Source organism: Ramlibacter albus (assembly GCF_014297445.1).
GTDB classification, from domain to species: Bacteria; Pseudomonadota; Gammaproteobacteria; order Burkholderiales; family Burkholderiaceae_C; genus Ramlibacter; species Ramlibacter albus.
Map to the genome: position 1 here is coordinate 54,727 of NZ_JACORU010000010.1, position 55,344 is coordinate 110,070.

53 protein-coding genes and 3 tRNA genes (2 of these 56 cut by a window edge) are annotated in these 55,344 nt (G+C 68.5%); 23 read left to right on the top strand and 33 right to left on the bottom strand.

Going from position 1 to position 55,344, the window contains the following annotated elements; all coding sequences use genetic code 11:
- The 4 genes in view from H8R02_RS22660 to tcuB are tightly spaced (at most 57 nt apart) and all read left to right on the top strand, a layout consistent with a single transcriptional unit that may run on beyond the window.
- On the top strand, positions 1–350 hold the 3' portion of the coding sequence (locus H8R02_RS22660) for a hypothetical protein (RefSeq protein WP_187083775.1). It extends 106 nt beyond the left edge of the window; the window shows 350 of its 456 coding nt (coding positions 107–456); the start codon falls outside the window, past its left edge; the stop codon is at positions 348–350.
- A gap of 17 nt (positions 351–367) precedes the next feature.
- Positions 368–1,306, top strand: coding sequence for a LysR family transcriptional regulator (locus H8R02_RS22665; RefSeq protein WP_187083776.1), 939 nt, complete (start codon positions 368–370; stop codon positions 1,304–1,306).
- Between the two features lie 57 nt (positions 1,307–1,363).
- Positions 1,364–2,743, top strand: a complete 1,380-nt coding sequence (gene tcuA / locus H8R02_RS22670) for an FAD-dependent tricarballylate dehydrogenase TcuA (RefSeq protein WP_187083777.1) — start codon at positions 1,364–1,366, stop codon at positions 2,741–2,743.
- On the top strand, positions 2,730–3,851 hold the full coding sequence (gene tcuB, locus H8R02_RS22675; RefSeq protein WP_187083778.1) for a tricarballylate utilization 4Fe-4S protein TcuB: 1,122 nt from the start codon (positions 2,730–2,732) through the stop codon (positions 3,849–3,851). Before tcuA ends, tcuB begins: the two co-directional genes overlap by 14 nt.
- On the opposite strand, the gene H8R02_RS22680 is transcribed toward tcuB, so the two are convergent.
- Positions 3,852–4,130, bottom strand: a complete 279-nt coding sequence (locus tag H8R02_RS22680) for a hypothetical protein (protein WP_187083779.1) — start codon at positions 4,128–4,130, stop codon at positions 3,852–3,854.
- A 102-nt stretch (positions 4,131–4,232) separates the two neighbouring features.
- The gene (locus tag H8R02_RS22685) at positions 4,233–4,898 is read right to left on the bottom strand and encodes a GntR family transcriptional regulator (protein ID WP_354004965.1); all 666 of its coding nucleotides are present in this window, start codon (positions 4,896–4,898) and stop codon (positions 4,233–4,235) included.
- A 95-nt stretch (positions 4,899–4,993) separates the two neighbouring features.
- On the opposite strand from H8R02_RS22685, the gene H8R02_RS22690 reads away from it, so the two are divergent.
- Positions 4,994–6,031 (top strand): hydroxyacid dehydrogenase, encoded by a 1,038-nt coding sequence (locus tag H8R02_RS22690; protein ID WP_187083781.1) that lies wholly within the window; start codon positions 4,994–4,996, stop codon positions 6,029–6,031.
- A 30-nt stretch (positions 6,032–6,061) separates the two neighbouring features.
- The gene (locus tag H8R02_RS22695) at positions 6,062–7,048 is read left to right on the top strand and encodes a tripartite tricarboxylate transporter substrate binding protein (protein ID WP_187083782.1); all 987 of its coding nucleotides are present in this window, start codon (positions 6,062–6,064) and stop codon (positions 7,046–7,048) included.
- 10 nt (positions 7,049–7,058) lie between these two features.
- Here the strand turns inward: H8R02_RS22695 and H8R02_RS22700 are convergent, their stop codons facing one another.
- Positions 7,059–7,490: a hypothetical protein gene (locus H8R02_RS22700; protein ID WP_187083783.1), complete on the bottom strand. Its 432-nt coding sequence runs from the start codon at positions 7,488–7,490 to the stop codon at positions 7,059–7,061.
- Between the two features lie 195 nt (positions 7,491–7,685).
- On the opposite strand from H8R02_RS22700, the gene H8R02_RS22705 reads away from it, so the two are divergent.
- On the top strand, positions 7,686–8,099 hold the full coding sequence (locus H8R02_RS22705; RefSeq protein WP_187083784.1) for a CCDC90 family protein: 414 nt from the start codon (positions 7,686–7,688) through the stop codon (positions 8,097–8,099).
- On the opposite strand, the gene H8R02_RS22710 is transcribed toward H8R02_RS22705, so the two are convergent.
- Positions 8,096–8,995, bottom strand: coding sequence for a LysR family transcriptional regulator (locus H8R02_RS22710; protein WP_187083785.1), 900 nt, complete (start codon positions 8,993–8,995; stop codon positions 8,096–8,098). The two genes, H8R02_RS22705 and H8R02_RS22710, sit on opposite strands and share 4 nt — an antisense overlap.
- A 75-nt stretch (positions 8,996–9,070) precedes the next feature.
- Between H8R02_RS22710 and H8R02_RS22715 the strand changes: the two genes are divergently transcribed.
- The 4 genes from H8R02_RS22715 (at position 9,071) to H8R02_RS22730 (ending at position 12,499) form a co-directional block, all read left to right on the top strand.
- Positions 9,071–10,447 (top strand): 3-isopropylmalate dehydratase large subunit, encoded by a 1,377-nt coding sequence (locus tag H8R02_RS22715; RefSeq protein WP_187083786.1) that lies wholly within the window; start codon positions 9,071–9,073, stop codon positions 10,445–10,447.
- Complete coding sequence (leuD, locus tag H8R02_RS22720) at positions 10,447–11,028, top strand: 3-isopropylmalate dehydratase small subunit (protein ID WP_187083787.1); 582 nt, start codon at positions 10,447–10,449, stop codon at positions 11,026–11,028. Before H8R02_RS22715 ends, leuD begins: the two co-directional genes overlap by 1 nt.
- Before the next feature lie 19 nt (positions 11,029–11,047).
- A complete protein-coding gene (locus tag H8R02_RS22725) occupies positions 11,048–12,007 on the top strand; it encodes a Bug family tripartite tricarboxylate transporter substrate binding protein (protein ID WP_187083788.1) in 960 nt (319 codons plus the stop codon).
- Between the two features lie 123 nt (positions 12,008–12,130).
- Positions 12,131–12,499 carry a hypothetical protein gene (locus H8R02_RS22730; RefSeq protein WP_187083789.1) on the top strand — a complete coding sequence of 123 codons (369 nt, stop codon included), beginning with the start codon at positions 12,131–12,133 and terminating at the stop codon, positions 12,497–12,499.
- Here H8R02_RS22730 and H8R02_RS22735 read toward each other — a convergent pair.
- Complete coding sequence (locus tag H8R02_RS22735; protein ID WP_187083790.1) at positions 12,496–13,554, bottom strand: MBL fold metallo-hydrolase; 1,059 nt, start codon at positions 13,552–13,554, stop codon at positions 12,496–12,498. The two genes, H8R02_RS22730 and H8R02_RS22735, sit on opposite strands and share 4 nt — an antisense overlap.
- Before the next feature lie 81 nt (positions 13,555–13,635).
- On the opposite strand from H8R02_RS22735, the gene H8R02_RS22740 reads away from it, so the two are divergent.
- From H8R02_RS22740 to H8R02_RS22750, 3 genes are all read left to right on the top strand, one after another.
- On the top strand, positions 13,636–14,202 hold the full coding sequence (locus tag H8R02_RS22740) for a c(7)-type cytochrome triheme domain-containing protein (RefSeq protein ID WP_187083791.1): 567 nt from the start codon (positions 13,636–13,638) through the stop codon (positions 14,200–14,202).
- A gap of 40 nt (positions 14,203–14,242) precedes the next feature.
- Complete coding sequence (locus H8R02_RS22745) at positions 14,243–14,965, top strand: ribonuclease activity regulator RraA (protein ID WP_187083792.1); 723 nt, start codon at positions 14,243–14,245, stop codon at positions 14,963–14,965.
- Between the two features lie 93 nt (positions 14,966–15,058).
- Entirely contained in the window at positions 15,059–16,429 is a 1,371-nt protein-coding gene (locus H8R02_RS22750) for a S41 family peptidase (protein ID WP_187083793.1), read from the top strand.
- 33 nt (positions 16,430–16,462) lie between these two features.
- Here H8R02_RS22750 and H8R02_RS22755 read toward each other — a convergent pair whose 3' ends face one another.
- From H8R02_RS22755 to H8R02_RS22775, 5 genes are read right to left on the bottom strand one after another with little or no spacing between them, the layout of a single operon-like run.
- Positions 16,463–17,203 (bottom strand): FadR/GntR family transcriptional regulator, encoded by a 741-nt coding sequence (locus tag H8R02_RS22755; RefSeq protein WP_187083794.1) that lies wholly within the window; start codon positions 17,201–17,203, stop codon positions 16,463–16,465.
- 13 nt (positions 17,204–17,216) lie between these two features.
- Entirely contained in the window at positions 17,217–17,654 is a 438-nt protein-coding gene (locus H8R02_RS22760; RefSeq protein WP_354004966.1) for a Zn-ribbon domain-containing OB-fold protein, read from the bottom strand.
- Positions 17,651–18,832: a thiolase C-terminal domain-containing protein gene (locus H8R02_RS22765; RefSeq protein ID WP_187083795.1), complete on the bottom strand. Its 1,182-nt coding sequence runs from the start codon at positions 18,830–18,832 to the stop codon at positions 17,651–17,653. The genes H8R02_RS22760 and H8R02_RS22765 overlap by 4 nt, the downstream gene beginning before the upstream one ends.
- Positions 18,825–20,108, bottom strand: a complete 1,284-nt coding sequence (locus tag H8R02_RS22770; protein WP_187083796.1) for a CaiB/BaiF CoA transferase family protein — start codon at positions 20,106–20,108, stop codon at positions 18,825–18,827. Before H8R02_RS22770 ends, H8R02_RS22765 begins: the two co-directional genes overlap by 8 nt.
- Positions 20,105–21,418: a Rieske 2Fe-2S domain-containing protein gene (locus H8R02_RS22775; RefSeq protein WP_187083797.1), complete on the bottom strand. Its 1,314-nt coding sequence runs from the start codon at positions 21,416–21,418 to the stop codon at positions 20,105–20,107. Before H8R02_RS22775 ends, H8R02_RS22770 begins: the two co-directional genes overlap by 4 nt.
- 69 nt (positions 21,419–21,487) lie before the next feature.
- Here H8R02_RS22775 and H8R02_RS22780 point away from each other — a divergent pair, with 69 nt between their 5' ends.
- The 3 genes from H8R02_RS22780 (at position 21,488) to H8R02_RS22790 (ending at position 23,957) form a co-directional block, all read left to right on the top strand.
- Positions 21,488–21,901 (top strand): bacteriohemerythrin, encoded by a 414-nt coding sequence (locus tag H8R02_RS22780; protein WP_187083798.1) that lies wholly within the window; start codon positions 21,488–21,490, stop codon positions 21,899–21,901.
- 68 nt (positions 21,902–21,969) lie between these two features.
- Positions 21,970–22,944, top strand: a complete 975-nt coding sequence (locus H8R02_RS22785; protein ID WP_187083799.1) for a Bug family tripartite tricarboxylate transporter substrate binding protein — start codon at positions 21,970–21,972, stop codon at positions 22,942–22,944.
- The gene (locus tag H8R02_RS22790; protein ID WP_187083800.1) at positions 22,944–23,957 is read left to right on the top strand and encodes a zinc-binding dehydrogenase; all 1,014 of its coding nucleotides are present in this window, start codon (positions 22,944–22,946) and stop codon (positions 23,955–23,957) included. Before H8R02_RS22785 ends, H8R02_RS22790 begins: the two co-directional genes overlap by 1 nt.
- A 3-nt stretch (positions 23,958–23,960) precedes the next feature.
- Here the strand turns inward: H8R02_RS22790 and H8R02_RS22795 are convergent, their stop codons facing one another.
- The 10 genes from H8R02_RS22795 to H8R02_RS22840 form a co-directional block, all read right to left on the bottom strand.
- Positions 23,961–25,469, bottom strand: a complete 1,509-nt coding sequence (locus H8R02_RS22795; RefSeq protein ID WP_187083801.1) for a hypothetical protein — start codon at positions 25,467–25,469, stop codon at positions 23,961–23,963.
- A gap of 78 nt (positions 25,470–25,547) precedes the next feature.
- Positions 25,548–26,492 (bottom strand): amidohydrolase family protein, encoded by a 945-nt coding sequence (locus tag H8R02_RS22800; RefSeq protein ID WP_187083802.1) that lies wholly within the window; start codon positions 26,490–26,492, stop codon positions 25,548–25,550.
- The gene (locus H8R02_RS22805; protein ID WP_187083803.1) at positions 26,492–28,051 is read right to left on the bottom strand and encodes an acyl-CoA synthetase; all 1,560 of its coding nucleotides are present in this window, start codon (positions 28,049–28,051) and stop codon (positions 26,492–26,494) included. Before H8R02_RS22805 ends, H8R02_RS22800 begins: the two co-directional genes overlap by 1 nt.
- A gap of 18 nt (positions 28,052–28,069) precedes the next feature.
- Positions 28,070–28,585, bottom strand: a complete 516-nt coding sequence (locus H8R02_RS22810; protein WP_187083804.1) for a c-type cytochrome — start codon at positions 28,583–28,585, stop codon at positions 28,070–28,072.
- Positions 28,575–29,807, bottom strand: a complete 1,233-nt coding sequence (locus H8R02_RS22815) for a PQQ-dependent sugar dehydrogenase (RefSeq protein WP_187083805.1) — start codon at positions 29,805–29,807, stop codon at positions 28,575–28,577. The genes H8R02_RS22810 and H8R02_RS22815 overlap by 11 nt, the downstream gene beginning before the upstream one ends.
- 97 nt (positions 29,808–29,904) lie before the next feature.
- Positions 29,905–30,393, bottom strand: coding sequence for a hypothetical protein (locus tag H8R02_RS22820; protein WP_187083806.1), 489 nt, complete (start codon positions 30,391–30,393; stop codon positions 29,905–29,907).
- A 91-nt stretch (positions 30,394–30,484) separates the two neighbouring features.
- Positions 30,485–31,192 (bottom strand): glutathione S-transferase N-terminal domain-containing protein, encoded by a 708-nt coding sequence (locus H8R02_RS22825; protein WP_187083807.1) that lies wholly within the window; start codon positions 31,190–31,192, stop codon positions 30,485–30,487.
- The gene (locus H8R02_RS22830) at positions 31,189–32,067 is read right to left on the bottom strand and encodes a LysR family transcriptional regulator (RefSeq protein ID WP_187083808.1); all 879 of its coding nucleotides are present in this window, start codon (positions 32,065–32,067) and stop codon (positions 31,189–31,191) included. The genes H8R02_RS22825 and H8R02_RS22830 overlap by 4 nt, the downstream gene beginning before the upstream one ends.
- 65 nt (positions 32,068–32,132) lie before the next feature.
- Positions 32,133–38,246, bottom strand: a complete 6,114-nt coding sequence (locus tag H8R02_RS22835; RefSeq protein ID WP_187083809.1) for a beta strand repeat-containing protein — start codon at positions 38,244–38,246, stop codon at positions 32,133–32,135.
- Between the two features lie 378 nt (positions 38,247–38,624).
- The gene (locus tag H8R02_RS22840) at positions 38,625–39,503 is read right to left on the bottom strand and encodes a hypothetical protein (protein ID WP_187083810.1); all 879 of its coding nucleotides are present in this window, start codon (positions 39,501–39,503) and stop codon (positions 38,625–38,627) included.
- 364 nt (positions 39,504–39,867) lie between these two features.
- Between H8R02_RS22840 and H8R02_RS22845 the strand changes: the two genes are divergently transcribed.
- Entirely contained in the window at positions 39,868–40,131 is a 264-nt protein-coding gene (locus H8R02_RS22845) for a DUF4242 domain-containing protein (RefSeq protein WP_187083811.1), read from the top strand.
- A 4-nt stretch (positions 40,132–40,135) separates the two neighbouring features.
- Complete coding sequence (locus H8R02_RS22850) at positions 40,136–40,498, top strand: DsrE family protein (RefSeq protein ID WP_187083812.1); 363 nt, start codon at positions 40,136–40,138, stop codon at positions 40,496–40,498.
- 12 nt (positions 40,499–40,510) lie between these two features.
- On the opposite strand, the gene H8R02_RS22855 is transcribed toward H8R02_RS22850, so the two are convergent.
- From H8R02_RS22855 to H8R02_RS22875, 5 genes are all read right to left on the bottom strand, one after another.
- Entirely contained in the window at positions 40,511–41,122 is a 612-nt protein-coding gene (locus H8R02_RS22855; protein WP_187083813.1) for a 3-keto-disaccharide hydrolase, read from the bottom strand.
- A gap of 56 nt (positions 41,123–41,178) precedes the next feature.
- Positions 41,179–43,860 (bottom strand): excinuclease ABC subunit UvrA, encoded by a 2,682-nt coding sequence (locus H8R02_RS22860; RefSeq protein WP_187083814.1) that lies wholly within the window; start codon positions 43,858–43,860, stop codon positions 41,179–41,181.
- Positions 43,861–43,923: 63 nt separating this feature from the next.
- Positions 43,924–45,240, bottom strand: coding sequence for a sigma-54-dependent transcriptional regulator (locus H8R02_RS22865; protein ID WP_187083815.1), 1,317 nt, complete (start codon positions 45,238–45,240; stop codon positions 43,924–43,926).
- Entirely contained in the window at positions 45,237–46,988 is a 1,752-nt protein-coding gene (locus H8R02_RS22870) for a sensor histidine kinase (protein WP_187083816.1), read from the bottom strand. The genes H8R02_RS22865 and H8R02_RS22870 overlap by 4 nt, the downstream gene beginning before the upstream one ends.
- A 40-nt stretch (positions 46,989–47,028) precedes the next feature.
- A complete protein-coding gene (locus tag H8R02_RS22875) occupies positions 47,029–48,000 on the bottom strand; it encodes a tripartite tricarboxylate transporter substrate binding protein BugE (RefSeq protein WP_187083817.1) in 972 nt (323 codons plus the stop codon).
- Between the two features lie 211 nt (positions 48,001–48,211).
- On the opposite strand from H8R02_RS22875, the gene H8R02_RS22880 reads away from it, so the two are divergent.
- Complete coding sequence (locus H8R02_RS22880) at positions 48,212–49,075, top strand: LysR family transcriptional regulator (RefSeq protein WP_187083818.1); 864 nt, start codon at positions 48,212–48,214, stop codon at positions 49,073–49,075.
- On the opposite strand, the gene H8R02_RS22885 is transcribed toward H8R02_RS22880, so the two are convergent.
- The 4 genes from H8R02_RS22885 to H8R02_RS22900 all read right to left on the bottom strand — a co-directional run bounded on the left by H8R02_RS22885 (position 49,072) and on the right by H8R02_RS22900 (position 49,959).
- Positions 49,072–49,566, bottom strand: a complete 495-nt coding sequence (locus H8R02_RS22885) for a hypothetical protein (protein ID WP_187083819.1) — start codon at positions 49,564–49,566, stop codon at positions 49,072–49,074. The two genes, H8R02_RS22880 and H8R02_RS22885, sit on opposite strands and share 4 nt — an antisense overlap.
- Before the next feature lie 89 nt (positions 49,567–49,655).
- Positions 49,656–49,732, bottom strand: a tRNA-Asp gene (locus H8R02_RS22890).
- A 46-nt stretch (positions 49,733–49,778) separates the two neighbouring features.
- Positions 49,779–49,854, bottom strand: a tRNA-Glu gene (locus tag H8R02_RS22895).
- A gap of 29 nt (positions 49,855–49,883) precedes the next feature.
- Positions 49,884–49,959 (bottom strand) — tRNA-Ala (locus tag H8R02_RS22900).
- A 107-nt stretch (positions 49,960–50,066) separates the two neighbouring features.
- Between H8R02_RS22900 and H8R02_RS22905 the strand changes: the two genes are divergently transcribed.
- Positions 50,067–50,951, top strand: a complete 885-nt coding sequence (locus tag H8R02_RS22905; protein ID WP_187083820.1) for a DUF5672 family protein — start codon at positions 50,067–50,069, stop codon at positions 50,949–50,951.
- 12 nt (positions 50,952–50,963) lie between these two features.
- Here the strand turns inward: H8R02_RS22905 and gltX are convergent, their stop codons facing one another.
- Positions 50,964–52,346 (bottom strand): glutamate--tRNA ligase, encoded by a 1,383-nt coding sequence (gene gltX / locus H8R02_RS22910; RefSeq protein ID WP_187083821.1) that lies wholly within the window; start codon positions 52,344–52,346, stop codon positions 50,964–50,966.
- 50 nt (positions 52,347–52,396) lie between these two features.
- Between gltX and H8R02_RS22915 the strand changes: the two genes are divergently transcribed.
- Both H8R02_RS22915 and H8R02_RS22920 read left to right on the top strand, forming a co-directional pair.
- Complete coding sequence (locus tag H8R02_RS22915; RefSeq protein ID WP_187083822.1) at positions 52,397–52,654, top strand: AbrB/MazE/SpoVT family DNA-binding domain-containing protein; 258 nt, start codon at positions 52,397–52,399, stop codon at positions 52,652–52,654.
- Positions 52,651–53,067, top strand: a complete 417-nt coding sequence (locus tag H8R02_RS22920) for a type II toxin-antitoxin system VapC family toxin (protein ID WP_187083823.1) — start codon at positions 52,651–52,653, stop codon at positions 53,065–53,067. The genes H8R02_RS22915 and H8R02_RS22920 overlap by 4 nt, the downstream gene beginning before the upstream one ends.
- On the opposite strand, the gene purF is transcribed toward H8R02_RS22920, so the two are convergent.
- The 3 genes in view from purF to H8R02_RS22935 are tightly spaced (at most 10 nt apart) and all read right to left on the bottom strand, a layout consistent with a single transcriptional unit that may run on beyond the window.
- A complete protein-coding gene (gene purF, locus H8R02_RS22925) occupies positions 53,068–54,579 on the bottom strand; it encodes an amidophosphoribosyltransferase (RefSeq protein WP_187083824.1) in 1,512 nt (503 codons plus the stop codon).
- Between the two features lie 10 nt (positions 54,580–54,589).
- Positions 54,590–55,078 (bottom strand): CvpA family protein, encoded by a 489-nt coding sequence (locus H8R02_RS22930; RefSeq protein ID WP_187083825.1) that lies wholly within the window; start codon positions 55,076–55,078, stop codon positions 54,590–54,592.
- Positions 55,079–55,344: the 3' end of an SPOR domain-containing protein gene (locus H8R02_RS22935; RefSeq protein ID WP_187083826.1), read on the bottom strand. 517 nt of this gene lie beyond the right edge of the window; the window shows 266 of its 783 coding nt (coding positions 518–783); the start codon falls outside the window, past its right edge; it ends in the stop codon at positions 55,079–55,081. It abuts the gene before it with no gap.

Sequence of the window (55,344 nt, forward strand, 5' to 3'; positions counted from 1 at the left end):
ACGGCAGCCTGGGCAACACGCGCGACCTGCTGCCCGGTGCGTGGCTGCGCGAGTACGACGACGCCGGCCACCAGGTGCGGCGCGTGCTCAGGCTGGACGCCACGGGCAACTTCCGCGAGAGCGTGCGCGTGGTCAACGAGGCCGGCGGCATCACCGAGTTCGAGAACACCGGCTTCTGGATGTACGACGGCATCAACCTCAAGCGCAAGTACACGTCCTTGAACGGCAGCCCGCCCTCGCGGCTGAACTTGCCGTTCGCGACGTTCCAGCTTTCCTTCGACTCGCGCGACGAGTTCAAGGGCGTGGACCACGTGCACCACCGCGAGGTGCGCTACAGGCGCATCGACTAGGCGTCGACCACGCACCGATGGAACTGCGGCAGCTGCGTTACTTCGTTCGCGTGGTCGAACTCGGGAGCATGAACCGCGCCGCGGTCGACCTGGGCGTGGTGCAGTCCGCGCTCAGCCAGCAGGTGTCGCGCCTCGAGGGCGAACTGTCCACCCGCCTGCTCCAGCGCAGCCCCAAGGGCGTGGCGCCCACCGAGGCGGGGCTCGCATTCTTCCAGCAGGCGCAGCTCGCGTTGCGGCACGCCGATGCGGCGGCGCAGGCGGCGCAGCAGTCGCGGCTGTCCGGTGCAGTGAGCGTGGGGCTGGCACCCACCACCGCATCGGTTCTCGGCCTGCCGCTGGTGGCGGCCGTGCGCTCGCGCTACCCGGACGTGCGGCTGCACGTGGTGGAAAGCCTCTCCGGCCATCTCGCGGCGATGCTCAATGCCCGCCAGCTGGACCTTGCCGTGCTGTTCGACACCGACCCCGGCCGGCGCTGGAGCGTGACGCCCCTCGTCGAGGAAAAGCTGTACCTGATGCGGGCCCGGGATGCCGCCGCGAAACCGCTGCCCGCCAAGGTGAAGCTCGCGCAGCTGAAAGACATGCCCCTCATCCTGCCCAGCGCCTCGCACGGGCTGCGCGCCACCCTCGACGCCGCCGTCTCGGCCGGGCGACTCAAACGGATGCAGCCGATGGAAATCGACTCGCTCGCGCTGCTGATGGAAGCGGTGCGCAGCGGGCTCGGCGCCACCATCCAGCCATGGGCGGCGCTCGCGCGCGTGCCGGGCTGGGAGCAGGCCATCGAAGTGGCCGAGATCGCCGACCGGCGCCTCAAGCGCCTGAACTCGCTGTGCAGCCTGTCGGACGACGAGCTCTCCCCCGCCGCGCTCGCCGTGCGCGTGGTGCTGGCCGACTGCGCCCGCGAGCTGATCCGCGGTGGCACCTGGCACGGCGCCCGGCTGGGGTATCACGAACCGTGATAACGGTCTGAGGGTTCCGGGCTATCCGGCGCGCGCCGGCGCACGTACATTCGCCCGATGTTCGATGTGATCGTCGTCGGCGGTGGCAACGCCGCCCTTTGCGCCGCGCTCATGGCCCGTGAGGCCGGTGCGAGCGTGCTCCTGCTGGAGGCGTCGCCGCGCGAATGGCGCGGCGGCAACTCCCAGCACACCCGCAACCTGCGCTGCATGCACGACGCCCCGCAGGACGTGCTGGTGGACGCCTACCCCGAAGAAGAGTTCTGGCAGGACCTGCTGAAGGTGACCGGCGGCAACACCGACGAGCACCTCGCCCGGCTCGTGATCCGAGCGTCGTCCACCTGCCGCGGGTGGATGCGCAAGCACGGCGTGCGCTTCCAGCCTTCGCTGGCCGGCACGCTGCATCTTTCGCGCACCAACGCGTTCTTCATGGGCGGGGGCAAGGCGCTCGTCAACGCCTACTACCGCAGCGCGGAGAACCTGGGGGTGCAAGTCCGCTACGACACGCCGGTGGACTCGCTGGAGATTCGCGATGGCCGTTTCGTCGCGGTGCACGCGGGCAAGGAGCGCATCGAAGGCAAGGCCTGCGTGCTGGCGGCCGGTGGCTTCGAATCCAACCTCGAATGGCTGCGCGAGGCCTGGGGGCAGAACGAGCGCGGCGAATGGCCCGCCGACAACTTCCTGATCCGCGGCACGCGCTTCAACCAGGGCGTGCTGCTCAAGCACATGCAGGCGCAAGGCGCCGACATCATCGGCGACCCCACGCAGGCGCATTGCGTCGCCATCGACGCACGCGCCCCGCTCTACGACGGCGGCATCGTCACGCGCGTGGACGCGGTGTCGCTGGGCGTGATGCTCAACCGCGAAGCGAAGCGCTTCTACGACGAGGGCGAGGACTTCTGGCCCAAGCGCTACGCCATCTGGGGCCGCCTCGTCGCAATGCAGCCGCAGCAGGTCGGCTACTGCATCATCGACAGCAAGGCCGTCGGCCGCTTCATGCCACCCGTCTTCCCCGGCGTGGTGGCCAACACGCTGCCCGAGCTCGCCCGCAAGCTGGCGCTCGACGAAACCACCTTCATGCAGACCCTGAACGACTTCAACGCGGCCTGTCGCGTGGGCACGTTCGACCACACCGTGCTCGACGACTGCCACACCGAGGGCCTCGCCCCGGCCAAGACACACTGGGCGCGGCCGATCGACACGCCGCCTTTCTACGGCTACGCGCTGCGGCCCGGCATCACCTTCACCTACCTGGGCCTGAAGACCAACGACAAGGCGCAGGTGCACTTCGGCGGCGCCGCCAGCCCCAACCTCTTCGTCGCCGGCGAGATGATGGCCGGCAACGTGCTGGGCAAGGGCTACACCGCCGGTGTCGGCATGAGCATCGGCACGGCCTTCGGCCGCATCGCCGGGACGGAGGCCGCGCGTGCAGCAGCTTGAGACCCTGATCCGCCAGGCCGAAGCGGAAGTCGGCCGCCAGATGCAGGTGTGCAACGCCTGCCGGTATTGCGAAACCTTCTGCGCGGTGTTCCCGGCGATGACGCGGCGATTGTCCTTCGACGCCGCCGACGCGCACTACCTGGCCAACCTGTGCCACAACTGCGGCGCGTGCCTGCATGCGTGCCAGTACGCGCCGCCGCACGACTTCGCGATCAACGTGCCGCGCGCGATGGCGCAACTGCGCGTGCGAACGTACGAGGAATTCGCGTGGCCGCGGTCGCTGGGCGGGCTGTATCGCCGCAACGGGCTCGCGGTGGCGCTCGCCACCGGCCTGGGGCTTGCCGTCTTCCTGGTGCTGCTGCTCGCGATGCGCGGCAACCTGTGGCACGAGCCGCTGGCGGGCAACTTCTACGCCGTGTTCCCGCACAACACGCTGGTGGCGATGTTCGGCATCGTGTTCCTGTGGGCGATCCTCGCGCTCGGCATGGGTGCGAAGCGGTTCTGGCAAGGGCAGTCGCCCGGTGACGCTTTGCCCGGCGCGCGCGCGGAAGCGTTGCACGACGCGCTCACCCTGAAGTACCTCGACGGCGGCCACGGCGACGGCTGCAACGACGAGGACGACCGCTTCACGCTGCGCCGCCGGCGCTTCCACCACTTCACGTTCTACGGCTTCATGCTCTGCTTCGCCGCGACCTGCGTGGCGACGGTCTATCACTACGTCTTCGGGTGGCACGCGCCCTACGCGTTCACCAGCCTGCCGGTGATCCTCGGCACGCTGGGCGGCATCGGCCTGCTCGTCGGGCCCGCGGGGTTGTGGTGGCTGAATGCGCGCCGTCATCCGCTGCACGGCGACCCGAGCCAGCGGCCCATGGATCGCGGGTTCATCGCGCTGCTGTTCGCGAGCAGCCTCACCGGCCTCATCCTTCTCGCGGTGCGCGACACCGGTGCGATGGGTCTTGCCTTGGCAGTGCACCTCGGGTTCGTCATGGCCCTGTTCCTCACCCTGCCCTACGGCAAGTTCGCGCATGCGGTCTATCGTGTCGCGGCCTTGCTGAAGTACCAGGTCGAGCGCCGCCAGCCGAACCGGCTGCAGCTGGGCGCGGACTGATCAGCCGACGCGCCGGCGCGTGCGCTGCGCCTGCCCGTTCGCCTCGGCCCAGTAGGACTCGAATTCGCAGCCGGACATGGCGAGGTCGCGCAGCGCCGCAGGGCCCAGCCGCGCGAACTCGCGCCGCGCGGCGGCGAGGCGGCGGCGCTGCTTCCATTCGTCGATGGCCGCCAGTGCCCAGTCCGCCAGCGCGGCCAGCGCCATCGGCTCCGGCGCGGCGACGAGGGCCGAGCGGTCATGCAGGGCAAGAAGCCGGGTGGACGATGCAGCGACGGTCATGGCGGGCTCCAGCGGGTTGTCGATGGCTGGAGTCTGGTCGCCGCCGGTAACCCCCGCGCGTCGGCGGCGGCGCGGTTTGTAGCTTTCTTGTATCGCGCGGCGTCAGCGCGTGGGCGGCTTGCCCAATTCTTCACGGCGGCGGCGGAAGCGATGCGCCGCGACGCGCAGGTGCAGTTGCATCACCTGCCGCGCAAGGTCGCCGTCCCCGGCGCGCACGGCCGCGGCGACGTCGCGATGGTGCTGCAGGCTCTGCAGCCTGTCCTCGCGCGTGCTGATGAAGTGGGAGCGGATCACGACGGGCATGTCGATCAGCCCGGCAAGCATCGTGCGCAGGCGCGGCGAGCCGCTCGCGCCGACGATGGCGCGGTGGAATTCGGCGTTGATCTTCTGCAGCCGCTCGGGCAATGCGCGGCCACCCTTTTCGATGGCGCCTTCCATCTCGGTGTTGAGCGCATCCAGCCGCTCGGCCAGGGCCACGCCACCGCGCCGTGCGGCGAGCTCGGCCGCGTGCGCTTCGAGCAGCCCGCGCAGCGCGAAGGTCTCCTCGATGTCGGACTCGGTCCACGCCGCCACCCGCACGCCGCGGCCGGGCTCGGCCGTGGCGAGGCCGTCGTCCACGAGGCGCTTGAGCGCCGCCCGCACCGGCGTGCGGCTGGTGGCCAGCTCGCGGGCGAGGGGCTCTTCCTTCAGCTGCTCGCCGGGCGCATAGCGCCCGCCCACCACCCGGTGCTTCAGGGTTTCGTACGCCTTGTCCGCCGCAGCCGCCACGCCTGTTCCTTTTTTGTATGGATGAAAAAGGGCCCTCCCTGTGCAGCCCCTTCGACCGGCGAGCCACATTGTTTTTTTATTGTACATTGGGGTCCATGAGCACCGAAACCCGCCGGGTCGCCCGCGCCGACCTCTGGATCGACCCCGCGTTCGACGAACGCCTCGCGCAGGAGCCCGGCGTGTCGGTCGCGGTGTTCCCCGTTCGCGGCAGCACGGACGCCGCCCTGGACGTGCTGGCGGCCGCGCACGTGTACCACGTGTCCGCCGCCAAGGACGAACTGCCGAAGGCGCTGTGGGCGTCGCCCGAACTCATCGCCCGCTCCCCCCACCTCGTGTGCGTCTCCTCGAGCGGCGCGGGTTACGACACGGTGGACGTGCCGGCGTGCACCGCTGCCGGGATCGCGGTGGTGAACCAGTCCGGCGGCAACGCGGTGTCGGTCGCGGAGCACACGCTGGGCTTCATCCTCGGCGTGTCGCGGCGGATGCTGGAGGGCGACCGGCGCATGCGGCGCGAGGTCGGCTACAAGCGCGAAGACGTGATGGGCCACGAGATCCGCGGCAAGACGCTCGGGCTGGTGGGCATCGGCAACATCGGCACACGCGTGGCGGCGCTGGCGCGCGCGTTCGGCCTGGAAGTGATCGCGACGGACCCCAACGTGGCGCCCGATGAGATCGAGCGGCGCGGCGCGAAGCCGGTCACGTTCGACGAGCTGCTCGCGCGCTCCGACTTCGTTTCGCTGCATTGCCCGCGCGACACGAGCACGATGAAGATGGTGAACGCCGATGCTTTCGCCCGCATGAAGAAAGGCGCGATCTTCATCACGACGGCCCGTGGCGGCATCCACGACGAGGCTGCGCTCGTCGACGCACTGCGGTCCGGCCACCTCGCAGGCGCGGGCATCGACGTGTGGGACCGCGAGCCGCCCCCGCTGGACCACCCCTTGCTCGCCATGGACAACGTCTACGCCACTTATCACACGGCGGGCGTCACGTACGAGGCGCGGCGCAACATGGCTGCGGTGGCGGCAGACCAGATCGCAGGCGTGCTGCGCGGCGAGCGGCCGCCGCGGCTCGTCAACCCCGAGGTGTGGCCGGCCTTCGAGCAGCGCCGCGCGCGCATCCTCGGCCGCTGAGCACCGAACCAGACACAAGGAGACAACCCCATGCAACGCATCCCTTCCCTGCTGCGCCGGCTCGTGCCGGCGCTCGCTCTCTGCGCCGCGGCCGTGGCGCCTGCCCTCTCGCACGCCGCATGGCCGGAGGCACCGATCAAGATGGTGGTCGCCTACGCCGCAGGCGGCGGCACCGACATCATCGCGCGCCTGATGGCGCAGCACATGCAGAAGCACCTCGGGCCCAACGCGTCCATCGTCGTGGTCAACCGGCCCGGCGCGGGCGGCGGCATCGGCTTCGCGGAGATCGCCAACGCGCAGCCGGACGGCTACACGATCGGCTTCATCAACACGCCGAACGTGCTGACGATCCCGATCGAGCGCAAGTCGAATTTCCACTGGCAGAACTACGACCTGCTGGGCAACATCGTCGACGACCCGGGCAACTTCTCCGTGCATTCGGACACGCCGATCCACAGCCTCGCGGAGCTCGTGACCTACGCGAAGGCCAACCCCGGCAAGGTGACCTACGGCACCACCGGCATCGGTTCGGACGACCACCTGGCCGCGCTGATGTTCGAGCGTGCCGCCGGCGTGAAGCTCACGCACGTGCCCTTCAAGGGCGCGGCCGAAGTGCACAACGCGGTGGCCAGCAAGCAGATCGTGATGGCCGCGATGAACATCGGCGAGGCCATGCAGTACCAGAAGGGCGGCACGCCGCTGCGGCACCTGGGCCAGATGAGCGAGAAGCGCTCAACGCTCGCGCCGAACGTGCCGACGTTCAAGGAGCAGGGCTTCAACGTGATCATGGCGTCGCTGCGCGGCATCGCCGCGCCCAAGAACCTGCCCGCCCCGGTGCGCGAGCAGCTGGCCGGTGCGATCCAGAAGACGGTGAACGACCCCGAGTTCCAGGCCAGGGCGGCCGGCTACTTCGCGCCGATCCGCTACCTTGCGCCCGCCGCGTACGCCACGCAATTGAAGGAAGACGAAGCCGACTTCCGCCAGCTGTGGCAGGCGATGCCCTGGACGGACAAGTAGGGCGCGGGCCTCACTTCAGGTCGGCGCGCTCCCATTTGAAGACCCGCGGGGCGGCTTCGCCCTTGCGGGCGATGCGCAGTTCGAGCGCTGCCGGGTCGGCTTTGGGCACGGGGAAGGTCAGCACGCCTTCGCGCCGCGCGCCGCCCGGCCCTGCTCCGTCCCATTCGCTGGCCTGGAGCTGTTCCGCGCCCGCGACCAGCAAGGCCTGGGCCTTGACGTTGTCGTCGATGGACGACGTGCTTTCGAGGACCACCGCGAACATCCAGCCGATCGGAAGCAGCGCCACCGGCGTCACCTTGATCGTCACGCCCGCCTCCGTGGTGGTCCTGGTCGTTGCAGCCGCCGTGCCGGGCGGCGGCGCCTGCGCGAGCGCGAGCGATCCGTAGAGCGCGAGTGCTGCCGCGGCGGTGCCGGCCCGGATGGAGGCGTTCAGGGGTGCCATGCGGCCAGATTAGGGCGACCCAACCGCGGTTGAGTTGGCATATGTCAAGCATCCGCTGAAAACACGCAGTGTCTTCTGCGCAACGCAAAGACTTTCGGATGGGTGCGCACTGTGTGCCCGCTGCTGACAACGTACTGTCAGTGGGCGTGCCAAATGGGTTGGCCGGCGCAGCATGCCCTTCCTAGCATGCGCCGCATGACACACGAAAACGACACCCAGCCCGCGGCGAACTATGATGCCGACATGGACCACCGCATGACCATGCTCGAAGCCAAGTGGGACGCAATCCTGCCGACGCTGGCGACGAAGTCGGACGTTGCCGAGCTGCGCACTGAATTGCGCACGGAGATGCAGAAGGGCTTTGGCGAGGTGCGCGCCGAAGTTCACAAGGAAATCGGCGGCATGCGCACCGAGATCCAGGAAGTCCGTACCGAGATCCACAGGGAAGTGGGCCAGGTGCGCGCCGAAATCCAGAAGGGCATCAACGAGACGCAGCGCTGGATGATTGCCACCGTCATCGGCCTGTTCATCGGCTTCGCCGGGCTGTTCCTGGCGATGACGAACACGCTCAGGCCACAGGCGGTGGCCGTGAGCGCGCCCGCCCGCTAGCGCCGCAGCGCCTTCGCCGCCCGCCGCACCTCGGCAACCAGCGCTTGCGCACGAGGCGTCAGGGGCCGGGCGGCGGGTGTGACTAGCGACTGCACCGACACCCCCGGCTTCACTCTGAGCGGCACGCGCGCCAGCAGCCCCGCGCGGCAGAATGGGGCCACCGTAGGCTCCGTGGCGATGGCAACGTAATCCGACTGCAGCAGCAGGAAAACGAGCGCGCTGAACGAGTCGCGCTGGATCGCGAAGCGCGGCGGCGCCACGCCCGCCTTGCGGAAGGCCGCCACGATCAGCGGGTCCAGCTCACCCGGTCTCGCGCCGTGCACCCACTCGGCCTGCGCCAGCTCCTCCAGCTGCGTCGCCCGCGCGAGCGGGTGCCCGTCGCGCACGACCACCACGAAGTCCGAGCTGAAGATCCGCTCGGCATGCAGGTCCGCGCCGAGCGAGGCGTCGGCGACCGGCGCTACTGCGAAATCGATCTTGCCCTCGCGCAGCAGCGAGACGAGCGTGGACGCCGTGCCGCCGCGCATGTGCACCATGCTGTCGGGGTGTGCGTCGCGAAAGCGGGCGATCGCGCGTGCCGCCAGCAGCGCTTCAGCAGTGGACGACAGCCCCACCTGCACGATGCCGTGGGCATGGCCGGCCAAAGCAGCGATCTCTTCTTCGGCGCGCTTGAGTTCGACATCGGCCAGCCGCGCGCGCCGCAAAAGGACCTTGCCGTACTCCGTTGGCTCGACGCCGTGCGCGGACCGCACCAGCAGCGGCACCCCCAGCTCGCGCTCCAGCGCCAGCAGGTTCTTGCTGATCGCGCCTTGCGTCAGCTTGAGCTTGCGGGCCGCGGCGCGCACGCTGCCGGTGTCGGCCACGGCGATGAAGTCGCGCAGGTGCGCCTCGCGCATGTGTCTACCTTCGGTGAACGCCTTGAGCTTTGGCGCATCTTACGCGGCGGCCCGCCACCGCGTATCGTGCGCAGGATGGGCGCCACTTATTTCGACAAGTGCTGGGACGAGCATGTCGTCACCGATTTCGGCGACGGCACCTGTTTGCTGCAAGTGGACCGGCTGCTGCTGCACGACGTGACCGGCAGCGTCGTGATGCGCGAGATGAGCGCGGCCGGCCATGCGCCCGAATGCCCGGCGCAGGTGTTCGGCGTGATCGACCACCTCCTCGTGACGAAACCGCAACCCGAGCCGCGCAAGGGCTGGACGCCCGCGGCCGTCCAGATGATCGACGAGGCGCGCTGGCGCGCCCGCGAGCTCGGCATCCAGCTCGTCGATGTGGACGACCCGCGCCAGGGCATCACGCACGTGATCGCGCCCGAGCTCGGCATCGCCCTGCCCGGCCTGACCGTCGCCTGCGGCGACAGCCACACCTGTACGCTCGGTGGCATCGGCGCCATCGGCTGGGGCATCGGCACCAGCGAAGGCGCGCACGTGCTGGCGACGCAGACCATCGTGGAAGCGAAGCCGAAGCGCATGCGCGTGCGCTTCGAGGGCGAGCTGCCCGCGGGTGTCTCGGCCAAGGACATGATCCTGCACCTCATCGGCCGCATCGGCGCCGGTGGCGGCGCGGGGTACGCGATCGAGTTCGCCGGCAGCGCCGTGCGGGCGCTCGACGTGGAGGCGCGGCTGACCCTGTGCAACATGGCGGTGGAGTGCCAGGCCAAGTACGGCTTCATCGCGCCCGACGACAAGGTGTTCGACTACCTGCGCGGCCGCGCGTACGCACCGCAGGGCGAAGCGTGGGACCGCGCCGTGGCGCATTGGCGCTCGCTCGCGACAGATGACGATGCGGTGTTCGACACCGAGATCGAGATCGACGTCGCCCAACTCGAACCGCAGGTGACCTGGGGCACGAGCCCGCAGCATGTCGCGCCCGTCAGCAGCAAGATCCCCGCGCCCGAGGACGCTTTCGCCGAACGCGCCCTCGCCTACCAGCAGCTGCAGCCCGGCGCCGAGCTCGCGCAGGTGCGCATCGACGTTGCCTACATCGGCACCTGCACCAACGCGCGCCTCTCCGACCTGCGCCTGGCCGCCTCGTACCTGCGGGGCAGGAAGGTCGCCCCGCACGTGACCGCGATCTGCGTGCCCGGCTCGGCCGCGGTCAAGCGCGACGCCGAGGCCGAGGGCCTGCACGAGGTCTTCCTGGCCGCGGGCTTCGAATGGCACGAGCCCGGCTGCGGCATGTGCGGCAGCGGCCGCGGCCGGCTCGAGGACGTGCGCTGCATCAGCACCAGCAACCGCAATTTCGAGAACCGGCAGGGCAAGCGAACGCGCACGCACCTCGCCAGCCCGCTCACCGTCGCCGCGTCGGCGGTGGCAGGCCACATCGCCGACCCGAGGACCGCTTGATGGAAGCGCTGCGTGAAGTCACTGCCCTGGCCGCGCCGCTGATGCGCGCGAACGTCGACACGGACCAGATCATCCCGACGCGCTTCCTCGCGCGGCCCACCGAGGAGGGTTTGGGCGAGGGCCTCTTCGCCGAGTGGGCGGCCGACCCGCAGTTCGTGCTGAACCGCTCGCCGTGGACCGAAGCCGGGATCCTGCTCGCAGGCGCCAACTTCGGCTGCGGCTCTTCGCGTGAAGCGGCTCCGCGCGCGTTGCGGCAGCGCGGGTTTCGCGCCGTCATCGCGCCCTCGTTCGGCGACATCTTCTTCAACAACTGCTTCCGCAACGGCATCGTGCCGGTGCGCCTGCCGATGGAGGCGATCGAGCGCTTTGCCACGGCAGGCGGGCCGCTGAAGGTGGACCTGGCCGAGCGCACCGTGACGATCCTCGCCACCGGCGAGGTCCAACGCTTCGAAGTGCCGCCGCGCCTGCAGCGCATGCTGCTGGAGGGCCTGGACGAGATCGCCCTCACGAAGACGCAGCAGCCCGCCATCGACGACTACCGGACCACGGACCGCGCGCGCCGGCCATGGGCGTACCTCTGAGACCCTGGAGACAAACAACATGAAGTCCCTCGCCGCCGCCCTCGCCCTGCTGTGCGCCTTCGGTGCCCACGCCCAGGGCGACTACCCCACCAAACGCATCACCCTCGTCGTCGCCGCCTCCACCGGCGGCGGCCTCGACGGCGTGGCGCGCCTGGTCGCCAAGCGCATGCAGGACGCCTGGGGCCAGCCCGTCATCGTGGAGAACCAGGGCGGCGCGGACGGCCTGATCGCGACCAAGCGCGTCGCCGAGTCACCCGCCGACGGCTACACGATGCTGCTGCAGATCCCCTCGCTGCTGCTGCTGAAGCACAACGCGAAGGACCTGACGTTCGACCCCGCGACCGCGTTCGTGCCGGTCACCGAGATCGCCCGCACGCCCTCGGCGGTGGCCGTGCAGTCGAAGCTGGGCGTGAACAGCATCAAGGAGCTGGTGGCGTATTGCAACAAGCAGCCCAAGCCGTGCACCTGGGGCTCGGGGCAACAGCTGTCCTACCTGTACGGCAAGCGCATGTTCGCCATCTCCGGCATCAAGGAGACGATCAACGTGCCGTACAAGGGCACCGGGCCGGTGATCAATGACCTGCTGGGCGGCCACATCACGATCGGCATCACCAGCATCGCGGCGCCGCTGCCGCACCACCAGTCCGGTGCGCTGAAGATCCTCGCCGTGAACCTGGACAAGCGCTCGTCGCAGGTGCCCGACGTGCCGACCTTCCGCGAGGCCGGCCTGAACGTGCCGGCGCGCGGCAGCTGGTATGGGTTGTTCGCGCCGAAGAACACGCCGCCCGAGGTGGTGGCGAAGGTCGAGAAGCTGATGACCTCGCTCGCGCAAGACCCGCAGGCGCAGGCCTCCGTGCGCGGGCTCGGCGCGGAGCCGGTGTTCGGCACGAGCAGGGAGTTCGCGGCGGGCGTGAAGGACGAGGATGCGTTCCTCGACCAGCTGGTGAAGCAGTACCCGCTGGCCGAAGAAAAGAAATGAACGCGCTGGGCCGCCACCGTATCTCCGGCGCAACGGCACTGTCGTAGCGCTACTGACTGCCTGGTGTCAGCAGCGTGGTCCTGCGGGCTTCGCGCCGGGCGGATGCCGCCCAACAATGGCCGCATGACGACCGAACCCGACACCGCCAGCGGAGGCGACTATGATCACGACATGGACCGCCGGATGATGACACTCGAAGTGAAGTGGGACGCGATCTTGCCGACTCTGGCAACGAAATCCGACCTCGCCGAGTTGCGCACGGAAATCCGCGAGGTGCGAACCGAAGTGCACAAGGAAATCGGCGAAGTGCGCACGGAGATGCAGAGGGAATTCGGCGCCGTCCGCGCCGAGATCCAGAAGGGCATCAACGAAACCCAGCGCTGGATGATCGCCACCGTCATCGGCCTGTTCATCGGCTTCGCGGGGCTGTTCCTGGCGATGACGAACACGCTCAGGCCGCAACCAGTCGCAGTCAGCGCCCCGGCGCGCTAAGCCTTCATCGAGTACCAGGCGACGCCGTCGTCGTCGAAGTGGCGCGCAATCTCGCCGCGCCCCCTCAGGTAGTTGACGCAGGCCACGGCCTCGCCGGTGGCCATGCTCAGCAAAGGCGCGTCGTTCTGGTCGATCGGGCGCGCGAAAAGAGCGCCGAACATGTCGACCACGCGCTTGGGCTGCTCCAGCGTGCGGCGCAGGCGGGTGAGCGCCTTGTCCTGCCCCCGCTTGAGCGCATCGAGCCGAGTGTGCAGCCCGTGGAAGCAGTCGTTGTGCGCCGGCAGCACCAGCACGTCGTCAGGCAGCTGCGCCTTCAGCTTGTCGAGCGACGCATACCACTCGCCCATCGGGTCCGCCTCGGGCTCGCTCGCATGCACCGACACGTTCGACGAGATGCGCGGCAGCACCTGGTCGCCCGAGATCAGCAGCTTCAGCTCCGCGCAGTAAAGGCACGCATGCTCCGGCGAATGGCCGGTGCCGACGATCACGCGCCACTCGTGCTCGCCGAACTTCAGCACGTCGCCGTCCTGCAGCCGCAGGAAGCTGTCCGGCATCGCGTGGATCTGCTTGCCGAAACCGCCGAACCGGCTGCGGTACGCGTCGATGGACAGCGGCTGCCAGCCCGCTCGCTTGTAGAAATTGACGCCGTCGGCCGGCGCCTCGCGGCCCGTGTCCGCCACGGCGGAGCGGCACGACAGGTATTCCAGCCGGCTCATGTGCAGCGGCACGTTGGCGCGGCGCGTGAACCAGCCGGCCAGGCCCACGTGGTCCGGGTGCATGTGCGTGACGTACACACCGTGCAGCGGCCGCGACATCGGCCCCTCGGCCAGCAGCGCGAGCCATGCGGACAAGGTGGCGTCCGTGTTCAGGCCGGTGTCCACCAGCACCCAGCCGTCGCCGTCGTCGATGGCCCAGACGTTGATGTGGTCCAGACGGAAGGGCATGGGCAAGCGGATCCAGCGCACGCCGGGCGCCACGTCGATCCAGTCGCCGGCGGCGGGCGCTTCGAAGGGGTAGCTGAGGGCGGGCGGGGCTTCGGTCTCGGGCGTGGTCATCGCCTGCGATTGTCCCGCACTTGCTCAACCTCAACTGTCACGGGGGTGCATCGGCTAGCATCCGGTGCGGTCCTCCCCGTCATGGCACGTCGTACCTCCCGCTTCCTCCTTGCCGCGCTGCTGGCCGCCGCGGCCGGCCTTGCGCTGGCGCAGGTCCACCGCGCCGACCTGTTCGGCAGCCTGCCGGAAGCGCCGACCGAGCGCCAGGCGGTGCCGGTGCACGACGCCGCCCTGCCCGAAGCGAAGCGCCTGCAAGCGCCGCACGAAGCCTTCGCCGGCCTGCCGCAGGACCGGCAGGGCAAGCCGGACTGGGTGCGGTCGCTGCGCCAGCGCAGCATCGAGCCGCGCGCGACCGTGACCGGCAAGCCGCGCGATGCGCAACCGTCCGCGCCGGACGTGGTGATGAAGAACACCGCCCAGATGCCCTGGGTGAACTTCCCGCATGCGGCGCACGGCGACTGGCTCGCCTGCCAGAACTGCCATGATTCGCTCTTCGCGCCGAAGGCAGGCGCGGCATCGATCAACATGACCACCATCTTCCGCGGCGAGGCGTGCGGTGTGTGCCACGGCACCGTCGCCTTCACGCCCATGGCCCAGTGCGAGCGCTGCCACAGCGTGCCGCAGCCCGGCCAGAAGCCGTGGTGGTGAACCGCATCCCAGCGAGATCAACAAGCAGGAGACGAAAGCAGTGAACGTCGAACCCCTTCCCCTCGACCCGAAGCAGCGCGAGGCGCTGCTCAAGGTATCCACCGGCACGCTCACCACGGTGCTGCTCAAGAAAGGGCTGCGCAACGTGTGGATGCGCGGCACCAGGCCGCTGAAGCCGGGCCAGCCGCGCATCGCGGGGCGCGCGTTCACGCTGCGCTTCGTCTCCTCGCGCGAGGACCTCGCCACGCCCGCCTCCTGGGGCTCGCCGATCTCCACCCGCGCGGCCATCGAGGACATGCCCGAAGGCTGCATTGCCGTGGTCGGCGCCATGCGGGTCACCGACGCAGGCATCTTCGGCGACATCCTGTGCGCGCGCATGGCCCGGCGCGGCGTTGCAGGACTCGTCACCGACGGCGTCGTGCGCGACGTCGAAGGCGTGCTGGGCACGGGCCTGAACGTGTGGTGCCAGGGCTGGGCCGCGCCCGCGTCGGTGAACGGCCTCACGTTCGTCGGGTGGCAGGAGCCCATCGACTGCGGCGGCGTGGCCGTGTTCCCCAACGACGTGGTCGTGGTGGACCAGGACGGCGCGGTGCTGATCCCGCAGGCGCTGCTCGATGACGTGATCGCCCTCGCCACCGAGCAGGAGCACCTCGAGAACTGGATCATGGGCGAGGTGGAGAAAGGCGCGAAGCTGCCCGGCCTGTACCCGCCCAACGAGGAAAACAAGAAGCGCTACGAGGCGTGGCGCAAGCAGCAGGGTTGAGCCGAGCTCGACCGTGATCGATACAACTCGCAACAGACCTCACGCGATGTATTAACCATACTGCGGCGATCAAGGTTTCGGGGAGGGGCTCCGATGAGACGCTTGATTCCCGCACTTCGCTTCACGCTCGCGGCCGCGCTCTTCACGGGCGCCGCGCCGTTCTGCACCGCCGCAACCCCGGAAGAAGCGATCGCCGCGCTGCAGGCCGCCTACGCACGCTCGGTCACGCCGGGCGAAGTGGCCGACGCCCATCGGGATTTGCTCGCCGCCGTCGTGCAGCGCGTGCAGCGCAGCCATGCGCGCGAGGTGGACTTCGACCGCTTCCTCGAAGCGGCGCTCAAGTCGCTGGAAGGCGTCGGTCCCGGCACCGGTGAACCCGCCGCCGTGTTCAAGAAGGCGGCGAACGACGCGCTGAGGGCCGTCGATGCGCACGCGCGCTACATCGATGCGGAGACGCAATCGGCCGAACGGTCCGAGAGCAATGGCTTCGGCGGCGTGGGGCTTGAAGTCGAATCGCGCACGGGCGGCGTCGGCGTGCTCGCATCCATGCCGGGCACGCCGGCCGCGCGCGCGGGCCTGCGCCCGGGCGACCTCATCGTTCGCGTCGACGACCAGCCGGTGCAGGACCTCGCGCTCGGCGACGCCATCTCGCGCATGCGCGGCCTGCCGGGCACGAACGTCTCCATCACCGTGCGGCGCGGGGTGGGTGACGAGTTCACCGTGGCGCTCACGCGCGAGACGATCCGCCGGCCGGTGCTGCGCTGGAGCATGGAAGCGGACGTGCTGGTGCTCAAGCTCTCGTCATTCAGCGGCCCGGTACTCTCGACGCTCGAAGCGGCGGTCGAGGAAGCGCTGGCATTGCACGCGCCGAGTGCCGTGGTGCTGGACCTGCGCGGCAACCCCGGCGGCCTGCTGCGCGAGGCGGTGCTCGTGGCGGACGCCTTCCTCACGCAAGGCGAGATCGTGTCGGTGCGCGGGCGCACCGCATCCAACGAGCGGACCTGGAACGCCGACCCGCGCGAGCTGCTGCCCGGCCTGCCGATGGTCGTGATGGTCGACGGCCGTTCCGCATCCGCGTCCGAGATCGTCGCGGCGGCACTGCAGGACAACGGCCGCGCCGTGGTCATCGGCCAGCGCAGCTACGGCAAGGGGACGGTGCAGACGACTTATTCACTGGGCGAACGCAAGGGCGCGTTGAAGCTCACCACCTCCCTCTTTTATGCGCCCTCGGGCCGCGCGATGCAGGGCAGCGGCGTCGCGCCGGACATCCACCTCGTGGCCGCCGCGCAGAAGGACGAGGCCCCTGCCGAGACCGGCGCGCCGTCACCGGCGGCGCGCATCGAGCAAGGCCGATGTGCCGCCGCCCTTGCTGCGCTGGACCCAGCCCTCGCCTGCGCGGTCGCGTACCTGCGCGTCGGCAACGTCGGGGCGTTCATGGCGATGTACGGCGCAGTGGCGCCCTGAAGACGGGCTGAGCGCCGCCGGCGTGGGGGTCCTTTACGCCGCGGCGGCCATCTCGTTCCAGCGGGCGAGGTACTGGCTGTGCAGCCGCTTGAGGTGCTTGGACATCTCGGCGACCGCCGCATCCGCATCGCGCTCGTTCAGGTGCTTGAGGAAGCGCTTGCGCGAAGGCAGCGTGAACGGGTTCTCGCTGGGCCCGATCTTCTCGATGAACTGGCCGAAGACACCCATCACGCTTTCCATGGTCACGGCGAGGATCGGGTTCTGCGTGGCGCGCGCGAGGATGACGTGGAACTCGCGGTGCAGCTTCTGGCGCTCGTCGAAGCGCCCTGCTTCGTGCGCACGTGTTGCAGCAGCGACGTTGGCGTCGAGCGCCGCGAAGTCCTGCGCGGTGGCGCGCTCGCACGCGATGCGCACGACGAGTTCGCTCAGCCACAGCCGAACTTCGGTGAGCTGCTGCGGCGTTATCGCGCCGAGGTGGTAGAGGTCGCTCATGCCCGTGACGATTGCGCCGGCGTCGCCGCTGCGCACGAAGGCGCCGCCGCTCGCGCCCTTGCGCATCTCGATCAGGCCCGCATGCTCGAGCGTGCGCAGCGCCTCGCGCAGCGTGTTGCGGCTCACGTTCAGCCGCAGCGACAGCTCGCGTTCGGAGGGCAGCCTGTCGCCGGGCTTCAGGCGCCCGTCGGCCACCATCGCGCGCACCTGCGCGGCGATCTCGTCGACCGCGCGCGCAGGCGAGATCGCGGCGAAAACGATGTCGGAGGCGGGGCTCTTCATGGGCGCGTCGATTCTACGTTCGGCAACGCCACTGCAACAGCGAGTACGGCGGTGACGCGTCGGGGTGATGCTCGAACACGCCGGTGACTTCGGCGCCGATGCGCACGTCCTGCATCGCATCACCCAGCAGGTTGCCGACCATGCGGACGTTGCCCGCATGCGGCAGTTCGACGAGCACGGCGACATAGGGCCCGCGGTCCTTGAGCGCCGGGTGCACCGGGTGCCACACGCGCTCCCAGCTGTGGATGCGTCCCGCCGCGGGCACTTCCACCCACGCGGGGTCGAAGGCGTGGCAACGATGGCAGATCCACTCGGGGCCGAACTGCCAGGCGCCGCAGTGTATGCAGCGCTGCACGAGCAGCCTGCCTTCGCGCAGGCCGGCCCAATACGGGGCGGAGACGCCGTCGGGTTCGGGGACGGGGATCGAAAGTCCGGCGGGGAGGTAGCTCACAGCGCCTCCTTCGATCCCAGCAGCAGGTCGCTCGCGGGCGCCACCATCGGGCCGCCGATCACGAGCGCCACGTCGTTGCGCGGCGCGGGGTTCGTGGACGTGCCGCGCACCTGGCGCACCGCCTCCAGCACGAGCTCGAAACCGTGCATGTAGCACTCGGCCAGGTTGCCGCCGCTGGTGTTGAGCGGCAGGCGGCCGTTGGGTGCGACGAGGTTGTCCTTGGTGAGGAAGTCGTTGGCTTCCTCCGGTTCGAAGAATCCGTGCTCGGCCAGCGCCATGGCCACGCCGCCGGTGAAGTTCTCGTAGCTTTGCACGACGCCGACGTCGGCCGGCTTCACGCGCGCCATCTTGTAGAGGTCGCGCGCGACGGTCTCGAAGTTTGCCGAAGCATAAGCGGGCGAGTTGTGCGCCTGCGCGCCGAAACGCTCGCTGGACCCGCTGGCCGCACCGAGGATGTACACCGGTTTCTGCGCGCAATCCGCCGCACGCTCGGCATCCATCAGCACGATCGCGGCGGCGCCGTCGTTCTCCATGCAGCAGTCGAACAGGTGGAAGGGCTCGACGATCCAGCGCGAAGCGTCGTACTTCGCCTCGTCCAGCGGTTTGCCGTACATGACGGCGCGCGGGTTGTTCTGGGCGTGGTGGTAGGACGCGAGCGCGATCGCGCGCAGCGCCTCCTGCCGGATGCCGTGGTCGTGCATGTAGCGCTGCACGCGCATGGCGAAGCGCTGCGGCGGCGAGATAACGCCGTACGGGACGAGGTACGCGCGTTCACCCGAGATCGTCGTGGCCGCACTCGCCTGCCCGAAGCGGCCGAACTGGCCCTGCGCGAGCGCGCGGTACACCACCACGCAATTGGCTTGCCCCGTCGCAATGGCTGCGGCGCCGTTGGCGACGGCTGCGCAACACCCGCCGCCACCGCCGCCCCACTGCATCAGCGAAGTGCGCAGTTGCGGCAGGCCGAGCGCCGTCGCCAGCCGGACGGGGTCGTTGCGGTCGTCGCTGTAGGAAGAGAAACCATCGATGCTGCGCGCATCGATCCCGGCGTCGGTGCACGCGGCGAGGATCGCCTTCAGCGCGAGCTTGAACTCGGCATCGGGCGACTGGCCATGCTTGTAGTACGGCGTCTCGCCGATGCCGACGACGGCGACCTTGCCGCGCAGCGTCCGCTCACCCATGCTTCACGCGCTTGCCGAAGGTACCGGCGCTCGCCAGCTGCGCGATGCGCTGCTCGTCAAAGCCCAGCACCTCCTTCAGCACCTCCGTCGTGTGCTGCCCGATGTCCGGCGCGGGCTTCGGGTCCGCCATCGGCGTGCGCGCATAGCGGATCGGCGACGCGATGTTCGGCACCTGCCCCAGCGTGGGATGCGGCACGTGCGTCACGAGCTTGCGCGCGGCGGCTTCCGGCGAGCGCAGCGCCTCGCCGACCGTGCGCACCAGCCCGCAGGGGATCTGCGCCTCGCGCATGCGCTGCTGCCAATGGGCCCAGGGCTGTTTCGCGAACTCCTTGTTCAGCTCCGCGAACAGTTCCTCGCGGCGCGCGATGCGGCCGTTGCGGTCGCGCAGCTCGGGGTCGTTCGCGAGGTCGCTGCGGCCGACGACCTGCTCGGCCAAGCGGATGAAGATCTTGTCGTTGCCGCAGTTGATGTAGAACGGCTTGTCGCTGGCTTCGAACACGCCTGAAGGGCACGTGTCCGGGCTGGTGTTGCCGTGCCGCTGTGGCTCCTTGCCGGTGACCAGGTGCTGCATCGTCGCCCAGCCGGTCATCATCACGCCGGTGTCGAACAGCGCCACTTCCACGTACTGGCCTTCGCCCTGCCGCTCCCGCGAGACGAGCGCGCCGAGCACCGCGTTGGAAACCATGAGTGCCGTGCTGATGTCCATCACGGCCGACGATGCGCGCACGCCCATGCGGTCCGCATAGCCGTTCATGGAGACGAAGCCGCTCTCGGCCTGCACCACCGGGTCGAAGCCGAGCCTGTCCGCATAAGGACCTTCGCGTCCGTACGCCGAGACCGAGCAATACACGATGCGCGGGTTGAGCTTCTTCACCGTGTCGTAATCGAGGCCGAAGCGCTGCATCACGCCGGTGGAGAAGTTCTCGACCAGCACGTCGGCCTGCGCGATCAGCTCGCGCGCGACCTTCACGCCATGCTCCGACTTCAGGTCCAGCGCGAGGCTGCGCTTGTTGCGGTTGGTCCAGGCGAACGGGCCGCCCTGCGATTCGAGGCCGGGCACGGCCGGCGGGTAATAGCGCAGCTCGTCGCCGCGCTCCGGCGGCTCGACCTTGATGACATCCGCCCCCATGTCGCCGAGGATCGTTGTCGCGAACGGCCCCGCCACGAAGTGAGAGAAGTCGACGATGCGGATGCCCTGCAGCGCCGTGGGCGCAGCTTTCGGACGTGGTTCATGCGCTGGAAACTCGGCGGCGCGGTCGGCAAAGGTAACGCTCATGGCTGGTACCCGAAACCCTGGCCGAGCTTCGCCTGCATGAAGTCCTTGCCCTGCGCCATCCAGTCGCCGCCCTCGGGGATGGTGATGGAGATGGCGCGCACGAGGAACTTGTCCGGGTCGGTGGTGGACACCGGCCGCTGCTCCTGCGCGGCCAGCTTCTTCGTCGCTTCGAGCAGCACGCGGCGCGTGCGGGCCACGCCGCTGTCGCTGGTGCCGAGGTTCTCCTTCGTGCGGTCGTAGATCGCGGCCACGCCCGACTGGCACGCCGCGTCCTGCAGCCACAGGCCGGGCATGCCGGCGTTGTACTTCTGCGCCATGTCCCACGAATAGCCGTAGGCGTTGGCGCGGTTGTACCTGCTCCAGTACGTGTGGTACGGCTCGGTGACGGGCCGCTTCTCGAAGCTGCCTTCGGACGCATGCGCCGACTCGCGGCCGTTGTGGCCTTCCTTGAACACCTTCAGCGTCTTCTCGTACATCGGCTGCGTGGGGTGGTAGGAGAACATCACGCACAGCGTGTGCTCGTCATCCATCGGCACCCAGGCGTGGCCCGAGAGCTCCGGGTATTGCGAGAACGGCGGCACCAGCGTCCAGAACGGCATGAGGAACTGGTTCACGCGGATGTAGTTCTTCTCGCCCTCGAGCTTGCGGCGCGACGCGATGTGGATGCCCGCATCGTGCTGCACCACCTCGAACTTCGGCGCCAGGTCGGCGGCCTGCTTCCACTGGTCGATGCTGCCGCCCGAGTCCACGCGGCCATGCAGGATGGCGGCGTGCGCGGAGTCGATCTCGCCTTCCAGCGCCTGCAGCCAGTTGCATTCCTGGATGCGCAGGGAGACGTGCACGTTCTCCTGCGGCACCATGTTCCATTCCATGCTGGGCAGCGGCGGCGGCACTTCGTCCGGGCCCATGTAGGTCCACAGCACACCATTGCGCTCCTGCACCGGGTAGGCCTTGAGCTTCACCTTCTTGAGCATCGGCGAGTTCGCCGGTTCCGCCGGCATCTCCTGCACGCTGCCGGTCGTGCTGAACTTCCAGCCGTGGTAGACGCAGCGGATGCCGCCGTCTTCATTGCGGCCGAACAGCAGCGGCGCGCCACGGTGCGCGCACGCCTGGTCCACCAGGCCCACCTTGCCGCTTGAGTCGCGGAAAGCGACGAGGTCCTCGCCCAGCAGCCGCACGCGGTAAGGCTGGCCGTCGGCGGCCACGTCCTTCGCGAGCAGGAAGGGGATCCAGTACAGCCGCATGAGCTTGCCCATCGCGGTGCCGGGGCCTACCCTCACCAGCAACTCGTTGTCTTCGCGGGTCAACATTTGTTCTACCTCAATATTGGTCCAACCATTGAAGCAATGTAGCATGATCGGTGGTAAGCTGTCCAGACCATGACGACCGTGTTGATGGGCTACGCGCCCATGGATGCCGTGCACGGCGAGTTCGAGGCGCTCGTCGCGAGCGCGCTCGCCTGCCCCGACGACGAACTGCACGCCGCGCTGCTGCGCGTGCACGAGCACCTGCTCGCCCACTTCGGGCAGGAGGACCGGTGGATGCGCGAGACGGGCTTCCCCGCCGCCGACTGCCACATCGAGGAGCACGGCAACGTACTCAAGTCCGCGGATGAAGTGCTGCCGCTGGTAGCCGCCGGGCGCCACGACGTCGGCCGCTCGTTCGCCGCCGAACTGCGCAACTGGTTCCCCGGCCACGCCGATTACCTGGACTCCGCGCTCGCCGCGTGGCTGTGCAAGCGCCAGTACGGCGGCAAGCCCGTGGTGCTGCACCCGCGGCGCAACCCCGGTTGACGAACGGGACTCGTTGGTCCTACCATTGAAGCTTTGTTGACCTCCATCAAGGCATTCCGGAGACATCCATGCTGAACAAGCGCCGCAACCTCGTCCTCGCCGCCGGCACGCTGGCCCTCGCCGCCGCGCTGCCCGCGTTCGCGCAGGAACCCTTCCCGTCGCGGCCCATTCGCGTCGTCGTGCCCTACGCGGCGGGCGGCACCACAGACCAGCTCGCCCGCGCGATCCAGAAGCCGATGTCGGACTTCCTCGGCCAGCCGATCATCATCGACAACAAGCCCGGCGCCGGCGGCACGATCGGCACGGACATCGTGGCCAAGGCCACGCCCGACGGCTACACCATCGTGTTCGGCAACAGCGGCCCCAACGCCATCGTGGGCCTGATGCGCAAGACGCCCTACGACATGCTCAAGGACCTGCGGCCGATCTCCACGGTGGCGATCTGCCCGATGATCCTCACGGTGCCGGCGGACAGCCCGGCGAAGACGCTGAAGGAATTCGTGCAGCTCGCCAAGCAGAAGTCCGGCGAGTGGAACTTCGGCTCGGTGGGCAACGGTTCGCTGTCGCACCTCACCGGCGAATACCTCAACACGCTGCTCGGCACGAAGCTGGTCCACGTGCCGTATGCCGGTGGCGCGCCCATGATGACCGCCTTCGCGGGCGGCCAGCTGCAGATGGCTTTTGTGACGGGCCTCGACGGCGCGGCCATGGTCGGCTCCGGCAAGGTGCGCTACCTCGCGGTCGGCACGCCCGAGCGCACACCGGTCGTTCCCGGCCTGCCCGCGATGGGCGAGGAAGTGCCGGGCTTCAACACCGTGGCCTGGTTCGGCATCCTCGCGCCCGCCGGCATCCCCGATGTAGTGGCGAACAAGCTGCACGCGGCCGTGGTTCATGCGCTCGCGCAACCGGACATCAAGAAGATGTTCACCGAGCGCAATGTGGACCCGCGCCCCAGCACGCCCAAGCAGCTCGAGGACATGATCAAGGGCGAGATGAACCAGTGGGGCCAGGTCATCAAGAAGCAGAACATCACGGCGGGCTGATGAAAGCACTGCTCCTGCGCGGGCCGGGCGAGCCCCTGGCCTTGACCGACGTGCCCGACGTGCCGCCCGCCGCGGGCGAAGCCACCGTCGCCATCCGCTGCGCCGCGCTGAACCACCGCGACGTGTGGATCCAGAAGGGCACCTACCACGTGCTCAAGTACCCGGTCGTTCCGGGCGCCGATGGCGCGGGTGTCGTCACGCAGGTCGGCGAAGGCGTCGACCCGGCGTGGATCGGCCGCGAGGTCATTGTCAACCCCGGCCTCGGCTGGGGCGACAGCGAGGTGTGGGCCCGCAACGACTTCTACCCGCTCGGCAGCCCGCGCGACGGCACCTTCGCCGAGCGCGTCAACGTGCCGGCCGTGCAGCTGGCGCCGAAGCCCGCCCACCTCGACTGGGCCCATGCAGCGGCGCTGCCGCTGTCGGGCGTCACCGCGTTCCGCGCCGTTAGCTCGCGCGCGCAACTGCAGGCGGGCGAGAACGTCCTCGTCACCGGCATCGGCGGCGGTGTCGCGCTGTTCGCGATGCAGTTCGCGCTGGCGCTCGGCGGCAAGGTGTATGCCACGAGTGGCTCCGAAGAGAAGGCCGCGCGAGTGCGCGCCATGGGCGTCGTGGGCACCGCGAACTACCGCGAGGAAGGCTGGGCGAAGAAGCTGCGCGAGCAGGTGCCCGGCGGCTTCGACGTGATCATCGACAGCGCGGTCGGCCCCGGCTTCCAGGACCTGGTGAACCTCGCGGCGCTCGGCGGCCGCATCGCCTTCCTCGGCTTCACCGCCGGTGGCGACATCCAGCTCGACGTGCGGCCGATCTACCGCAAGCAGGTGAGCATCCTGGGCACGAAGATGGGGTCGCCGCGCGACTTCGCGCAGATGGTGCAGCTCGTCGAGGACAAGCGCATCGTGCCGCTGGTGGACCGCGTGATGCCGCTGTCGCGTGCGAACGAGGGCTATGCCGTCGTGGACCGCGGCGAGCAGTTCGGCAAGGTCGTCTTCGAGAACGACCTCGCGCGCGCGTAGCGGTCACGCCAGGGACGAGTTGTCCTTCAGGTTCGCCCGCATCACACCCCGCGCCATCTCGTCTCGCGCCCGGCGCGCCCGCACGCGCCGGCGCGTCTCGGCCAGCGGGTCTTCATGCGCCACCACGGGCGGCAGCGGCGGCGCACTGAGGTACTGCTTGCCGCTGTAGGTGGTGGCCATCCACTTCGTCCACGCCGGGTCGTCCCACACCGACTGCAGCCGCCCCGTCGCGGCTATGAAGTAGGCCGCCACGACCTGGAAGCCCGGGCGGATGTACACCAGCGGCTCGTCGCCATCGGGGCCGTGGGCGCCCATGATCTTCGTCTTGATGCCGCGGTTGAAGTCGGTCGTCGGCTGCCAGTACCAGATGCCGCCGTGCTGCGCCTGGAAGGTGGGCGCGAGCTGCATCGTGCGCTGGATGTTCGCGATGTTGGCGATGGCCGCGGGCACGCCGTACTCCTCGGTGGTGAACATGAAGAGGTCGTGGTCGCCCACCATGTTCTTGTCCGGCCGCACCTTCAGCCGGATGCGCGGGCCGTCGAGCACCGTGTAGGCCGCGTAGTGGCCCTTGCGGTAGTCGTAGTCCTCTTCCATGTATTCCTTGGCGCGCGAGAAGAACAGGTCCTTCACCGCCGCCAGCTTCTTCTCGTCGTAGAGGTCGATCTTCAGCTTGGCACTGATGGGGTCGAGCTGGCGCGTGCGCACCGTGCGCATGTGCACCATCTTGCGGAACCAGTCGGCCTCGGTCGCGGGCGCGGCAAAGAGCGGCGCGTTGCGGCCTTCGGACTCCAGGGCGGCCTTGCGCGACGACCAGCCGATGCGCGGGTCGTAGTGCACCACCGCGCCGAGGTCCGCGAAGGCCAGCTCGTCGCACAGCCACAGGTCCGCCTCCTTCGACGTCTTGTTCTTGAACTCCTGCGCCTTCGTGGGGTCGCCCGACTCGATGCCCATGTGCGCGAGCAGGCCCGTGCCGCGCACCGCGATGCCCATGCGGTAGCGGTCCGCGATCTCGGCGGCCTCCCACAGCGCGCCCTTCACCATGTTCTGCATCAGGTATTCCTGCTCGGCCATGCGCTTGAGATCGTTCAGGGCATGGCGCGGGTCGCCCAGCTGCTCGAAGAACTGGCGCGCGTCGGGCCGCCAGCCGATGCTGTCGTCGGGCACGTCCGTCTGGTAGATGACGCGGCCGATGTTGGAATGCTCGGTGCCGTCCTTGTAGAAGTAGTTGCGGCGCGTGCGCCCGTTGGCGAACTGCGTGTCCAGGTGCTGCTTGTGGTCGTAGAGGTACTCGTCCAGGTCGAGGTGCGGGTGCTCGCGCAGCAGCGACTCGTAGCGCTTCGCCTCCCAGCCGACCACGTCCTTGAGCTCGCGCTCGTTGGCGAACCCGTGCTCGTATTCGTCCACGTAGAACAGCACCAGGATCTCGCGCGCGTACTTGCCGTCGAGGACGATGCGGCCGCTCAGGGCCTCGAGGGAACCCGGGCCCGGGCCGGGCTTCGTGTACTTGATCATCGACTGCTCCTGCGCTGCCCCTCCAATCTGTTACGGGCCGGCGCAGTCCGTCAAGCGCCGATGCGCTTGCTTACGTTTTCAGCGCAGGTAGGGCGCGACGTTGCCGGCGATCGTGTCCAGCTCGGCCGTAGTCAGCGGCACTTGGCTGAAGGCGGCCCATGCCTCGCGCGGCGTGAAGTTCGGCGGCACGGCGGCGTCCGAGCCGAAGAGCACGCGGCCGACGCCGACCCGGCGGATGTCGGCAGCCAGCAGCGCTGCTTCGCTGCCCGGCAGCTTCGCGTGCAGCAGCCCGGAGGCGTCGAGCCACAGGTTGCGCACGCGCGGGTCGTTGCGTGCAATTGCGTCGATGTACACGCCAAGCGCGTCGCGGCCTGCCGGGTCGTCGTAGCCGGGTCCCGTTGCGGCCAGGTGCGCGACCTGCACGACCACGTCCGGCGCGGCGGGCAGCAGCTTCTCCAGAAAGACACGCGCCTGCGCCGCGCCGTACGGCCGCTTGCGCGAGACCGAGGCGCGGGCGTGCACGACGATGGCCATGCGATGCGCGTTCGCGGCCGCGAAGACGGCCTGCACGCGTGCTGCGTGCTCCTCATTTTCGAGCTGCACGTCGGAGTTGCCGAAGTGCAGCTTCACGCCGCGCATCCTGCCGGCGTTCGCGCAGCGCGCGATCTCGTGCACCGCATAGTCCTTCAGCGGGTTCACGCCGCAGAACGCCACGAGCCGCTCGGGATATTTCGCGGCTTGCGCCGCGGTCCAGTCGTTCTCGGCGCGCACGCGCTCGTACTCGTCCGGCAGGTTGCGCGTCGCGGCCGCGTAGCTGTAGCCCATGCCGAGGACGGTGGCACGGCGGATGCCCGCTTCGTCGAGCATGCGAACGAGCTGGTCGCCTTCGATCGGCGGCATGCGCGACGCGGGCATGACCACGCCCATCAGCTCGGCGCGGATCAGGTGCTGGTGGTGGTCGGCGTAGGGCGCCGCCGCGCAGCCCGCGAGCAGCAGCGCGGGTAGCAGGCAAAGCAGGCGCATCAGGCGAACGCCGCCTTGAACTTGTCGCGCAGCTCGCGCTTGAGCAGCTTGCCGCTCGGGTTCTTCGGCAGCGCCTCGGTGAAGACCACGCTCTTGGGCGCCTTGAAGCCGGCCATGTGCTGCGTGCAGTGGTCCAGCACCTGCTGCTCCGTGAGCTGCTGCCCCTGCTTCACGACGATGACGGCCATCACGGCCTCCACCCATTTCGGGTGCGGCACGCCGATGACCGCCACTTCGCTCACGGCCGGCAGCCTGTAGATTGTCTCCTCGACCTCGCGGCTCGCGACGTTCTCGCCGCCGGTCTTGATCATGTCCTTCTTGCGGTCGACGACGGTGATGTAGCCCTCGTCGTCGACGGTTGCAAGGTCGCCCGAGTGGAACCATCCGCCGTGGAACGCGGCCTTGGTGCGCTCCTCGTCGTGGAAGTAGCCGAGCATCAGGTGCGGCGAGCGGTGCACGATCTCGCCCACTTCGCCCGGCTTCACGTCGCGCATCAGGTCATCGACGACACGTGTCTCCACGTTGATGCACGGCCGCCCGCAGGAACCCGGCTTGGTGAGCTGCTCGTCGGGGCCGAGCAGCGTCGCCAGCGGCGCGATCTCGGTCTGGCCGTACAAATTCCAGAAGCCGACCTCGGGCAGGCGCTGCTTCAGCTCCTTGAGCACTTCCACCGGCATGATCGATGCGCCGTAGTAGCCCTTGCGTAGCGTGGAAAGGTTCGTCGTGTCGAAGAGCGGCGAGCGCAGCAGCGCAATCCATACCGTCGGCGGCGCGAAAAAGGAGTTGATGCCGTGCTTCTCCATGAGCGGCAACAGGTTGTCCGGCACGGGCTTGGACGTGATGACGTTCTTCGCGCCGACGTAGATGCCCGGGCCGAAGAACACGTCCAGCTGCGCGCAGTGGTACAGCGGCAGCGCATGCAGCATCACGTCATTGCCGGCGATGGCCGCATCGATGGCGCAGCTGGCGTACTGCCAGATCACCGCATCGTGCGTGAGCATCGCGCCCTTGGGCAACGATTCCGTGCCGCTGGTGTAGACGATCTGCAGCACGTCGCCGGGTGAGAGGTCGACCTCGGGCACGTTAGCCTCCGTCGCGGCCAGGTCGTCGAACTTCTTCATGCCCTCGGCGGGCTCGCTCGGGTCCTCCGAGGGCAGCCAGATGAATTGCTTCACCCAGGTGTCGCGCTTCGCGGCGTCGCGCGCCAGCTCCGCCAGGCCGCTGTCGGTGGCCAGCACCTGCGCGCCCGCGTGCTTGAGGATGTAGGCGACCTCGTCGGCCTTGAGCATGAAGTTGATGGGCACCAGCACGGCGCCCAGCCGCGCGAGCGCGAAGCGCAACGCGGCGAACGCGTGCGAGTTGCGCGAGAGCACGGCGACCTTGCTGGCCTTGACCACGCCCATGCGCGCGAGGCCGGTCGCGACGCGGTCCACCACTGCGTCGAACTGCGCATAGGTCCACGTGGTGCTGCCGCACACGACGGCGGTCTTGTCGGGGAAGCGCTTGCTGCTGCGGCGCAGCAGGTCGGCGAGGGTCTGGCGGCGGATGGCGGGGTCCAAGTACTGCTCCTGAAGGAATCAATCCGAATGCGCGAGGAAATGCGCCACGTCGGCGAGGTCGCGGTCCGTGAGGCCCCTCAGCGACGCAGCCATGATGGTGTCACGCCCCGGCCCCGGATGGTCGCGCAACTGCTTCATGGTCGCAAGCAGGAACTGCTCGTGCTGCCCCGCCACGCGCGGCACCTGCTGCTGGCCGCGGAAGTCCGGCAGGTGGCACGAGCCGCAGTGCGTGCGCGAGGCGATGGCCTTGCCGCGCTCGAAGCTCGCCGCGTCGCGCGGCGTGGCGGCGGCCGCGGGCGGCTTCTGCTGCGAGAAATATTTCGCGAGCTCGATGATCGTGGCGTCGTCCACGCCATCGAGCAGGCCCTTCATCTCCGGCACCACGCGCAGGCCCTCGCGGATCAGCACCAGCTGGTTCTCCACGAACAGCTTCGGCTGCCCCGCGAGCGAGGGCACCTGCGGGTTGGCCGAGTGGCCCAGCGGCCCGTGGCAGGCCGCGCAGATCGCAACCAGGCTCGCCCAGTCAGCGGGCATACGAGATGCGGTAGATCGCTCCCACCTGTTCGTCGGACAGCAGCATCGAGCCGTCGGGCATCTGCAGGAAATACACGGGGCGGCCCCACATCTGGTCGGTCGCCGGGTCCATGAAGCCGGTGACGAAGGGCACGATCTCCGCGCTGCGGCCGGCCGGGTCGGTCTTGACCATCACCACGTCGTAGCCGAACTTCTTCGTGCGGTTCCACGAGCCCTTGCGCGCGACGAACATCGCGTTGCGGTACTCGGGCGGGAACATGTTGCCGCGGTAGAACTCGAGCCCCATCACCGCCGCATGCGGGCCCATCGTCCTGACGGGCAGCGTCACGCCGTCGCACGCGTTGGGCTTGCGCACGTCGGGGTCGGCGATGCCGTTGGCATGGCAGTACGGGAAGCCGAAGTTCAGCCCCGTGCGCGACATGCGATTGAGCTCGTCCTCGGGGCCGTCGTCGCCCAGCCAGTCGCGGCCATGGTCGGTGAACCACAGCTCGCCGGTGGCCGGGTGCCAGTCGAAGCCCTGCGTGTTGCGGATGCCGCGGGCGATGACTTCCATGCCGGAACCGTCGGGGTTGTAGCGGCGCAATTGCGCATACGGCTCGTCGACCATGCAGATGTTGCACGGCGCGCCGAAGGGCACGTACAGCTTGCCGTCGGGGCCGAAGCGCAGGTACTTCCAGTTGTGGTGCTGCTCGGGCGGCAGCTTGAACACCGCCGTCATGTCGACGGGTTGCGCGTTCGGGTTGGCGTCGATGCCGTCGTAGCGCAATGCCTTGTCGATGGCCATGACGTACAGCGTGCCCTTGTTGTAGGCGACGGCAGGCTGGTTCAGCTTGTCGACGAAGACGCGGCTCGTGCGCTCGCGGCCGTTGTCGGTGATCTCGTAGACGCGGCCGATGCCGCGCGTTCCGGCGTAGATCTTGCCGTTGTCGGCGCGCGCCATCGCGCGGATGCCCGGCATCCCGTGCGCCCACAGCTCGATGCGGAAACCGGGCGGCACCTTCAGGCGGTCGACGTGTATTTCATTCGGCGGCGTGGCCGTGAGCCGCCCCGGCACCGGCGCGAGCGGCGAAGTCGCCTGCGCCGCACTGCGGCCCTGCTGCCAGGCGGGCGCGCCCGCAGGCACAGGCCCGGCCTGCGGCGAAAGTTGCGGCTGCACCGGCTGCTGCGCGCAGCCGGCGAGCACGAGAGCTGCGGAGGTGACCCATGCGTATGTCGTTCTCATGTCGGGCTCCTTGGATGGAGACCGCAGGATTGCCAAACGCCCCGCAGCGGTGGAGAGGGTTTGTACCGACCCTCCGCCAATTACAACTTTTTGCCGATTACCGGCGCTGCTTCGCCTGCCAGTCGGCGTAGGCGGCGTCCATGCGCTGCTGGCGCGAGGACGAAGTGTCGGCCACGTTCACAGCGGGCGCGCCCATCGCGCGGGTGTCGCTCGCGTGATGCGCCTTCGCGTAATGCGCCTTGGCGTGGTGGGCCTTGGCGTGGTGGGCCTTGGCGTGGTGGGCCTTGGCGTGATGGGCTTTCGCGTGGTGCGCCTTGGCGTGATGCGCCTTGGCGTGAGGTGCCTTGGCGTCGGGCGCCTGTGCCTGCGCCTGCGCCGGCTTGTCGCCGCCCAGCGCGCGCTGCGTCTTGTCGATCGCCATCTGCGCGCCGTGCTTCGTCTTGTCGGCGAGGTCCCTGAAATTCTTCGCGGCCTTCGGGTTGGCCTGCTGCATGTTGTCGTTCGCGGGCACGTTGGGCAGGTCCACCGCATAGGCGGCGCCCGCGAAGGCCATGGCCAGCGCGGTGATGACGACGTGGGATTTCATCTGGAGGCTCCTTCAAAGGAAGTGACGAGCCTCATGACACCGCAGCCTCAGGCGTGGCCGCGTCGGACGCGGCGGAAGAGCCTTGTAGGACTCAGCTTCTGGGTGGGATATCGAGGCCCCGCTGCACCGCCGGGCGCGCCACGAAAGCCTCCAGCACCCGCTGGACCTGCGGGAACTTGCCCCATTCCACCAGATCGCCGGCGCCGTAGAAACCGACGAGGTTGCGGATCCACGGGAACGTCGCGATGTCGGCGATGGTGTACTCGTCGCCCATGATCCACTGGCGGCCGGCGAGATGCCTGTCGAGCACGCCCAGGAGGCGCTTCGACTCGTTCACGTACCTGTCGCGCGGCCGCTTGTCCTCGAAGTCCTTGCCGGCGAACTTCACGAAGAAGCCCACCTGCCCGAAGAACGGGCCGATGCCGCCCATCTGGAACATCAGCCACTGCAGCGTCTCGTAGCGGCGAGCAGGATCCTTCGGCATCAGCTGGCCCGTCTTGTCGGCGAGGTACACGAGGATGGCGCCCGACTCGAACAGCGCCAGCGGCTTGCCGCCGGGGCCGTTGGGGTCGAGGATCGCGGGAATCTTGTTGTTCGGGTTGAGCGACAGGAACTCCGGCGACATCTGGTCGTTCGTGTCGAAGCTCACCTTGTGCACTTCATAAGGCAGCCCCGTCTCCTCCAGCATGATGGACACCTTCACGCCGTTGGGCGTGGGCAGCGAGTACAGCTGCAGGCGGTCCGGGTGGTGCGCGGGCCACTTCTTCGTGATGGGGAATGCGGAGAGGTCCTGGGTCATGCGGCCCAAGTATGCCCCTTGATCTCCTCGACAAAGAGCTTCGCCGCGGGTGACCTTGCGCGGCCGCGGACATCCACCGCGAGCACATCGCGCGCCACCGGCGGGTCCACCAGCGGCCGCTGGTGCAGGGCCGCGGAGCGGATCGAATACTTGGGCATGAACGCGAAGCCCAGGCCCGCCTGGACCATCGCCTCGATCCAGTCCTCGCGCTCGCTGCGGAACGTGGCGTAGAGGCTCACGCCGGCCTGCTGCGACACGGCCATCACCGCTTCGCGCATCTCGCACGCGAGCCGGTCGACGTAGGCTTCGCCGTTGACGTCGGCCAGGCGCACCTGCTGCAGGCGGCCGAGCGGATGGCCCGCGGGGATCACCACCACGTAGGGCTCCGAGTAGAGCTTCTCGGAGCGGAAGGCATCGGGCAATTGCGGCGCGCTGCTCACGACGGCGAGGTCGATGTCGCCGGTCTCCAGCCTGTCGAGCAGTTGCGAGAAGCTGCCGTCCTCCACCGTGAGCTCCACGCCGGGCTGGCGGCGGTGGAAAGCCGACAGGAAGGAAGCGATGCGTGTCGGCCCGATGGTCGTCTGCAGCCCGAGCTTGAGTGGCGCCTGCCGCAGCAGCTTGAAATTCTCCGCGAGGCTGCGCGCGCTCTGCGCGCCGGCGACAGCCTGCTCCAGCGCGGGATAGATCAGGCGGCCCAGCGGCGTCAGCACCAGCTTCTTGCCCTCGCGATGGAACAGCTCGCCGCCGACCTCGCCTTCGAGCTTCTTCACCGCGGCGGTCAACGCGGGCTGCGACACCTCGCACTCGTCGCACGCGCGCGAGAAGCTGCCGTGCCGGTGCACCGCGAGGAAGTAGCGGATCTGCTGCAGTTCCATGCCGGGCCAGCCTAACAGCGGGCGGGGGCGCGGGCAAGCGCGGTGGGCGCCCGCCCGCGTTCCCGTTACGGCACAGTGACCGGCTGCCCCACGATGTTGAGCCCCGGGTCGGCCAGGATGTCGAAGCGCTGCTGCTGCGTCACCGCGTCGATGTTGCCCACCTTGGCGTACTCCCACGCGATCTTGCCGCCGTAGGCCAGCGTGTCGCTGCTCCAGGCGATGTGCTTGCGCATCGTGGCCAGCACGTCGAAGCCGGTGGCCTTGGCGGTGGAGGCCTCCTGCGCGAGGCCGGTCCAGTCGATGACCACGACCTTGTGGTTCTTCAGCGGGTCCGTCGAGGTGGCGCTGTAGTCGGCCGGGGCCACCACAACCTGCAGGTACTGCACGAGGTTGTTGAGCGTGTCACCCACGCGCGTCTGCGAGAGGGACAGCAGCGTCCTGCCCACCTTCAGGCCGATGTCGATCGTTCCGACGCCACCGAGCGTGAGCGTGCTGTAGGGCGTCTGGCCCGGCGAGAGGATGTCGTTGGCAGCCGCGTTGCCCGGTGACGAGCCCTTCGCGTCCGCACCGTCGCCGGTGTTGTAGAGGAACAGGTTGCGGCCGGTGGGCGGTGGCTTGGGCGTGCTGGTGTAGGTGGGCGTGGAGACCGAGTCCTCGCCCTTGCCGCCCACCACGATGTTGTTGGTGTCGGGCTGCAGGAAGAAACTCTCGGCGCCGGCCGTGCCGAACATCAGGTTGGCGCCGCCATCGCCGATGAAGGTGCTGGTGCCGATCAGGATGTCGTTGCCCGCGCCGCCCACCAGCGTGGCGGGGGCCGTGCCGCTGTACAGCACGTCGTTGCCGTCGCCGCCGTCCAGGTAGTCCTTGTAGGCGATCTGGCGGGCCGTGTCGGTGCCGCCGCGCAGCACGTCGTCGCCGCCCGCGCCGAAGAGCGAGTCGGCCCCCGCGCCGCCGTCGATCGAGTCGGCTGCGGCGGTGCCCATGATCGTGTCTCCCAGGGCGGTGCCCAGCATCGGCAGCTTGGCGGCGATGTCCGGCTGCTTCCACGTGGGGCCGCCCGCGAAGGCGATGGCCTCGAAGTCGCCGCGCGAGTAATAGCCCAGGATGTTGATCGTGTCGCCGGCGACTCCCGTGTTCACGATCAAGTCGTTGCCGCTGCGTTGCAAGGTGGTGCCGGCGGCCGTGATGCCGCCGCCGAGCAGCAGGGTGTCGAAGCCGCCACCGCCGAGGGTGGCGTCGAGGTCGTTCACGGTGTCGGCGCCGTCGCCGCGCTTGTAGTCGTAGGTGTCGTTGCCGGGGCCGCCCACGAGCAGGTCGGTGCCGGTGCCGCCTTGCAGTGTGTCGTTGCCGCGGCCGGCGTAGATGGTGTCGTTGCCCGCGAGCCCGGGCAGCAGCTCGTCGGCGTCGCCGCCCACCACCGTGTCGTTGCCCGCCGTGGCCATCGGCTCCAGGATCGCAACCACGTCCGCATGCGACCACTCGGTGCCGTCGGCGAAGGTGAACTTCTCGATGGCGTTGGCGCCGCCGGTCATGAAGTCCTTGAGGACCACCTGGTCGGTTGCACCGAGCTTGAGGATCGCATCGTTGCCCGATTGCCTGGCGGTGACGAGGTACGGGTTGACGTCGAAGCCGAAGGCCAGCGTGTCGCCGGTGCCGAGCGTGGGGTCGTTGTCCGCGAGGGTGTCGGTGCCGTCGCCGAGGTTGACGTAGTAGATGTCGTCGCCCGCACCGCCCGACATCGAGTCGTTGCCGGTGCCGCCGGTGATGCGGTCGGTGGTGCTGGTGCCGGTGATCGTGTCGTTGCCGGTGGTGCCGGTGAGGTCGAAGCCCCGCGCGAGCAGTTGCTGCCATGTGAGGGACGTGCCGTCGGCCAAGTCCACGGCGGTGAAGCTGCCGGGCGCCGTGGCATTGGCGGGGTTGAAGCCGTTGATCTTCACGCTGCCGGCTGCCGCATCGCCCATCGAGACGACGAGCGCGCCGTTGGCGTGCGCGAGCTTGACGGTGTCGGCCGTGATGCCTTCGCCGAGCTTGAGGTGGTTGCCCGTGCCGCTGTCGCTGATGGTGTCGGTGCCGTCGCCTGCGTTGAACACGTACACGTTGTTGTTGCCGCTGCCGGTGAGCACGTCGTTGCCCGCGCCGCCCGCGACCGTGGACGCCCCGCCTGTGAGGGTGAGCGTGTCGCCTTGCGCGCCGCCTTGCAGGGAGGCGCTGGCCGTGGTGGCCGTGCTGTTGACCGCCGATGTATACGTCTTGCCGAAGAACTGCGCGGCGGTGTACGTCTTGCCCGAGACCTCCACCGACGCGAACGAGCCCGACATCAGTCCGCCCTTGATGATCACGGTATCCACGCCGTTGCTGATGAACTGGGTTTGCGGATCCAGTTGCACGAGCGAGAGGTTCTCGATGCCGCCCATGCCCTTCAGGACGATGCGGTTGGCCCCTTGCGTGTCGTCGATGACTTCGGCCGCCGCGTGCGGCGTGTCACCGGCGTTGAAGACGTACGTGTCGTTGCCCGCGCCGCCGGCGAGCAGGTCCGCGCCCGCGCCGCCTTCGAGCACGTCGTCGCCGGCGTCGCCCGAGAGCTGGTCGTCGCCCGCGCCGCCGATGAGCGTGTCGTTGCCGCCGCCGCCGGAGAGCGTGTCGTTGCCTGCGCCGCCGTCCAGCAGGTCGGCGCCTTCGTACTGCGCGGCGACTTCGCTGTCGCCATAGAGCTTGTCGGCGCCGTCGCCGCCCTGCACCGTGTCGTTGCCGCCCTGGCCCACGAGCACGTCGTTGCCGGCGCCGCCGTCGATGTTGTCGTCGCCGTGGTATTCGCCAGAGAGACGGGGGTTGTCGCCGTAGACGAGGTCGTCGCCGTCCTCGCCGGCGAGCAGGTCGCTGCCGCCGCTGCCCAGCAGCGTGTCCTTGCCGGCGCCACCGAACAGGCGGTCGGCGCCATGGAAGTTGCCCGCGATGAGTTCGGCGTCACCCTCGAGTTGGTCGTTGCCGTTGCCGCCGAAGAGGTCGTCCTGGCCGCCGCCGCCGACCAGAATGTCGTCGCCGTCGTCGCCGTACAGGTAGTCGTTGCCGTGGTACTGGCCCGCGAGGCCGTTGGCGTCGCCGAACAGCGTGTCGTTGCCGTCGCCGCCGTGCAGCTCGTCGTCGCGGCCGCCGCCCATCAGCTTGTCGTTTCCGAGGCCCCCGTAGAGGTAGTCGTTGCCGTGCTGCGCGGGGTCGACATAGAACATCGATGCGGTGTTACCCGTGTCGCCGTCGCCTTGCAGTTCGTCGTCGCCCCCGGCGCCCAGCAGCATGTCGTTGCCCGCGCCGCCGATGGCCAGGTCGTTGCCTTCGCCGGCGTCGATGTAGTCGTTGCCGCCTTCGCCGAAGACCCAGTCGGCGCCATAGCCGGCGAAGATGATGTCGCCATCGGGGGCGTCGCCGTCGGCCATGGCGAGCGTGCCGAAGTCCAGCGTGCGCGAGGTGACGTTGCCCTGCGCGTCGGTGGTCACCTGCCGAGTGACGGACCAGTCGGGCACGCCGGCTGTCGCGGGGGCGCCTGCCACGCGGTCGCCGAAGATGTTGTCGTCGCCGGCGCCGCCCGCGATGAGGTCGCGGCCGCTGCCGCCCATGAGCGCGTCGTTGCCGGCCCAGCCCAGCACCGTGTCGTTGCCGCCGGTGGCGGTGACGAGGTCGGCTTCGCTGTCGAGAGCGGCCACGGTCTGCGCGAGGATGTCCGCGAGCGGTTCGCGCTCGCGGCCCCACAGCAGGTCGTCGCCACCATTGCCCACCACGATGTCGCGGCCAAGGCCACCCTCCAGCGTGTCGTTGCCGCCGCCGGCGTAGAGGTAGTCGTTGCCCGAGCTGCCCTGGCCCCAGTTGTTGCCGCCGGACATGAGGTTCAGGTTGTCGTTGCCGCCCCAGCCGATGACGAGGTCGTTGCCCGGGCCGTCGGCCAGCTGGTTGTCGGTGATGTCGCCTTCGATGGTGAGGTCGGCGATGGGTTGGGGCAGCGGCTTGGGTGAATCGGGCAGCGTGATGCCGAGATTGCCGTTGGTGAAGTCCTTGACGTTGACAGTGACGCCTGCGCCGGTGATGTTCAGCGTGAGCTTGCCGTTGGTTTGGGCGCTGGCGGTAACGGTGAAGAGGTTGTCCTGGCTGTGCCAGCGGGTCGCCGTGTCTTTGATGAACGTTGAACCGCCGATGCGTGCGACCTCGACGTCATTGGTGTCGACGACCTTGACGATGCCCAGACCGTCGCCGTCGGTGATCGTGTCGGCGCCTGCGTCGGAGGCGCGCAGGATGTAGGTGTCTGTCCCGGTGCCGCCGTCAAGTGCGTCGATACCGGGACCGCCGTCCAACACGTCATCGCCTCTGCCACCCACGAGGGTGTCGACGCCTGCGCCGCCCCGAAGCGTGTCGGCACCCGGGTTCCCTTCGAGGTAGTCGGCCCCTGCGAGGCCGCTGACGACGTCATCGCCGCCGCCCCCAAACAGGTGGTCGCTCTCTGCGCCGCCCGTGACGCTGCCGTCGTCGCCATCGGTACCAAATACGACCTTGACCGGCGTGGCGATGCCGCCCGCCGGTCCCTCACGGACCACCGTAAACGACTCGCCGGCATAGAGGTCCGTGAAAGCCGCGTTTTGCGTTATCGCTTGACGGTAGTACTTGCCACCCGTGTTTTCGAGGTCGTAGTTGTTGAGGTTGAGCGCGACGAGCCACTTGAGCATCGCGCCTCGGTCGCTGTACCAGCTGTCTGTGAAGTTGGACGCCTCGGCCCCAACGTTCCTGCTGGCGATGTCCTCGATCCATTGCTGGTATTGCTCCGCCCACGCTCCCTGGCCCAGCGATGCCAGCGCACTTTGCCCTGCGTCCCCGGTCGCCTTCAGGTAGAACGGGCTCAATGAAGCCAATGCGAGAAATGCCCCGAAGTCATTTCTTGCAAGCGAGGACATGGCATCGGTCACGGGCTCCACGGTCACCTTGCCCGCCAACGCGTGGAAGTCCGCGTCGTCGGCGATGAGCTTCAGGTTCGCGTGGAGGGGGTTGCGTCCCGTGAAGCTGCCGCCCTTCTCGTCCAATCGGGCCCAAGTCCCGCCGTTTGGATTGCCGTTCAACGGAATCCAGCCTTCGGACGAGTCGAGCCCGAGCATGGTGCCTAGTACGGTCACGACTTTTTCGAGGACGTCGCCTTCGGCCTTGCCTTGCGAAGCATCGCCACCGCTAGCGGCCAAATGGGACGACGCCTGCAGGATCCTGGCAAGTCGAGCGGGCGTTGCGCTGGGGTCCAGCTTCGCAAGCACCTGCTGAACGGACAGGCTGTCGACAAGCAGCACCAGGCTGTGCGTGTCGCCGAAGTCATTCAGGGCAAAGCCCTGCAGCAGGAGTTTCACATCCGGCCAGAGCTTGCCCCACGTGGAAGCTGCGATGATCCCCGAGCCGACATTGCCGCGCCACAGAGGCTGGTCCTCGATGAAAACCGGCGCCGGGGTGCCGTGGTGAATCTGGGAATTCGCCACGCCGGATGGGGGAGTGTCGCCGTAGACATCCGTCAGCGTGGGAATCGGGTTGGGCGCGATCTCGCGGCCCATGTAGGCGACGAGTCCCAAGCCGTCGAACATGGGCCTCTCGGCCGCGGCGTGAAGCGTCGCGCGCAGGAAGGCAAGCTGGTAGTCCAGGCTGGCCGCGGCAACTTCGGAAACCGGTACGGGCGCCGCGGGAGCGCTGTCGGTCGACCCACTCGCGATGCCGGCGTTGACCCGCTCGACCTCCTTCACGACCGAAAGAATTCGGTCGAGCGCGTCCACCATCATCTGCGCTGCGGTATACGCGGGCCCGATCGAGGTGTTGGCCAGCGCCTGGGCAACGGCCAATCCGTTGCCGACATCGACGGAGGTGAAGCTCGCTCCCTCGTGGAAGGTCGCGCGCAGGAGGTTGTACTTGTCCTTGCCGGCCTGCGTGGCGAACAGGTCGGCATTGTCGAAGCGATGGGCTGCGAACTCCGAGACGACTTGCGCGAGCGAGTAGCCGTCCTTCATGACGCCCACGCCGGCGCCGTTGAAGGTGTATGACTCGGTTGCGACGTTCGGGTAGAGCAGGTCGAATGCCGTCGCCAGATGGCCGCCGAGGCTGTAGCCCGTCACAACAAGCTTGCTGCCTGCCGGAATGGTCGACTTGATCGAGTCGAACCATGCCTTCATGTCCGCGATCTGGCCGAGGGCCCAGCCCTTTTGCTTGATCTCGAGGGAATTCGTGGCTTGGTTGTCGCGGGCGGCGTCGTCGGCGAATTCGGTACTTCGGAAGGAGAGGACGTATTCGCCGTTTTCCTTGCATTGGAATAAGGTTCCGCTGAAACCAGTCTTCGTGTTCCCTTGCTTTGCGACCACGGTCCACTTTTGCGAAAAGTCGAGCGCGTCTGTTGCCGTGAACTTGCTTGCGCGGTCATTCCCTTTGATTAGGGCTGCGCGCAGAGGCTCGGGATCCATGTTCGCCTGGATATTGATTGCTTCGGCGGCCATTTGGGCGCGCGCGTACTTCAGCAGGACACTCACGTCTGCTGTCATTGCTTCTCTCCTGGGTTAGGGTTTAAGGACCTTCTCGACGAAGTTCCGTGTCAGACCGTAGTTCTGCGGATACCTGCCGTGCAGCTTCGGTAGTTCAGGGCACGCGTTGTAAAGCGCAAAAGACCAAGGACTGCGTTCGCCCGATGTACTCCCTTGGCCTTGATCCATGACATACGCGACACGCTCGGCAATCACTTCCTGAGTGTCGAGGTCCATGACGCGGATTCGATTTCCTGCTATCCACAGCTGCTTGTCGTCAGGTGTCGAGATGTTGCTCCACTCGATCCCGAACCTTGCCGAGCGCCTTGGCACACGGGTGGACGACAGCTTTTCGAAGAACAGATCTTCTTCGGCCAGGTTCTTGCGCTCATCGGAATAGCGAACAATTTCGCCGTCGTCGGCCTGGGTTTCGACGAATTCGTAAGCGCCGATCCTGTTCCGACCTGTCGTGCTCCACGAGTTCTCCTGGCTTCGGCCCGCAAAGAATGTCGTGATGTAGGCAGGCCCAGTGGAGCCATCACCAGCAGGATCAAGAGCTTCGGTCGGCCGCGACATGTCGTCGAAAGGCCGCAGGTTCGTGAGAAAGACGCCTCGAGCTCCCTGGACGGTCTTGTAGATCTTTTCCCCGGCCTGAGCGCATCGCTGCGCGAGCAACGCGCGAGCCGCTTGAAGCCGGGCCTTGTAGGCGGCGGCAGCCGCCTGGGCACGCTGGTATTCGCGGTATTGATTGACGACCGGCACCGCGGTCACGCCCAGAAGCACCGCGACGGCGATCAACTTCGCCTTGACGCCCTTGGGCAGCCATGTCGCCAGCAGGAGCGCAAGTCCAAATGCGCCGATGAAGAACCATCCGAGCGCCTCCAGCGCAAACTGGGTCAACCAGTAGTCACCCATTCAGTGATCCTGACTGACCTGCGAGTGGACGCGCGAGGACAAGAACAGCACGGTAATAGTCATCAATGGCTGGCATCGTAGCCACGAAATCGTTGTCGAACGGATGGTTCATTCGTAACAGCGGCTAATCGCTTTTCTAATTCCTTCGTATTCAGCGCGGCGACTATAGCCTCAACTCGGCAGCACCGGAATCCTGTCCAAAAGTCTCTCCTCCAGGTTGACTAGATGCTTCCGTACGTGGCGCATTGACGTGGTTTGGGCTAGCCACCGCGATTGATGGATCCATAACCGCAGCCCCCTTCTTGCGCCATCTCCCCGCGCACACACTGAAGCTCCCTCCCGCAACATCCCCAAGGAGCCCAGCATGCAAGTCTTCATGGTCGAACGGTCCCTCAAAGGCATCCCCATGGACCAGCTCGCGGCCGCGCAGCAGCGCGCCATCCGCACGGCCGGCGAAATGACGGCGGCGGGCACGCCCATCCGCTACATCCGCACGACCTTCGTGCCGGAAAGCGGCCAGTGCATGTGCCTGTTCGAAAGCAGCGACGCGGAATGCGTGAAGGCGCTCAACCGCAAGGCCGAGATCCCGTTCAACAGCGTCACGCCGGCGCTGGACCTGGCGCCCTGACGCCATGGCCACGCTTCTCGTGCATGTGGTGACGGGCCCCGAGAACCCGACGCGCGCCGCGCTCGGCTTCCTCGTGGCGAAGACGGCGCTGGACCAGGGCCATGCGGTGGCCCTCTTCCTCGCAGGCGACGGCGCGCAATTGCTGCGCGACGCGGTGCTCGACGGCGTGGCGGGCCTCGGCACCGGCAAGCTGCGCGAGCACTACGAGGCCATCGCGCGCGCCGGCGGCCGCTTCTACGTGTCCGGCATGTCGGCCCGCGCTCGCGGCATGACCGACGCCGACCTGCAGGGCAAGCCCGCCGAGTTCGCGATGCCCGACGTGCTGGTGCGCCTTGCCGTCGAATACGACAAGGCGCTCTGTTACTGAATCAGGCCGGCATCAGATCGGCCGGATCTGCACCTTGCGCCACTTGATGGCGCCGCCGGGGATGTTGTTGGCGCCCGGCGCGTACTGCAAGGCGAAGGGCCCTTCCTTGAACTGCTCGTTGCTGATGTTGACGGTCTGCACGCCGTTGAACACCACCACCAATTGCGGGCCCTTCGCCGTGACCTCGTAGGTGTTCCACTTGCCGCCGGCCTTGGGCATCGGCACGACCGCCGCGAAGTCGACGATGGCGCCGGTACCGTACTTCGGGTCCGGCCGCTGGTCGAAGATGTTCACTTCGTACGAGCTGGTCGCGGTGATGGCCGAGGGGTTCTGCGCGCGGATGAAGATGCCGCTGTTGGTGGTGTGGTCCGCCCAGAACTCGGCGCGGATCTGGAAGTCCTTGTAGGACTTCTTGGTCACGAGGTACCCGCCCGCGCCCTTGTCGGCCATCACGGTGCCGCCCTCGGCGCGCCAGTTCGCGTCGCCGATGCGGTTGAAGTTCTCCAGGCCGCTGTTGCCGTCGATCAGGGTCTCCCAGCCCTCGGCGGCCGGGTTCATCATGGCGCAGCCGGCGGCGAGCGCCAGGGCGAGGAACGCGGAAACGAAACCTGCAAGCTTCTTCATGCCACTTCTCCTTCGTTGGGGACGCCCAGTCTAGGAGCGGGGCTTGCAAGGCAGGGTTAGGGTTTGTTCGCGGCGGGGGCCATCGCCTCGTGCAGGTAGGGGGCGGTCGCGCTCTCGCGGCTGCGTGCCACCTCCTGCGGGCGGCCCTGCGCCACCACCCGGCCGCCTTCGGCGCCCGCGCCGGGGCCCATGTCGACGACCCAGTCGCTGTGGGCCACCATGCGCATCTCGTGCTCCACGACGACCACCGTGTTGCCCTCCGCGACGAGGCGGTCCAGTTGCGCGACGAGCCGGTCGACGTCGGCAGCGTGCAGCCCGGTGCTGGGTTCGTCGAGCACGTACAGCGTGTCGCCGCGATGCGCCCGCTGCAGCTCGGTGGCGAGCTTGATGCGCTGGGCTTCGCCGCCCGAGAGCTCGGTGGCGGGCTGCCCCAGGCGCAGGTAGCCGACCCCGATGTCCTGCAGCACCGTGAGCGCACGCAGCACCTGCGGCTCGCCGGTGAAGAACTCGACGGCCTCGTCCACCGTCATGCGCAGCACGTCCGCGATGTTCTTGCCGTTGAACGTAACCTCCAGCGTCTTCGCGTTGTAGCGGGCGCCGTGGCAATCGGGGCATGGCGCATACACGCTGGGCATGAACAGGAGTTCGACGGAGACGAAACCCTCGCCCTCGCAGGTCTCGCAGCGGCCCTTGGGCACGTTGAAGGAGAAGCGGCCCGCGTCGAAGCGGCGCTTGCGCGCCTGCGGCGTGGCGGCGAAGAGCTTGCGCACGGCGTCGAACAGGCCCGTGTAGGTGGCGAGGTTGGAGCGCGGCGTGCGGCCGATCGGCTTCTGGTCGACACGCACCAGGCGGCGGATCTTCGCGAGGTCGCCGGCGAGGCGGCCGGTCATCGGCATGCCCAGCGTCGGTGCCAGCACTTCCTCGGGCTCCTCCTCGTCGGCCGGGACCGCGTGCCCGAGATGACGCGCGACGAGTTCGAGCAGGGCCTGGCTTACGAGCGTGGACTTGCCGGAGCCGGACACACCGGTCACGGCCGTGAGGCAGCCGATCGGAAGGGCAACATCGAGCCCTTGCAGGTTGTTGCGCGTGATGCCCTCCAGCCGGAGCCAGCCCGCGGCCTCGCGCTGCTCCCGCGCGGGCAACTGCACTTCGTCGAACAGGTAGCGGCGCGTCTGCGACTCGGTCACTTGCCGCAGCCCCTCGGGCGGCCCGCTGTACAGCACGCGGCCACCCAGCTCACCGGCCGCCGGGCCGACGTCCACCAACCAGTCCGCGCGGCGCATCATCGTCACGTCGTGCTCGACGACGTACACGGAGTTCCCGCTGGCCTTGAGCCGCTGCAAGGCGCGCACGAGCGCTTCGCCGTCGGCCGGGTGCAGGCCCGCCGAAGGTTCGTCCAGCACGTAGATCACGCCGAAGAGGTGCGAGCCGAGCTGCGTGGCCAGCCGCAGGCGCTGCAGCTCGCCGGGCGAGAGCGTGGGTGTCGAGCGGTCCAGCGACAGGTAGCCGAGGCCGAGGTCGGTGAGCGTCTTCACACGCAGCAGCACCTCGCACGCGAGGCGTTGCGCGGCGATGCGCTTTTCCTCCGAAAGATGCGGCGTGAGGCGAACGTCCGGCGCGGCGTCGTGGCTCGCGCCGCCTTTCGCGACACGTGTGTCGCGGGCACGCCGTGAGTCCTCGCGGCTGACGCGCGAACCTTCACTGGGTTTGCCGAAGCGGCCCTCGGCGACCGGCTGCAACACCGCCGCGACTTGCGCCAGCGGCATGTGCGCCATCTCCCCGATGTCGATGCCCGCGAAGGTGACAGACAGCGCCTCGGGCTTGAGCCGCTTGCCGCCGCACACCGGGCACAGGCTCGCCACCATGTACTGCGACACGCGCTTCTTCATCAATGCGCTTTGCGTGGTCGCGAAGGTCTGCAGCACGTAGTTGCGCGCGCTGGTGAAGGTGCCCATGTACGCCGGCTCCGTCTTCGCGCGCAGCGCCGCGCGCGTTTCCTTCGGCGTGAAGCCGGGGTAGACCGGCACCGTGGGTGTTTCGTCGGTGTAGAGGATCCAGTCGCGGTCCTTCTTCGGCAGGTCGCGCCACGGCTTGTCGACGTCGTAGCCGAGCGTGACGAGGATGTCGCGCAGGTTCTGGCCGTGCCAGGCCGGGGGCCACGCGGCGATGGCGCGCTCGCGAATCGTGAGCGAGTCGTCGGGCACCATCGACTGCTCGGTCACTTCGTACACCGAGCCCTGCCCATGGCAGCGCGGGCATGCGCCTTGCGGCGTATTGGGCGAAAAGTCTTCCGCGTACAGCATGGGCTGCCCGGGCGGGTAGAGCCCTGCCCGCGAGTACAGCATGCGCAGGTGGTTGGAGATCGCCGTCACGCTGCCGACCGACGAGCGCACGCTGGGCGTGCCGCGCTGCTGCTGCAACGCGACGGCGGGCGGCAGGCCCTCGATCGAATCGACATCGGGCACGCCCGCCTGGTCGATCAGGCGGCGCGCGTACGGCGACACCGATTCGAGGTAGCGCCGCTGCGCCTCCGCGAAGATCGTGCCGAAGGCGAGCGACGACTTGCCCGAGCCCGACACGCCGCTGAACACGACCAGCGCGTCGCGCGGCACGTCGACGTCCACTTCCTTCAGGTTGTGCTCGCGCGCGCCGCGCACGCGCACGCAACCCGGCCGCGCGGCGGCATCATCCTGCTGCTGTCTTTTGTCGGTGGTGCCCGGTACCTGCTCCCTGGCCATCAGGCCATGTTAGCCGGGCCCCCGTTCCCGCGGGTGCGAATCCGCCGCGAGCCGCTGTCGGGCTCACTTGAGGCGGCCGAGCTTGTCGTAGAGCGTCTTCTTCGGGATCCCGAGCAGCTCGGCGGCACGCGCCACGTTGTCGTGCGCGACAGCCATCGCGTCGCGGATGAGGCTGCGCTCCACCGCCTCGAGCCTTTGCGGCAAGGTCGAGCCCGGATCGGCCGCCACCGGCTCCAGCCCATCGGGCAGGCCGAGCGCCACCCGCTCGGCCACGTTGCGAAGCTCGCGCACGTTGCCCGGCCAGCCGTACTGTTGCCAGCGCAGCATGTCGCGGTCGCTCCATTCCACCGGCGGCTTGCCGAAGCGCTGCGCGGCTTCGCGAACGAAATGCGCCATCAACAGCGGCACGTCGCCGGGGCGTTCGCGCAGCGGCGGTATCGCGAGCGACACCACATTCAATCGATAGTAGAGGTCGGGCCGGAAGCGGCCTTGCGCCGCGAGCTCTTTCAGGTCATCCTTTGCCGCGGCGACCACCCTGCAGTCCACCGCCACCTGCTGGTTGCCGCCCAGGCGCTCGACGCGGCGGTCCTGCAGCACACGAAGCAGCTTGACCTGCGTGGCCAGTGGCATCGATTCGATCTCGTCGAGGAACAGCGTGCCGTGGTGCGCGTACTCGACGCGGCCGACGCGCCGCTTCGTCGCGCCGGTGAACGCGCCCGCCTCGTGGCCGAACAGCTCGCTCTCCACGATGTTCTCCGGCAGCGCACCGCAGTTGACCGCCACGAACGGCCCGGCGCGCCCGCTCATCGCGTGCAACGCGCGCGCCACGACCTCCTTGCCCGAGCCGGTTTCGCCGCGCAGCAGCACGTCCACCGCGGCCGGTGCGAGCGCGGCAACCTGCCGCCGCAATTCCTGCATCGGCGGCGACTGGCCGATCAGCGGCATGTCACCGGCGCCGCGCAACTGTTCGCGCAGGTGCCGGTTCTCCACCACGAGCGCGCGGCGTTCGGTGGCGCGCCGCACGGTGTCGACGAGGCGTTCCGACGAGAACGGCTTCTCGATGAAGTCGTACGCGCCTTCGCGCATCGCCTCCACCGCCATCGTCACGTCGCCATGGCCGGTGGCCAGGATGACGGGCAGTTCGCGGTCGCGCTTGCGCAGCTCCGCCAGCAATTCGAGCCCGCCCATGCGCGGCAGCTTCACGTCGGTGACCACCGCCCACGGCTGCTCCTGCGCGAGCGCGGCCAGCGCCGACTCGGCGTCGCCGAAAGCCAGCACGTCGATCTGCGCGAGCGCGAGCGCCTGCTCGCTGCCGCGGCGCACGATGGGGTCGTCCTCGACGAGGAACACGCGCGCGCGCCGCGGCTCGTTCATGGTCATGCCGCCTCCAGGCGCACCGAGAATTCCGCGCCGCCATCCGCGGCATTGCGGCCTTCGAGCCGGCCGCCGAAGCTCTCGACGATGGTGAGCGACAGCGCGAGCCCCAGGCCCAACCCCTGCCCCACCGGCTTGGTGGTGTGGAAGGGCTCGAACAAACGCCCCAGCGCCTCCTGCGCGAGCCCCGGCCCGTTGTCGTGGACGAACACGGTGACCGCACCGCCTTCGCAGCGGGTCCACACGCGCAGTGCGCCGCCGTGGCCCGCCGCGTCGAGGCCGTTGCGCAGCAGGTTGACGATGACTTGCTCCAGCCGCACGGCGTCGGCCCGCACGTGCAGCCGCGCCTGCACACCGGACGTGTCGATGCTCGCCCCCGCCTCGCGCCGCGCGGGCTCGAGGATCAGCAGCGCGTTGTCGACCGCGCGCAGTACGTCGACGTCGCCCATGGTGCCCGGCTCCTTGCGCGCGAACACCTTCAGCTGCGTGACGATGCGGCCCATGCGCGCCACGAGCTGCGCGATGAGCGTGAGGTTCTCGCGCGCCTCGGCGACGCGGCCGTGCTCGATGAGCTGCACCGCGTTGTCCGAGAGCGTGTGCAAGGCAGCGAGCGGCTGGTTCAGCTCGTGCGTCATGCCGGCGGACATCTGGCCCAGCATCGTGAGCTTGCCCGCCTGCACGGCGGCGTCGTTCGCGGTGCGAAGGATCGCCTCGGTGCGCTGCAGCTGGGCCGACTTGCGATCGAGCTCCTCGCTCACCTCGCGCAACTCGCGCTCGGCGCGGCGGGTCTTCTCGCGCTCCGCGCGGGCCAGCCGCAGGTGGAACCAGAGACCGACGACGATCGCCGCAAGCGCGGCGCCGGCGACAGCGGCCACGGCGGCCGATGCGCGCGCGGCACGCTGGTCCACCAGCACCAGCATCTGCCAGCCGAGCACGCCGACGCCCTGGCGCACGATGGCGTAATCGGCGTCCACACCACCGCGCGCGACGCGGGCTTCGCGCTGCGCCGGTGCGATGCCGCCGGGTGTGATGGCCGGCAGCGGCTGGCCGCCGTACTGGCGCGCATCGGCGAGGCGCGCGCGCGCGGCCGCGTCCAGCGGCTGCAGCGCCGAGTACTTCCATTCCGGTACCGAGCTGAGGATCACCACGCCCGCCCGGTCGACGAGGAGCACCGCCTCGCCGCTCTGGCGCAGCGCGTCCTCGAACGGCTGCAAGCCCACCTTGATCGCGATCACGCCTTGCGCGCCGCCCGGCGAGCGCAGCTTCGACGCGAGGAAGTAACCGGCCTCGCCGGTGGTTGCGCCGATGCCGTAGAACCGGCCGAAGCTGCCGGCCAGTGCCTCGCGCACGTAAGGCCGGAACGCGTAGTTGCGGCCCACGAAGTTGACCTGCTGGTTCCAGTTGCTCGCCGCGAGCGTCTCGCCCTCGGCGTCCATCAGGTAGGCCGCGGACAGCCGCGCGGCTTGCGCCACGGCTTCGAGGTAGTGGTTGGCGGCCGCGCGCGCGCCGCTCTCGCGGTCCAGCGCCGCGCCCAGCTTGCGTTCCAGCACCATCAGCCCGGGCAGCGCCTCGTGGCGGCTGAGGGTGTTCTCGAGGCTGAGGGTGAAGAATTCGAGGCGGCGCGCGGACGCGGCCTTCTCCGCATTGAGCTGCGCGGCCAGCGCGGCCTGGAAAGCCGCCCAGCCGCAAAGCAGGCAGAGCGCCGCCGCCACCAGGTACGGCAGCGCCCTGCGAGTGAGCGCGGATGCAGCCATCGGATCAATATGGCATGCGCCGGCGCATCTGTCGTACGTATTAATCCAGCTTGAGGCCGCGCTCCTTCACGACCTTGCGGTAGACCTCGTACTCGGCGCGGATCTGGTCGCCGAACTGCTGCGAGCTGTTGGCGATGACGAGCGAGCCCGTGTCCTCGATGCGCTTGCGCACCGCCGGGTCGCCCAGCGCCTTCATGACGCCCGCGTGGACCTTCTCGACGACGTCCCTGGGCAGGTTGCGCGGGCCGACGATGCCGTAATAGGCCATGCGGTTGACGGCGTCCAGGCCCACCTCCTGGAAGGTCGGCACGTTGGGCAGCACGGCGACGCGCTGCGGCGCGGCGACCACGATCGGCACGAGCTTGTTCTCCTTGATGAAGGGCAGCGCGGATGGCAGGTTGTCGAAGATGATGGGCACCTGGCCCGCCACGGCGTCGTTCAGCGCGGGGCCCGAGCCGCGGTAGGGGATGTGCGTGACGAAGGTCTGGCTCAGGCCCTTGTACAGCTCCATCTGCAGATGGAGGATGGTGCCGGTGCCGGACGACGCGTGCGAGTACTTGCCGGGGCGCTTCTTCAGCTCGTTGACGAACTCGGCGTAAGTGCGCGCCGGGAAGCTGGGGTGCACGGCCACGACGTTCGGGGTCGCGGCGATGTTGATGATCGGCGTGAAGTCCTTCGAGGGGTCGTAGCCGGCCTTCGGGTTGATGGCGGGCACGGCGGCCGTGGTGGACACGGTGGCCAGGCCGAGCGAGTAGCCGTCGGGCGTGGAGCGCACCGTTTCCATCGCGCCGATCACGCCGCCGGCGCCGCCGCGGTTGTCCACGACGACCGGCTGGCCGAGCGCGCGGGAGAGCGGGTCCGCGACCACGCGCGCGATGATGTCCGTGGTGCCGCCCGGGGCGAAGGGCACGACGAGCTTGATCGGGCGGTCCGGGAAGGCCGCGAAGGCGGGCAGCGCGAGCGTGGATGCGAAGGTGCCGGCCGAAGCGGCGAGGAAGTGTCTGCGCAACATGGTTGTCTCCTTGCGATGGGTTGCGCGGCCAATGTCTGCAACGCGCATGCCAGCGCACGTGCGTGGTTCCACGTATCCGCTTGCAGAGGGAAGCCGTGGCGCAACGCCCTCGGGGCGGCCGGATTCCCGGAATCCCCACATGCCGCGTTCCGGCGCGCCGGAACGGGCGCAAAATGGCGCTGCCGAACGTTTCGCCCAAAAGGTTCTTCGCATGAGAACGATCGACCTGGAGTCGCTGGAGATCTTCCGCACCGTGGTGGAGGAAGGCGGGATCATCCGCGCGTCCGAGAAACTGCACCGCGTGCAGTCCAACGTCACGACGCGCATCAAGCAGCTGGAGCAGCGGCTGGGCACGGCCCTCTTTCGCAAGCAGGGGCGCGGGCTGGTGCTGTCGGCCGAAGGCGAGTTGCTGCTGTCGTATGCGCAGCGCCTCTTCCGCCTCGCCGACGAGGCGGAGGCCGAACTGCGCAATGGTGTCGCAACCGGCGTGTTCCGCGTCGGCTCGCTGGAAAGCACCGCGGGCAGCCGGTTGCCGCCGATCCTCTCGCGCTTCCACAAGCAGTACCCCGGCGTGGTGGTGGAACTGGTGACGGGCACCACGGGCGCGCTCGTGCAGCGCGTCGCCAATTACGAGATCGAGGCGGCGTTCGTTTCGGAGCCGTTCACGGCGCCTGGGCTGCAGGCGATGAAGGTGTTCGAGGAGGAGCTCGTGCTCGTCACCGCCAAGGGCGTGCCCGAGGTCAAGCGCGCGGCCGACCTCGAAGGCATGACGCTCATCGCTTTTGCGGACGGCTGCTCGTACCGCCGCCGCCTGCAGGACTGGCTGGGTGCGTCGGCCGTGATGCCCGCGCGCACGCTGGAGTTCGGCTCCTACCAGGCCATGATCGCGTGCGTGGCGGCCGGCACCGGCTTCGCGCTGGTGCCGCGGTCATTGCTGTTCGCCTTGCGCGCGGCGCATGAAGTGCAGCAGCACGAAGTGCCGGCGAAGGTGCGGAAGAACCACACGCACCTCGTGTGGAACGGCACCGCGTCGACGGCGCTGAAGCGGCTGCAGGAAATGCTGGCGCTGAATTAGGAGCGGTCGAAGAACCGGTCGCGCACTTCCATGCTCGGGTGCGCGCGGCGCACGATGCCTTGCGCGTCGAAGTACACCGAATAGAACATGTCCGCGCCGCCCATGTCGCGCCAGCGGTAGGTCCAGATCGGGCCGTTCCAGCTGCCCACGCCCTCGACCCGCGCGGGCGGGCCGAACTCGCGTTCGATGTCGGCACGTGTCCACTCGCCGGGCACGATGCGGTGGAAGTCGCGCTCGGTGAGCACCTGCCGCGCGGCGACGACCTTGCCGGACGCGTCGAGGTCGACCATCCAAGCGTACTGGCCCGCGGGCTGCAGCGTGTACTGCAGGCGCTCGCCACCATTGGGCAGGCGCACGACGCGGCTGGGCGCGCCCATGCGCGCGAGCACCTGGTCGCGCGGCGTGCCGGGCGGCACGTCGCCAAAACCGAAACCGATGGCACAGCCGGCAAGCAGCAGCGCGGCCGCGGAAGGCAGGAGGAACTTCGGCATGGCAGTTGGAGCCCGCGCGCGGGGCCGGAGTTCGGCCGCGCCAATGAAAAACGCCACGCTTTGGGGCGTGGCGTTCTTGCTGGAACCTCTGGCGGAGTGGACGGGACTCGAACCCGCGACCCCCGGCGTGACAGGCCGGTATTCTAACCGACTGAACTACCACTCCGCGTCGGTGCTGCGTTTCGCTCTCGCGAGCCAAGTGCAGCAAAACTTGGCGACCCTACGGGGATTCGAACCCCGGTACTCACCGTGAAAGGGTGATGTCCTAGGCCTCTAGACGATAGGGTCAAAACCTGGACTGATTATCTTCGACACTTTGGTGGAGGTAAGCGGGATCGAACCGCTGACCTCTTGCATGCCATGCAAGCGCTCTCCCAGCTGAGCTATACCCCCGTTGGGTGTCGAGCCTCGCATTATAGCGTCATTTTTTGCGGTGCCGCCGGGCTGCGCGAGACGTTCGGTCAGTTGCCGTGTCACGTGGCGCTGCCTAAGTTCCGCGCATGGGCGATTTCCGGTCGATCACCGCGGTCTGCGTCGACACACTCAACCACGAGCTGGCGCTGGATGCCTGCTCGCGCATGGCGAGGCTGGGGTTCGCGCAGGTGGTGCTCGTCACGGACGAGGCGATCCGGCCTTACCTCGAAGCGACGCCTGTCGAAGGGCTGCGAGTCGACTTCATCCAGCCACTGCGCGGGCGCGGTGCGTATTCCAATTACATCCTTCGCTCGCTGGGCCGCCACTTCGCCACGCCGTTCGTGCTCGTGTTCCAGTGGGACGGGTTCGTCATCGACCCCGCCGCGTGGCGGGCCGAATTCATGGACTGCGACTACATTGGTGCCATCTTTGCGCGGGAAGACCGGGCCGATGGGCAGCGCCGGGTGGGCAACGGTGGGTTCAGCCTGCGCTCGGCCAAGCTGGTGAACGCCATCGAGCGCATGGTCACCGAGGACACCGACCTGCCCGAGGACTACGCCATCTGCTGCGTGGCAGCCGACCACCTCGAACGCGAAGAAAGCATCCGGTACGCGCCGGTCGAACTCGCCCGGCACTTCTCGGTGGAAAACCAGAATTCCGCACGCGCGCGCCGGACCGAACCGCACCTGTACGCGGACACGACCTTCGGCTTCCACGGTTTCTTCAACTTCCACCTGGCCCTCGGCGACCCGGAGCTGCTCGACCTGGTCGACAACCGGCTCGGGAACTCGCGGCGCAGCGTCCTCACGTCCTGGAACACGGGCTTGCTGATCGAGCGCCTGCTTCAATCGGGGCGAGAAAAGACTGCACTGGCGATCGGTGTCCGGGCGGCAGGCTTGCTAGGCCTCGATCCCGATCGCGCCAACCTGAACGACGTGTTTACGGCCTGCGTCAGGCGGGTTGTCTACTGACCGCGGCCTGGTTCAGAACGCGCGCAGCCGCTGCAGCACCTGCTCGCGCGTACACAGCGCCAGCACCGCATCGAGCGACGGGGTCTGCGCCGTGCCCATCACGAGCACCCGCACCGGCATCGCCAGCTGCGGCATCTTCAGGCCGGTGGCCCGCAGCGTCTCCTTCACGGACTCGGCGATCGCTTCCTTCGTCCACGGCCCGCCTTCGAGCATCTTTGCGAGCATCGACACCGCAGGCTTGACGGCATCGGTGAGGTGCTTCGCGGCTTCTTCGGCGTTGCGCTCCACGGGCGTGTAGAAGCGGGCCGCCCAGTCGGCGAGCATCACGGTCGTGTCGCAGCGGTCCTTGAACAGCGCGCAGATCGCCGGCAGGCGCACATCGGGCGTGACGCCGCGCTTCTTCAGCTGCGCTTCGACGAGCACCGCCAGCGCATCGTCGGGCATGGCCTTCATGTGCTGCGCGTTCACCCAGCGCAGCTTGGCCTCGTCGAACTGCGCGGCGCTGCGGCCCAGGTGGTCGAGGTCGAACCACTGAAGGAACTGCTCGCGCGAGAAGATCTCGTCGTCGCCGTGGCTCCAGCCCAGGCGCGCGAGGTAGTTCACCATGGCGTCGGGCAGGTAGCCCTCTTCGCGGTACTGCGTGACGGGCTTGGCGCCATTGCGCTTGCTCATCTTCTCGCCCTGCTCGTTGAGCACGGTGGGCAGGTGCGCATAAACCGGCGGCTCCTTGCCGAGAGCGCGGAAGATGTTGATCTGCCGCGGCGTGTTGTTCACGTGGTCGTCGCCGCGGATCACGTGCGTGATCTGCATGTCGATGTCGTCCACCACCACGCAGAAGTTGTACGTCGGCGTGCCGTCGGGCCGCGCGATCACGAGGTCGTCGAGCTCGTCGTTGCTGATCTCGATGCGGCCCTTGACCTTGTCGTCCCACACCACGCTGCCGCCGATGGGGTTGCGAAAGCGCAGCACGGGCTGCACGCCCTCGGGCACCTGCGGCAGCGTCTTGCCGGGCTCGGGCCGCCAGGTGCCGTCGTAGCGCGGCTTTTCCTTGTTGGCCATTTGCCGCTCACGCAGCTTGTCCAGCTCCTCGACGCTCATGTAGCAGGGGTACACGAGCCCCTGCTCCTTCATCTGCGCGAGGACTTCGCGGTAGCGGTCCATCCGCTGCATCTGGTAGAACGGCCCCTCGTCGTGGTCGAGCCCGAGCCACGCCATGCCTTCGAGGATGACGTCCACCGCCGCCTGCGACGAGCGCTCGAGGTCGGTGTCCTCGATGCGCAGGATGAAGTCGCCACCCTGCGAGCGCGCGAAGGCCCAGGGGTAGAGCGCGGAGCGGATGTTGCCGAGGTGGATGAAGCCGGTAGGGGACGGGGCGAAACGGGTGCGGACTTTCATCCAGGCGATTTTACCGCTACACTGGGACTTCGTCTTACCACGTAAGAATCATGACCACTGTGACCGTTTCCGACAAGGGCCAGGTCGTCATTCCGGCAAGCATACGGCGCAACCTTGGCATCAAACCCGGTACCGAACTCGAATTCGAGCTGGAGGGCACCACCATTCGAGTGAACGTGCGCCACAACGTCGCGCAGAGCGACATCGATTCAGGCTTCCTCATGTTCAGGGCAAAGCCGAGCGGTGGCAAGCGCAGGCTCGCGGACTTCGACGTCGCGGTCGAAATGGCAAAGGCCCGCAGCAAGTGATCGCTCTCGACACCAACGTGCTGGCGCGGTTCTACATCGAGGACCCCGAGGATGACGAGGCGATCGTCCAGAACGCGCTCGCCAAGGACTTGGTCGCGGCGGGGGTCGCCTTGTTCGTTCCACTCACCGTCATCGCGGAGTTCGAGTGGCTGGCGCGCTCCTACTACAAGCTCCCCCCGGCGGGCTTCGCGAAAATCGTCCGCCATCTGGCGGGGCTGCCCCACGTCACACTCGAGTTGACACCGCGCGTGATGGCTGCTGTCCAGGACCATCTCGATGGTCTCGACTTCTCGGATGCCCTGCACCTGAGGGCCTGCGATCACTGTGAAGCGATGTTCAGCTTCGACGACCGCAAGTTCGCACGCCGGGCTCGCAAGCTCGGGCTGCGCCCAGACGTTCGCGTCCCCGCCTGATCACGCCTCCTGCGCGTTCGGGATCGTCAGCCGCGAGCGGCTGTTCTCCTCCAGCGGGTCTTCCTGGCCGATGCGCGCCTCGTTGATGCGGGCGATGTCCTCGGGGTTGATGTCACCGGTGACGTACACGCCGTCGAAACACGACGCGTCGAAGCCGTCGAGCTTGGCGTTGAGCGAACCGATGGCCTTCTTCATGCCGTCGACGTCCTGGTAGATCAGCTCGTCGCAGCCGATCAGCGCCTTCACTTCGTCCACCGTGCGGCCGTGCGCCACCAGTTCCTGCGGGGTGGGCATGTCGATGCCGTAGACGTTGGGGAAGCGCACCGGCGGCGCGGCGCTGGCCATGTAGACCTTGCGCGCACCGGCCTCCCGGGCCATCTGCACGATCTCGCGGCTCGTGGTCCCGCGCACGATGGAGTCATCGACGAGCAGCACGTTGCGGCCCTTGAACTCGCTGGCGATCACGTTCAGCTTCTGGCGCACCGACTTCTTGCGCACCGCCTGCCCCGGCATGATGAAGGTGCGGCCCACATAGCGGTTCTTGACGAAGCCTTCGCGATAAGGGATGCCCAGCAGCTGCGCGAGCTGCATCGCGCTCGGGCGGCTCGACTCGGGGATGGGGATCACCACGTCGATCTCGCTGGGCGGAAGCGTGGAGATCACGCGCTTGGCCAGCGTCTCGCCGAGGTTCAGGCGCGCCTGGTAGACGGAGATGCCGTCGAGCACGGAGTCGGGCCGCGCGAGGTACACGAACTCGAAGATGCACGGGTTGAGCTTCGGGTTCTCCGCGCATTGCCTGGCGTGCAGGTTGCCTTCGAGGTCGACGAAGATCGCTTCGCCCGGAAGGATGTTGCGGTCGAACTTGTGGCCGGTGCCTTCCAGCGTGACGGACTCGCTCGCCACCATCACCGTGCCGTCGGCGCTGCGGCCCACGCACAGGGGGCGGATGCCGTACGGGTCGCGGAAAGCCAGCATGCCGTGGCCCGCGATCAGGCACACGACTGCGTACGAGCCGCGCACGCGGCGGTGCACGTTCGACACGGCCGTGAACACGTCCTCGGGTTTCAGCGGCAGGCCGCGCGTGGCGCGCTCCAGCTCGTGCGCCAGCACGTTGAGCAGCACTTCGGTGTCGCTCTCCGTGTTGATGTGCCGATGGTCCGTGGAGAACAGCTCCGCCTTCAGCGCCTGCGCGTTGGTGAGGTTGCCGTTGTGCGCGAGCGTGATGCCGAACGGCGCGTTCACGTAGAAGGGCTGCGCCTCCTCTTCGCTGTCGGCATTGCCGGCCGTGGGGTAGCGCACCTGGCCCAGCCCCGCGTTGCCAGGCAGCGCGCGCATGTTGCGCGTGCGGAACACGTCCTTCACCATGCCCTTGGCCTTGTGCATGTAGACCTTGCGGCCCTGCTGCGTGACGATGCCGGCGGCGTCCTGGCCGCGGTGCTGCAGCAGCAGCAGCGCGTCGTAGATCAGCTGGTTGACGGGCGCATTGCTGACGACGCCGACGATTCCACACATAAGCTTTCCTTCAAGAAGGCAAATAGCTGCCGAAGGTTTCCGGCAGCACGGGCTTCAGGCCCCGCAGCGCGGCCGTGGACACCCCGGCCGCCTTCGATTCGTTCCACCAGTCGGAGCCCTTCAGCGGCGTCAAGTTCACCACCACCGCCAACGCGAGCACCAGCACGATCCCCCGCACGACGCCGAAAGCGGCGCCCAGCGTGCGGTCCACGGGCCTGAGGCCAATGGCCTCCACCATCTTCTTGATGAGCCACGCGAGCAGCCCACCGGCGAACAGCGCCGCGATGAACACCAGCACGAAACCCACCGCGTAACGCACCGCGCGCCCCGCATCGCCCAGCGGCAGCAGGCCACCCATCCACGCCGCCAGCCACTGCGCCGCGATGAAAGCGGCCAACCAGCTGAGCACCGACAGCACCTCGTACACCAGGCCGCGCCAGGCGCCCAGCAACAGCGAGGCCACCAGCACGGCCACGACGATCCAGTCGAGCGGCGCCATCTACAAGGTGAGGATGGCGGCCGGCAAATCCAGCCCCTTGATCTTCTCGGCGGCCTTCTCGGCCTCCGCGCGCGTCGCGAACGGGCCCACGCGCACCCGCGTGCGCTTGCCGTCCTTGGTTTCGGCCACGTGCGTGTAGGTCTTCAGGCCCGCGCGCTCCACCCGCTGGCGCGTCTCGCGCGCCTTGCCGTCATCGGCAAAGGCGCCTACCTGCACGATGAAGCGGCCTTCGGCCGCGGCCGGGGCGGGCGAGACGAGCACCGGCT

Coding starts and splice junctions, on each gene's coding strand:
- H8R02_RS22665 (WP_187083776.1), top strand. CDS start 368: ATGGAACTGCGGCAGCTGCGTTACTTCGTTCGCGTGGTCGAACTCGGG.
- H8R02_RS22735 (WP_187083790.1), bottom strand. CDS start 13,554: ATGACCACGCCCGAGACCGAAGCCCCGCCCGCCCTCAGCTACCCCTTC.
- H8R02_RS22875 (WP_187083817.1), bottom strand. CDS start 48,000: ATGTTGCGCAGACACTTCCTCGCCGCTTCGGCCGGCACCTTCGCATCC.
- H8R02_RS22825 (WP_187083807.1), bottom strand. CDS start 31,192: ATGACCCAGGACCTCTCCGCATTCCCCATCACGAAGAAGTGGCCCGCG.
- leuD (WP_187083787.1), top strand. CDS start 10,447: ATGGAAGCGCTGCGTGAAGTCACTGCCCTGGCCGCGCCGCTGATGCGC.
- H8R02_RS22870 (WP_187083816.1), bottom strand. CDS start 46,988: ATGGCTGCATCCGCGCTCACTCGCAGGGCGCTGCCGTACCTGGTGGCG.
- H8R02_RS22820 (WP_187083806.1), bottom strand. CDS start 30,393: ATGAAATCCCACGTCGTCATCACCGCGCTGGCCATGGCCTTCGCGGGC.
- H8R02_RS22710 (WP_187083785.1), bottom strand. CDS start 8,995: ATGCGCGAGGCGCACCTGCGCGACTTCATCGCCGTGGCCGACACCGGC.
- H8R02_RS22680 (WP_187083779.1), bottom strand. CDS start 4,130: ATGACCGTCGCTGCATCGTCCACCCGGCTTCTTGCCCTGCATGACCGC.
- H8R02_RS22840 (WP_187083810.1), bottom strand. CDS start 39,503: ATGGGTGACTACTGGTTGACCCAGTTTGCGCTGGAGGCGCTCGGATGG.
- H8R02_RS22810 (WP_187083804.1), bottom strand. CDS start 28,585: ATGCCCGCTGACTGGGCGAGCCTGGTTGCGATCTGCGCGGCCTGCCAC.
- H8R02_RS22730 (WP_187083789.1), top strand. CDS start 12,131: ATGACGACCGAACCCGACACCGCCAGCGGAGGCGACTATGATCACGAC.
- H8R02_RS22725 (WP_187083788.1), top strand. CDS start 11,048: ATGAAGTCCCTCGCCGCCGCCCTCGCCCTGCTGTGCGCCTTCGGTGCC.
- H8R02_RS22770 (WP_187083796.1), bottom strand. CDS start 20,108: ATGAGCGTTACCTTTGCCGACCGCGCCGCCGAGTTTCCAGCGCATGAA.
- H8R02_RS22905 (WP_187083820.1), top strand. CDS start 50,067: ATGGGCGATTTCCGGTCGATCACCGCGGTCTGCGTCGACACACTCAAC.
- H8R02_RS22750 (WP_187083793.1), top strand. CDS start 15,059: ATGAGACGCTTGATTCCCGCACTTCGCTTCACGCTCGCGGCCGCGCTC.
- H8R02_RS22930 (WP_187083825.1), bottom strand. CDS start 55,078: ATGGCGCCGCTCGACTGGATCGTCGTGGCCGTGCTGGTGGCCTCGCTG.
- H8R02_RS22700 (WP_187083783.1), bottom strand. CDS start 7,490: ATGGCACCCCTGAACGCCTCCATCCGGGCCGGCACCGCCGCGGCAGCA.
- H8R02_RS22690 (WP_187083781.1), top strand. CDS start 4,994: ATGAGCACCGAAACCCGCCGGGTCGCCCGCGCCGACCTCTGGATCGAC.
- H8R02_RS22790 (WP_187083800.1), top strand. CDS start 22,944: ATGAAAGCACTGCTCCTGCGCGGGCCGGGCGAGCCCCTGGCCTTGACC.
- H8R02_RS22755 (WP_187083794.1), bottom strand. CDS start 17,203: ATGAAGAGCCCCGCCTCCGACATCGTTTTCGCCGCGATCTCGCCTGCG.
- H8R02_RS22860 (WP_187083814.1), bottom strand. CDS start 43,860: ATGGCCAGGGAGCAGGTACCGGGCACCACCGACAAAAGACAGCAGCAG.
- H8R02_RS22915 (WP_187083822.1), top strand. CDS start 52,397: ATGACCACTGTGACCGTTTCCGACAAGGGCCAGGTCGTCATTCCGGCA.
- H8R02_RS22865 (WP_187083815.1), bottom strand. CDS start 45,240: ATGACCATGAACGAGCCGCGGCGCGCGCGCGTGTTCCTCGTCGAGGAC.
- H8R02_RS22885 (WP_187083819.1), bottom strand. CDS start 49,566: ATGCCGAAGTTCCTCCTGCCTTCCGCGGCCGCGCTGCTGCTTGCCGGC.
- H8R02_RS22815 (WP_187083805.1), bottom strand. CDS start 29,807: ATGAGAACGACATACGCATGGGTCACCTCCGCAGCTCTCGTGCTCGCC.
- H8R02_RS22775 (WP_187083797.1), bottom strand. CDS start 21,418: ATGTTGACCCGCGAAGACAACGAGTTGCTGGTGAGGGTAGGCCCCGGC.
- H8R02_RS22715 (WP_187083786.1), top strand. CDS start 9,071: ATGGGCGCCACTTATTTCGACAAGTGCTGGGACGAGCATGTCGTCACC.
- H8R02_RS22830 (WP_187083808.1), bottom strand. CDS start 32,067: ATGGAACTGCAGCAGATCCGCTACTTCCTCGCGGTGCACCGGCACGGC.
- H8R02_RS22845 (WP_187083811.1), top strand. CDS start 39,868: ATGCAAGTCTTCATGGTCGAACGGTCCCTCAAAGGCATCCCCATGGAC.
- H8R02_RS22800 (WP_187083802.1), bottom strand. CDS start 26,492: ATGCGCCTGCTTTGCCTGCTACCCGCGCTGCTGCTCGCGGGCTGCGCG.
- H8R02_RS22780 (WP_187083798.1), top strand. CDS start 21,488: ATGACGACCGTGTTGATGGGCTACGCGCCCATGGATGCCGTGCACGGC.
- gltX (WP_187083821.1), bottom strand. CDS start 52,346: ATGAAAGTCCGCACCCGTTTCGCCCCGTCCCCTACCGGCTTCATCCAC.
- H8R02_RS22835 (WP_187083809.1), bottom strand. CDS start 38,246: ATGAAGGCATGGTTCGACTCGATCAAGTCGACCATTCCGGCAGGCAGC.
- H8R02_RS22785 (WP_187083799.1), top strand. CDS start 21,970: ATGCTGAACAAGCGCCGCAACCTCGTCCTCGCCGCCGGCACGCTGGCC.
- H8R02_RS22855 (WP_187083813.1), bottom strand. CDS start 41,122: ATGAAGAAGCTTGCAGGTTTCGTTTCCGCGTTCCTCGCCCTGGCGCTC.
- purF (WP_187083824.1), bottom strand. CDS start 54,579: ATGTGTGGAATCGTCGGCGTCGTCAGCAATGCGCCCGTCAACCAGCTG.
- H8R02_RS22795 (WP_187083801.1), bottom strand. CDS start 25,469: ATGATCAAGTACACGAAGCCCGGCCCGGGCCCGGGTTCCCTCGAGGCC.
- H8R02_RS22850 (WP_187083812.1), top strand. CDS start 40,136: ATGGCCACGCTTCTCGTGCATGTGGTGACGGGCCCCGAGAACCCGACG.
- H8R02_RS22765 (WP_187083795.1), bottom strand. CDS start 18,832: ATGGGTGAGCGGACGCTGCGCGGCAAGGTCGCCGTCGTCGGCATCGGC.
- H8R02_RS22705 (WP_187083784.1), top strand. CDS start 7,686: ATGACACACGAAAACGACACCCAGCCCGCGGCGAACTATGATGCCGAC.
- tcuA (WP_187083777.1), top strand. CDS start 1,364: ATGTTCGATGTGATCGTCGTCGGCGGTGGCAACGCCGCCCTTTGCGCC.
- H8R02_RS22695 (WP_187083782.1), top strand. CDS start 6,062: ATGCAACGCATCCCTTCCCTGCTGCGCCGGCTCGTGCCGGCGCTCGCT.
- H8R02_RS22740 (WP_187083791.1), top strand. CDS start 13,636: ATGGCACGTCGTACCTCCCGCTTCCTCCTTGCCGCGCTGCTGGCCGCC.
- H8R02_RS22880 (WP_187083818.1), top strand. CDS start 48,212: ATGAGAACGATCGACCTGGAGTCGCTGGAGATCTTCCGCACCGTGGTG.